Here is a 56994-nt window from a genome sequence, read left to right as displayed (position 1 = left end):
CGTCGAGAAGGTCGCCTGCTCCGAGCCCCACACCTTCGAGGCCTTCAAGTCCTCGAAGCTCACCACCTACGACTCCTTCCCCGGCACGAAGGCGATCAAGACCGAGGCGACGGGTGCCTGCACGGACGCCTTCCAGGAGTTCACCGGGGGCACGCCTCGCGCCTCGATCTTCCAGCTCAAGTGGTTCGTGCCCGACGAGGAGAGCTGGGTCCGGGGCGACCGCGAGATCCTCTGCCTCGTCACGCCTGACGAGGACGGCGTGCAGACGACGGGCTCGGCGGCGTCCGGCGGCGGCACGGCCGTGACGCCGAGCCCGACGGCGTCGTGACGGCACCCGTCAAGCCCCTCTGACCTGCGCGAACACGCGCTTCGTCACGCTTTCGAGACCCTATGGGGACCTCACCCCATCGTATGAGTGCGAATCCTTTGAGAGTCTCTTCACATGCGAACCACGACCCGAGCCCTCGCCCTTCCCACCGCCCTGCTCCTCGCCGTCGGCATCGCCGCCTGCGGGTCCGACGGCGCCCACGAGTCCACCGGGACAGCAGTCCCCCAGACCACCGCCGCCTCTGACACGTCCAGCTCCTCCGCCGACTCCAGCGCCTCCTCCGGCTCCGGCCTCGGCAGCGTCTCCGACGACGCCTCCTCCTCGTCCAGCGCCTCGACCTCCGGCTCCTCCTCGGCCGCGACCGAGGCCGACGCCGAGACCAAGTCCGCCCAGGACCTCGAGGTCGGCGACTGCTTCACCGACATGGGCACCGAGACCGCCGACGACGGAGCCACCGTCAACACCGTCGACGTCGTCGACTGCTCCGCCCCGCACCTCTACGAGGTCTACAAGAACGCCGACATCGAGGCCGACTCCTTCCCGACCGGCGACGCCATGGACCAGAAGACCGCGGACGTCTGCTACGACGCCTACGCCGACTACGTGGGCAAGAACCTCGACGAGTCCTCGCTCACCGCGACGGCCCTGACCCCGACCTCCTCCTCGTGGACCCTTGGCGACCGCACGGTCTCCTGCGTCATCACGAGCCAGGACGGCTCCGACCTCACGAGCTCCGCGAAGGGCTCCCACGCCTGACGCTCCCGTCCCGTGCGGATCCGTGAGCCGAGCCGGACGGACCGTGCTCAGTGCGCTGCCGCTCTGGCCCGACCACCGATCTCGTGGTCAGGACGTCCCGATCTCAGCGCGCTGAGCCGCCGAGCTCCGGGACGGGCTCCTCGGCGACGTCGGGCGACTGCGGCGTCCAGTCCGGAGCCGGTCCGAGGTCGGCGAGGAGCTCGGCCATCGACCGGCCGTCGGCCACGCCGTCGAGGGCGGCGGCGTCCTCGCCCGCGAGGACCTGCTCGAGGGCCTCGGCCCGCTCCTGCGCGTCCATCTCCGGCTGCTGCTCGCGCATCATGAAGGCCGTGGAGATCATGAGCTTGATGCGGTTGAGCTGGTTGACCTCGCTGGCGCCCGGGTCGTAGTCGATCCCGACGATGTTCGCCTGCGGGAACTGGCGGCGGATCTCGCGGAACATGCCCTTGCCGACGACGTGGTTGGGCAGGCACGCGAAGGGCTGGCAGCACACGATGTTCGGCACGCCGTTCTCGATGAGGTCCACCATCTCGCCGGTGAGCAGCCAGCCCTCACCGGCCTGGTTGCCGAGCGAGAGGACCCGCTGGGCCTTCTCGGCGAGCTCGGTGATGGGGCACTCGACGTCGAACTTGCCGTGCGTGGCCGCGAGCGCGGCGGAGGCCGGGGCCTGCATCTGCTCGAGGAACCAGACGCCCATCTTCTTCTGACGGACCTTGTCCTCGCCGACACCGTAGGTGTCGGCCTTCCACTGCGCCGTCGTCATGCCGTTGAGCATGAAGCCGAGCAGGCCGGGGACGACGGCCTCGCAGCCCTCCGCCTCGATCTGGTCGACGACGTGGTTGTTGGCGTCCGGCTGGAACTTCACGAGGATCTCGCCGACGACGCCGACGCGCGGCTTGCGCGGCTCGTTGGTCAGCGGGAGCTCGTCGAACTCGCGGACGAGATCGCGCAGGAGGCGGCGGTAGCCGAGGCGCCCGCCCCAGGTGGCCGAGCGGCCCTTGTGCTCCATCCACTCGCCGGTGATCGTGTGCCAGCGGTTCATGAGGGCGTTGGCGCTGCCGGGCTCGAGCTCGTAGGGGCGTGTGCGCAGGAGGCATGTCATGAGGGTGTCGCCGATGACGAGGCCCTGGACCGCCTTGAGCGCCATGGTCGGGGTGAGCTTGAAGCCCGGGTTCTCCTCGATGCCCTGGAGGGAGACGGCGAGGACGGGGACCTGGGGGTAGCCGGCCTCGCGCAGGCCCTTGCGGAGCATGGCGGCGTAGTTGGTGGCGCGGCACATGCCGCCGGTCTGGGAGATGGCGAGGACGCACTTGTCGGGGTCGTGGCTGCCGTCCTCGAAGGCGCCGATGAGCTGGCCGATGACCATGATCGCCGGGAAGCAGGCGTCGTTGTTGACGTAGCGCAGCCCCACCTCGAGGTCCTCGCGGCTGGCGGCCTCGAGGAGCTCGAGGTTGTAGCCGAGGCGCTTCATGAGCGGGGCGATGGGCTTGAAGTGGATCGGGGACATCTGGGGCAGGAGGATCGTGTACTCCTCGCGCATCTCCTCGGTGAAGGCCGGGGTGGTGGCGGCCGGGAGCGCGCGCCCGGGCCGGCGGCCGGGAAGGGCGATCCCGTCGGCGCCGTCGGAGTGGCCGCCGTTCTCGAGCGGCTCCTTCTTGGCGGCGGCGCCCCGGGCGCCCTCGGTGGTGTCGACGACGACCGTCGTGTCGCTGTCGGCCTCGTCCGCACCGTCGGCGGCGAGGGCCTCCTCGCGGCGACGACGGCGGGCCTCGCTCGCCGCGGCGAGCGAGCGCAGGCGGATCGTGGCGGCACCGAGGTTGGAGACCTCGTCGATCTTGAGGGTCGTGTAGACGCTGTCGGCGGACTCGAGGATCTCCTGGACCTGGTCCGTGGTGACGGCGTCGACGCCGCAGCCGAAGGAGTTGAGCTGGACGAGCTCGAGGTCGTCGGCCCGCGTGACGAGCTCGGCGGCCCGGTAGAGGCGCGAGTGGTAGGCCCACTGGTCGCGCACGCGAAGGTTCGGGGAGACCTCGGCGACGGCGACGCCGGCCTCGGGGCTGGGCAGGCCCTCGGCGACGACGTCGGACCAGTCGGCGGGGGCCTGCGGGTCCTCGCCCTTCCCGGTGACGGCGCCGGCGACGGCGTCGGCCGCGGTGGCGACGCCCCGCCTGATCCTCGCGACCGTGCGGGACAGGGCCCCGCCGGCGACCTTCCGCTCGGCGCCGTCGGCGGCCTCGTCGAGGCCGACCGGCTCGGGGAGGATTGAGTCCTCGGAGAGCACGGCCATGCCGAGGGTGTTGATGACGTCGGGGATGCCGTGGTTGATCTCGGGGTCGATGTGGTACGGCCGGCCCGCCAGGACGATGCCCTTGCGGTTGTTCTCCCGCATCCACTCCAGGGTTCGGCGGCCCTCGGCTCGGACGTCGGCCTTGAAGGCGGCGTCCTCGGCGAAGCCGGCGGCGACGGCCTTGCGGGCCTCGGGGAGGGTGACGTCCCAGTCGGCGAGGACCTCGACGAGGCGCTCGGCGAGCTTGGCCGGGTTGGCGAGGTTGAGGAAGGGCGCGAGCATGCGGACCTGCCCGTCGCGGACCGCCTCGACGTTGTTCCGGATGACCTCGGGGTAGGTGGCGACGATCGGGCAGTTGTAGTGGTCGTCGGTCCCCTCGACGAGGGTGCGCTCGTAGAAGACGCAGGGGAACCAGATGGTCTGCACGCCCTTCTCGATGAGCGACTCGATGTGCCCGTGGGAGAGCTTGGCCGGGTAGCAGGCGTTCTCCGAGGGGATGGAGTCCATGCCCTTCTCGAAGAGGTTGTGGTTGGAGCGGCCCGAGAGCATGACGCGGAAGCCGAGGCTCGTGAGGACCGTGAACCACAGCGGGTAGTTCTCGTACATGCCGAGGACGCGCGGGATGCCGATCTCACCGCGGGTGTCCTGCCCCTTGCGCAGGCGGCGGTAGGCGAAGGTGCGGCGGTACTTGTAGTCGTACAGGTTCGGCATGTCCGACTTGGTGGCGCGGCGCTCCTGGGTGGCGCCGCGGTCGCAGCGGTTGCCGGAGACGTGGCGCTGGCCGTCGTTGAAGGTCGTGATGGTGAGCTGGCAGTGGTTCTGGCACAGCTTGCAGACGTCGGTCTCCGTCTTGAGGGAGAAGCGGGAGAGCTCGGCCAGGGTCATGAGGCTGCCGGGCACGCCCTGGTAGGTCTGCTGGGCGGTGAGGGCGGCGCCGAAGCAGCCCATGAGGCCGGCGACGTCGGGGCGGACGACCTCGCGGCCGGTGAGCAGCTCGAAGGCGCGCAGGACGGCGTCGTTGAGGAAGGTGCCGCCCTGGACGCTGATGCGCTCGCCGAGCTGGGAGGCGTCGCGCAGCTTGATGACCTTGTACAGGGCGTTGCGGACGACGGAGTAGGACAGTCCGGCGCTGATCTCGCCCGGGGTGGCGGCCTCCTTCTGGGCCTGCTTGACCGAGGAGTTCATGAAGACGGTGCAGCGGCTGCCCAGGTCGACCGGGGCGGTCGCGGTGAGGGCGTCCTCGGCGAACTCGTGGATGGACTTGCCCATGGAGGCGGCGAAGGTCTGGAGGAAGGAGCCGCACCCGGCGGAGCAGGCCTCGTTGACGCTGATGGAGTCGATGGCGCCGTTGCGGATGCGCAGGAACTTCATGTCCTGGCCGCCGATGTCGATGACGCTCGTGACGCCGGGGTTGAGGTGGGCGGCGGCGCGGTAGTGGGCCATGGTCTCGACGACGCCCTCGTCGATGCGCAGCGCCGCCTTGACGATGCCCTCGCCGTAGCCGGTGACGCAGGAGCGGACGATGCGGACGTGCTCGGGCATCTCGAGATGGATGCGGCGGAGGATCTCGACGGCGGCGGTGACGGGGTCGCCCTCGTTGCCGGCGTAGTGCTCCCAGCAGATGTTGTCGTCAGCGTCGAGGACGACGGCCTTGATGGTGGTGGAGCCGGCGTCGATGCCGAGGAAGCAGTCGACGTAGCGGGCGCCCCCGGCGCCCGCTGGGGCGGGCACGACGCCAGAATCTGGGTAGTGGCGCTCGTCCGCGGGCGCCTCGGGGTCGTAGTCCTCGGGGGCGGCGGGCCAGCCGGTGCGCGGGACGGTCGCCTGGGCGTGGCGCTCGCGGAAGGCGGCGAGCTCGTCGTCGGAGGAGAAGAGGGGGCGCATGCGCTGGGACTCGAGGCCGGCGGTGCTGCCGGTGGCGAGGCGCTGGGCGAAGACGCCGACGGGGGTGGGGGTGCCGGTGGCCATGAGGGCGGCGCCGACGGCGACGTAGAGCTGGGCGTCCTCGGGGCAGGTGAAGGAGTCGACCTGCTCGGCGAGGGTGCGCTCGAAGGCCTTGCGCAGCTCGGGGAGGAAGTGGAGCGGGCCGCCGAGGAACATGACGTTGCCCTTGATGGGGCGTCCGCAGGCGAGGCCCGCGATCGTCTGGGTGACGACGGCCTGGAGGACGGAGGCGGCGAGGTCCTCGGACTCGGCGCCCTGGTTGATGAGGGGCTGGAGGTCGGACTTGGCGAAGACGCCGCAGCGGGAGGCGATGGGGTAGAGCGTCTGGTAGCGACTGGCGAGGTCGTTGAGGCCGGAGGCGTCGGTGTGGAGGAGCTGCGCCATCTGGTCGATGAAGGCACCGGTGCCGCCCGCGCAGGTGCCGTTCATGCGCTGCTCGGGGGTCGGGTGGAGGTAGGTGATCTTGGCGTCCTCACCACCGAGCTCGATGATGACGTCGGCGTCGGGGTTCTTCGCCTGGACGGTCTGGGTCTCGGCGATGACCTCCTGGACGAAGGGCAGGTCCATGACCTCGGCGAGCGAGAGGCCCGCGGAGCCGGTGACGGCGCCGCGGACGGGCACGCCGGGGAACTTCTCGGCGACCTCGCCGAGGAGGCGCGTGACCTCGCCCCGGATGTCGGCGTTGTGGCGGCGGTACTCGGCGAAGACGGGCTCGGGGAAGGGCTCGCCCTCGGCCTGCTCGGGCAGGAGAACGATCTTGACGGTGGTGGAGCCGATGTCGAGCCCCATGCGCAGCGGGGCGGTGTCGGGGTCGACGGCGGCGGCCGCGGTCTGAGCAGCGCGTGCGGCGCGGGCGGCCTCGCGCTGGGAGGGCATCGTGGGCATGCCCAGAGGAATGGCCATGAGGGACGGGCGGCCACCGCGGGGCACGGCTGGGGCGGGCACGGCGCCGGAAACGGCTGGGGCGGGCACGGCGCCGGAAACGGCTGGGGCGGGCACGGCGCCGGAAACGGCTGGGGCGGGCACGGCGCCGGAAACGGCTGGGGCGGGCACGGCGCCGGAAACTGCTGGGGCGGGCACGGCGACGGGAGCGTCGGAGGACGTCGGGGACTGGGCGGACTGGGTGTCGCTCATCGTTCAACCTCTCGGCCCCGGCGATCGCGGTCAGTACTCCTCCGGGGTCGCTGCGGACGCTAACGAGGTGCTCCACGGGCCTTCAACGGTGTTGAAATATCCGCGAACCGGGACCTCGGTCCTACGGCTTTTCCCCCGCGATACCGGGGGAAACCGTGGGCACCCGCGTTACCGCCCACCGCCGCACTGAACAGCGTTGAATATTGCGCCCATCATCTTTCGCAATCAAGGGGCTCGCGGGCGATCCAGCCGCTCCAACGCCGCCCGGGTCGGCCCGACCCTCCCGCGACCCCGGCCCGGCAGCGTTCCAGGCCGCGGGCGGGCACTCCTCGACGCCCGCCCCAGGGCCAACGACGTCGAGCCCGGGGACGCACGACGAGCCCGGCCTAGCCTCGAGCCATGACGAGCACGGACCGCGCCGCCGCCGAGGACTCGCACCGCCGTCGTGGCCCCCGCCCCGGACGCGCGAACCACGGGGACGACGGCACCCTCAACCCCACCCAGGAGGCCATCCTCGAGGCGGCGCGCTCCTCTTTCCTCGCCCAGGGCTTCGCCAAGACGACGATCCGCGGCGTGGCCCGCGAGGCCGGCGTCGACCCCGCCCTCGTCTCCTACTACTTCGGCTCCAAGGGCGCCCTCTTCGGCGCCTCGATGAACCTCCGCATCCGGGCCAGCGAGGAGATCGCCCACCTCCTCACCGGCGACCTGCGCACCGCCGGCCCCCGCCTCGTCCGCCTGTCGATGACCGCCTGGGACGACTCCGCGGGAGGCGCCACCTTCCGCGCGCTCCTCCGCTGGATCGCCACCGACGACGGCGCCCCAGAGGCCATCCAGGACTACGGCACCCAGCAGCTCGCCGTCCCCATCGCCGCCGCCCTCGGGCAGCAGACGGGCATGACGGCGGAGGTGGCCCGCGAGCGCGCCACCCTCGCGGGCTCCCAGCTGGTCGGGCTGGCGATGCTCCGCTACGTCTTCCGGCTCGAGCCCGTCGCCTCGTCCAGCGTCGACCGTCTCGTCGAGACCGTGGGACCGACCATCCAGCACTACCTCACCGGACCGCTCACCTCCCACCGCTGAGGGCCCCGGTCGTCGGAGGGGGACGAGACGCAGCGAGAGCACGCCGGACGGGCCCGCTACCATGTCGGGGTGATCTTCAAGGCCGTCGGCGAGTCCGCCCCGTACCCCGAGCACGGGGTCGTGGACCAGCGCGCCTGGTCGGCCGTGGCGCCCCGCCAGGTGCGCCTCAACCAGCTCACGACGACTCGCGCCGTCCTCGACCTGCGCAACCTCCTCGACGACGACTCCACCTTCTACGGGGACCTGTTCGCGCACGTCGTCCTGTGGCGCGGCGACCTCTACCTCGAGACCGGCCTGCACCGCGCCCTGCGCTCCGCCCTCCAGGGCCGTACCTCGATCCACGCCCGCGTCCTCGAGCTCGACGACGACGGCCGCGCCCTCCTCGCGCCGCCCCCTCCCCCGCCGCCGAGCGCCTGAGACCCGGCCGGTCCGTCTGGCGCTCCGGGCGTCCCCGCCTCAGCGCCGTCACCGCTCTCGTCCACTAACCTGGGCGAGTGACCTCCCCCGCAGACTCCCGCGACGAGTACCGGCGTCGGCTCCAGCACCGTCAGACGACCGTCATCGGCGGCGTGCTCGCCGTCATGGCCCTCCTGACGATCGTGTGCCTCGCGATCTGGACCGGGATGGTGCCCGCACCCTATGAGCCCGGCTTCGCGACGGCCGCGCCCACGGCCACGGTCGCCCCGGAGGTCTGCCCGCCGAAGGACGCGACGACCGTCGAGCTCGCGAGCATCAAGGCGAACGTCTACAACGGCACGGACAAGGCGGGACTCGCGGGCGGCGTCGCCGACGTCCTCACCAAGGCGGGCACGCAGGTCGCCGCGACCGCCGACTGGCCGAAGGGCTCCTACGACGGCGACGCCCTCATCACCACCTCGCAGGCGGGTCTGGTCAACGCCTACACCCTCGCGCAGCTCTTCACGGGCACGGTGCGCGTCCAGCTCGACACGGCCGCGGACGCCAAGGACGCCACCGTGAGCATCGTCCTGGGCGGCTCGTACAAGCAGGGCATCCTCGCCGACGACGAGATCGCCAAGCTCAAGGCCGGCACGGCGATCAAGGCCCCGGTGGGCTGCGTCTCGGCCACGGCGAGCGCCACCGGCAAGTGAGCCGCTGAGCCCGAACAGCCCCCGGCCGGTCCCGGGCCGCGGTCTCCCCCCACCCCCGCCGGCCCCGGGGCCCCCCGCTTGATCCCTAGGGATCAAGCGGGCGACCACTGCGTTGACGGTCGAGCAGCGTTGAGAGGGGCTGCTGCTCAGCCCTCCTCGGAGCGGCGGGCGCGGCGGGAGTACGCCGGGCCCTCCAGCTCGGTGCCCGCGGGCGCCGACGCCGGTGACGCCTCCTCGAGGTTCGTTCCGCGCAGCCGCGAGACCCACCGCATCGCGTGGTAGATGACGATCGCGGCGACGGAGCCGAGCGCGATGCCGGTGAAGGTCATCTGGCCCCAGTGCCACGTGTAGTCGGCGATGGCGACGACCATGGCGACGGCCGCCGTGTTGAGGTTGACCGGGTCGGAGAAGTCGACGCGGTTCTGGACCCAGATGCGCACACCGAGCATGCCGATCATGCCGTAGAGGATCGTGGCCGCGCCGCCGAGGACGCCCGCGGGGATCGTCGCGATGACCTCGCCGAACTTCGGCAGCATGGACAGGACGAGCGCGGTGATGGCGGCGACGACGTAGGCGGCCGTTGAGTAGACGCGGGTGGCCGCCATGACGCCGATGTTCTCCGCGTACGTCGTCGTTCCCGAGCCGCCGCCCGCGCCGGCGAGCATCGTGGACAGGCCGTCGGAGATAAGGGCCCGGCCGGTGACGTCGTCGAGGTTCTCGCCCGTCATGGCGGAGACGGACTTGACGTGCCCGATGTTCTCCGCGACGAGCACGAGGACCACCGGGACGAAGAGGCCCAGGAGGCTCAGGTCGAAGGCCGGGGCGCGGAATACGGGGGCGCCCACCCAGGCCGCGTGGCTGATCGCGGAGAAGTCGACCTCGTCGCGCACGCAGGCGGTGGCGTAGCCGATGAGGACGCCGATGAGGATCGCGAGGCGCCCGATGATCCCCTTGAACAGGACCGTGATGAGCAGGATCGAGATGATCGTGACGAGCGCGGTCACCGGGGCGGACTTGACGTTGTTCCAGGCCGACGGCGCCAGGTTGAAGCCGATGAGCGAGACGATCGCGCCGGTGACGATCGGCGGCATGAGGCGGTCGATCCAGCCCGCGCCGGCGAAGTGGACGATGACGCCGACGACGAGCAGCGAGCCGCCCGCGAAGATGACACCGCCCTGCGCCAGGGACGCCAGGTGCGGGTCGATGGCCGCGCCGCCGCCCGCGACGTAGCCCGTGACCGCGCCGATGGGGGCGATGAGGGCGAAGGAGCTGCCGAGGTAGGAGGGCAGGCGGCCGGCGGTGACGCCGATGAAGATGAGCGTTCCCAGACCGGTGAAGAAGAGGGTCGTGGAGGGCTCGAAGCCGGTGAGCAGCGGGACGAGAAAGGTCGCGCCGAACATGGCGACGACGTGCTGCACGCCGATGCCGATGGTGCGGGGCCAGGTGAGCCGCTCACCGGGGGTGACGACCTCACCGGGGGCGATCGACTTCCCGTCGCCGTGAAGGCGCCAGCCGCGGACGCGTGCGGGGGAGGTGAAGGGCACGGGTGCTCCTGTCGGGGAGAGGGAGCGCCGACGGCGTCGACGACGGAGCACCGGCGCCGTAGCGCGGCAGGACCCGGCGGCCCTGCCGGGATCCCAGTCTAAGGCGGGCGTGTCTCGATCATCCGCCGGGACGATGCGGCACGGGCCACTCCCGGGCAGGATCGGGCAGCATGAGCCCCATGACGACGAGCCGACCGCGCCCCGGCGCCCAGGAGCCCTTCCCAGGCACCGAGGGGCTCGACCCCTCGCTCGTCTTCGGACGCCCGGGCTACAACGCGCCGGTGCCGCGCACGGACCCCGTCGCCGTCGCCGCCCTCGTGACGGCCCTCCTCTCCGTCATCCCGGGCCTCGGGCTCATCGCGGCGAGCACCGGAGCCTGGGCGCTGCGACGGCTGCGCCGCTCGTGGGACACCGGGCTGACGCTCGCGTGGACCGGCATCGTCGTCGGCAGCGCCACCACCGTCGCCTGGTTGTGGATCTGGTGGCTCGTCAGCTACGCGACCCGGTGAGACCGTCAACGACGGCGCTGGGGCGCGGGCGACCGAGGCGGGATCGGCGTCGGGCGGGGTGCCAGGGCCGTCCTCCGGTCGATGACGACCGTGCGACGCGCCCGCGCCGTAGGGTGACGCTGTGAAGCCCTTCATCATGGTGTCGACCCGGCCCGAGATCGAGGCCGCGGAGAACGAGTACGAGTCCTTCCGCGTCCACGGCGGGCTGGAGCCCGAGCAGCTCACCCACGTCATGCTCGAGGAGGACGACCTCACGAGCGCCGTCGACCCGGGGGCCGTCTCCGGCGTCATCATCGGCGGCAGCCCCTACGACGCCTCCACGCCCTTCGACGCCAAGACCCGCACGCAGGTCAGGGTCGAGGAGGAGGTCGGCGAGCTGCTCGCCACCGCCCTCAAGGACGGTGTCCCCGTCCTCGCCACCGGATTCGGGCTCGAGGTCCTCGCCGGGTACCTCGGCACGGCGACCTCCACGGGCTTCGGCGAGGAGCTCGGCGCGGCCGACCTCTTCCTCACCGAGGAAGGGCGCAAGGACCCGGTGCTCGCGGGCCTGCCCGAGACCTTCCGCGTCTTCGTCGGGCACCACGAGGGCGCCGTCGAGGTCCCCGCGCACTCCGTGCTCCTCGCGAGCTCCCCGGACTGCCCCGTGCAGATGATCCGGGTCGGCGAGCGCCTCTACGGCACCCAGTTCAACCCCGAGCTCGACGCCGACCACGTCACCCAGCGGATCTCCGCCTACCTCGACGCCGGCTACGGCGACCCCGGCCAGCTCGAGGTCGTCCTGAGCGAGGCGCGCCTGAGCGACGGGAACGTCGCCGGGAGGATCGTGCGCAACTTCGTCGAGCACTTCGCCCAGGACTGAGGGACGCGCGGTGGCTGAGGTCGACGACGCCGTCCGTGCCGTCCAGGACGTCATGGCCGGGAGGCGGACCCTCGCCGTCACCGGCGCCGGCATCTCCACGGACTCCGGCATCCCCGACTACCGCGGCACCGGCTCGACGCCGACGGAGCCCGTCGACCTCGACCGCTTCGTCTCCGACCCCGTCTGGTACCGCTGGGTGTGGGCGCGCAACCACGCCACCTGGCGGCTCCTCGACGGCCTGGAGCCCACCCCCGGCCACCGGGCGCTCGCCCGTCTGGAGACGGCCGGGCTCGTCACCGGCGTCGCCACGCAGAACGTGGACCGGCTCCACAGCCTCGCCGGGCAGCGGACCGTGTGGGAGCTGCACGGCGCCTACGACCGCGTCGTCTGCCTCGAGTGCGGGCGCCTCGTGCCGCGCGCGGAGGTGGACGAGCGTCTGCGCGCCACCAACCCGGACTACCCCATCGAGACGGACCCGCAGAAGGTGGCGATCACCCCGGAGGCGGACCGTGTCGCCGCCGAGGCCTGCGTCTTCGAGCCGCCCGTGTGCGAGTCCTGCGGCGGGATGCTCAAGCCGGACATCGTGTTCTTCGGGGAGTCCCTGCCGCCCGCGATGGACGGCGCCATGGAGGCCGCGAAGGAATGCGACGTGGTCCTCGTCGCGGGGACGAGCCTCGCGGTGCTGACCGGCCTGTGGGTGGTGCGCCAGGCGATGGCGCGCGGCGCGGAGCTCGTCGTCGTCAACCGTGGGCGCACGGCCGTCGATGAGATCGCGGGCCTGCGGATCGAGGGCGGCACGAGCAAGGTGCTCGGCGCCGTCGCGGACGCGCTGCTCGCGGGCTGAGGCCGACCGCCTCCCGGCCTCTCAGTCGAGGTCCGCGTACTCCTCGGGGACGTCGTGGACGGCGGCGGCGATCGGCGTCGATCCGTCCCTGAAGGGGATGACGCGGTGGATCGTCGCGTCGTCGGCGAGGACGGCCGCGATCACCTGGGCGACGTTGGCGCGGGAGGTGGGGGCGCCGGCGGTGCCGACCTCGCGCGTCACGTCGATCTCGCCGGAGGGCTCGTCGAGGGTGAGGGTGCCCGGGCCGACTATGGTCCAGTCCAGGTCGGTGGAGACGAGGTGCTTGTCGGCGTCGAGCTTCGCCATCGCGTAGTTGTAGAGGCCATTGTCCTCCGGGACGGGCTTGTCGCCGTGCGAGCCGGCCCAGGACACCATGACGTAGCGCTTGACGTCGGCGTCGGCGGCTGCGGCCATGGAGCGGATCGCGGCCTGGCGGTCGACGGCGTCGGTGCGCTCCGTGCCGCCCTTGCCGCCGGCGCCGGCGGCCCAGACGACGGCGTCGGCGCCGCTCAGGGCCGCCGTGACGTCCTGCTGGGTGGCGTCCTCGACGGAGACGACGAGGGGCTCAGCGCCGGCGGCCGCGACGTCGGGGGCCTGGTCGGCGTCGCGGATGAGGGAGACGACCGTGTGGCCGGCGTCGCGGAGGATCGGGGCGAGCAGGAGCGCGACCTTGCCGTGGCCGCCGATGATGACGATGCGGGACATGAGGGACCCTTCTGGTTGCGAGTGCGTCCGTCAGGGCAACGGGCGGACGCGGCCGGGCATTCCCGGTCGAAGGGGATCGGTGGGGGGCGTCGGGGCCGGGACAACCTGACGCCGCCAGCACGGGCCCCCGAGATCGAAGGGTCCGGCGCGAGTTCGCCGGTCAAGGGCGCGATCTCGAGCGCCACCCTTCGATCTCGGGGTCGCTCCGGAGCGCTGGAACCACCTGGGCGCACCCGGCTGAGCTCTCAGTCGCGCGCGTAGATGCCGGCGAAGTTGCGCAGCACCGCCCAGGACTGGGAGACGTCCTGCGCGCGCGTCCACGCCTGCACCTGCGGCAGCTCCTCGGGCGAGAAGTAGCCGTGGTCCGCGTAGAAGGCCTGGCGGTGCGCGAAGGCCTCCCCGTCGAGCTCGGGGTGGAACTGGGTCGCGTAGAGGTTGTACTTGATGCGCAGCATCTGGACCGGGCAGTCCTTCGAGGAGGCCAGGATGATGGCGTGCGGCGGGGCGACGCTCACAGCGTCGTTGTGCGCGACGAAGGCGCGGAAGGGCGAGGCCATGCCCTCGCACAGCGGGTCCTTGAGGCCCTCCGGCGTCAGCGTGATCTCGGGAGCGTCGACCTCCTCGGCATAGAGGTCGTCGATCTGGGCACCTTGGTGCCGAGCGAGGGTCCCGATGCCGTAGCAGGCGCCGAGGAAGGGGAAGTCCTCGGCGACGACACGGTCGAGGAGCGCGTTGAACTCGGCCTCGACGCGCAGCTGGACGTCCGACTTCTCATGCTGCGGGGTGGTCGTGTTGAAGGGGGAGCCGCCCACCATGATCCCGGACCAGTCGGCGAGGTCGATCTCCGGCATGGGCTCGGCCTCGAGGCGGTGGCGAACGAGGTCGCGCTCGTCCAGGCCGGTGCGTAGGAGGAAGGCCTCGTACTCGGCGTCGGCGGGGCCGTCGTCGTCGCGCGTGGCCAGGAGGAGGAAGGGCTTCATGACGGGGAGCCTATCCGCGTGGGCGCCCACGGTGCGCCCGGTCCGGTGGGCGGGCGGGGGCAGCCCGGACGTCCGACGGAGTGATCCCCGCAGGAGCCACGAGCGCCCTACATCCGGCGGTCGAGGACGGCGTGCGAGCCGTAGAGGACGACGACAAGAGCGAAGGACAGGATCGCGAGCGGAGCCTGCGGGGGCGCCCCGAAGACGATCACGATCTCGCTCAGGAGCACTCCGGCGAAGGCGGCCATGCCCGTGGCCTGCCAGGCCCGCAGCCACACGGCCTCGTCTCGCTCGTCGACCTCGCCCGTCAGCATCCGTGGGAGCGCGCCGCCATGCCCACGTCGTCCGAGCAGGAGGAGGAGGCCGAAGACGAGGATCATGCCCGCGAGGCCTGCGGCGACACCCGAGAGGAAGTCGTGCTGATCCGAGGTCATCGGGAGGATGAGCGCCGCCGCCCAGGCCGCGAGCGCGAAGACGACGCAACAGCCCAGTGCGCGCACCTGCCCACGACGCTTGCGGGAGCGACTGGCCTCGAGCTGGGTGGGGCGGGCGACGCCGGGCGCTGCGGCGGAGGCGTTCGGGTTCTCAGGCATGGAAGATCTCCTCGACGGTGGAGCCGAAGTAGCGGGCGATGGCGATGGCGAGGGGGAGGGAGGGGTCGTACTTCCCCTTCTCGATGGAGTTGACGCTCTGGCGCGAGACGCCGAGCGCCTCGCCGAGCTGGGCCTGGGTGAGGCCCTTGGCCTCCCGCAGGGCGCGCACGTCGTTGTCCATCAGCGGCGCTCGGGGGCGTGGTCGGCACGCTGGCGGGCTGGAGCAGCGGCGCGGCAGCGCTCGAAGGTCGCGATGAGGACGAGAGCGACGGCCGGGACGAGGAGGACCGCCGCCACGAGGGTGTGGGCGTGGCCGACCGTGGCGGTGAGCGGACCGTTGGCGATGAGGATGACGAGCAGGCACAGCGCGAGCCCGATGGAGCGTAGCCCGGCGGTGCGGGTGGGGGTGCGGCGCGAGGAGCACATGGGAGACCTCGGTTCCTGAGGTGGGGCTGAATGCCAGGCTCACTTGACATGTCCAGTGTGCTTGACAGGGAGTGCCGCGTCAAGCCTTCTTGTCACGGCGCCCTGAGGCGTGGTCACTTCTCGTGACTTCTGGGCTGACCTGCTCTCAGCCGCGCCGTGAACCCGCAGAACTCCGGGATCGCGGTACCGAGCCCCCACCAGAAAGCACGAGAACTGACCAGGTACGGCCGGGCACACTACATCCCCACGCCTCCGCACACGCCCCGAGCCGACCTCGACGCGGAGATCGACCGACCTCGGCGGTGATAGCGACCGACCTCGGCGCGGGAGCGAGTGCACGGGCCGGGGCACAATGCCGCCATGCGCCCCGAGCAGCCCACCGGCACCGACCCGATCGCCACGCTGCTCGCAACCCCGCCGGACCTCCCCGTGGTCTCGGGCCTCGCCGAGCTGCGTGAGCTGCTCACGGGGCCCACCCCCAACCCCACCGGCGCTGAGCCCATCCCCTCCGGCGCGAGCGCGGCCCCGAGCGCCTGGCCCGCCCCGAGCCTCCGCTCACGCTCCGGCTCCGCCGTCGTCACCGCTCCGCCCGGCACCGGCAAGACGACCCTCGTCCCACCGCTCGTCGCGGACGCGGTCTCGCCAGGCGGCAGCGCCGGCCGCGTCATCGTGACGCAGCCGCGCCGTGTCGCGGCTCGCGCCGCCGCCCGCCGGCTGGCTGACCTCATGGGCGAGCCGGTCGGCCGGGCCGTCGGCTACGCGGTGCGCGGCGACCGCAGGGTCTCCGACGACACGCGCATCGAGGTCGTCACCGCTGGCCTCCTCCTGCGCCGTCTCCAGCGCGACCCGGACCTGCCGGGCGTCGCAGCCGTCGTCCTCGACGAGGTCCACGAGCGCTCCCTGGACTCCGACCTCCTCCTCGCCCTCCTCATCGACGCCCGGGCGCTGCGCGAGGACCTCACCCTCGTCGCCATGTCCGCGACCCTCGACCTCGACCGCCTCCCCGCCATGCTGGGGGCCACCGACGGCGAGCCCGCACCCGTCCTCGACGTCCCCTCGCCGCTGCACCCCGTCGAGGAGCTCTGGGCCGAGCCCCCGTCGAGCGCCCCGCGCCTGGGACCTCGCGGCGTCCCACGGGAGTTCCTCGCACACGTCGCGGCCACCACGCAGCGGGCGCTGGCCGAGCACCCCGGGGACGCCCTCGTCTTCCTCCCCGGCGCCCGCGAGGTCGACGACGTCGTCGCGCGCCTCCGCTCGGCGCTGCCCGCCTCCGGGGCGGCGGCCGTCGACGTCCTCCCGCTGCACGGGCGCCTGCCCGCGAGCGCGCAGGACGCGGCGCTGCAGCCGAGCACCCCAGGCGGGCGGCGCGTCGTCGTCTCGACCAACGTCGCGGAGTCGTCGCTCACCGTGCCGGGCGTGCGGATCGTCGTCGACGGCACGCTGGCACGGGAGCCGCGCCTCGACGTCGCCCGCGGGATCTCAGGGCTGGTCACGGTCGGCGAGTCCCGGTCCGCCGGGATCCAGCGGGCCGGGCGCGCGGGGCGCGAGGGGCCGGGCGTCGTCGTGCGCTGCTGCTCGCCGGTCGACTGGGCGCGCGCGCCGCAGGCGCCGACACCGGAGATCCTCTCCGCCGACCTCACCCGGACCGCCCTCGAGCTCGCCGTGTGGGGCGCCCCCGACGGCGCGGGGCTGGCCTGGATCGACGAGCCACCCGCCCCGGCCATGGCGGTCGCCCGGGACACGCTCCGCGGCCTGGGTCTGCTCGACGACGCCGGCCTGACCCCGCTCGGCCGGGCCGTAGCGGCGGTGCCGGCCGAGGTGCGGGAAGCGCGGGCGCTGCTCGCGGCCGCTGAGTCGCTCGGGGCGCGGCGGGCCGCGGAGGCGACGGCGCTGCTCACGGCGGACCTGCACGCGCCGGGCTCGGACCTCACGGCGCTCGTGCGCCAGGTGTGCGACGGCGGCGCGGCGGCCGGAGCCTGGCGGTCCGAGGCGAAGCGGCTCGAGCGGGCCCTCGGGGACGCTGCGCCCAGCGGGCTGGGCCCGGACGGCGGAAGCACGGGGCTGCCGTCGCGCGCCTTGGCATCGAACGCTCCGGCTCGTACCGAGCGCCCGTCCTCGCACCGGCCCGACGGCGAGCACAGGGTGCGAAGCAGCGCGGGGGGTGCGAACGCGAGCGGCGGCCGGGGAGCCGGGGGCTCGCACGGCACCCCCGGCCTCGCCACCACCCCTTTCCTGGCCGAGGCGGTCGGGCTCATCGCGGCGCTCGCGCACCCGGAGTGGATCGCCCGCCGTCGCGGCCCCGCCCCGGCCCCCGGCGAGGAGGCGACCTACGCGACCGTCGGCGGTACCGGCTTGCGCCTTCCCCGCGGCACAGCGCTCGCCGCCGCCGAGTGGCTCGCCGTCGCCGACGTCGACCGCGCCCCGGGCCGCTCCGACGCGCTCGTGCGCACCGCCGCTCCGGTCGACGAGGAGCTCGCGCTCGCCGTCGGCGCCCCGTGGCTCGTCGAGGAGGAGCGCACGCGCTGGGAGGGTGACCGCGTCCGGGCTGAGCGGGTGCGGGCTCTCGGCGCGATCACGCTCACCGCCACCCCGGTCGGCGCCCCATCCCCCGCAGCGATCGCCACCGCCGTCGTTGACGCGTGCCGGAAGCAGGGGCTCGACCTCCTGCCGTGGGACGGCGGCGACCACCGCGCGCCCGGTGAGCTGCGAGCCCGCCTCGCGCTCCTCCACGGTTCGCTGGGGGAGCCGTGGCCGGCGATGGACGACGACGCGCTCCTCACCCGCGCCGAGGAGTGGCTCGTCCCGGCCGTCGAGTCGGCGGCCCGTCGTTCCAAGCGCTTCGACCTGGCCCGGCTCGACCTGCTCAGCGCCCTGCGCGCGCTGCTGCCCTGGCCGGAGGCGGCGCGCCTGGACGAGCTGGCTCCAGAGCGGATCGAGGTACCGTCTGGCTCGCACGTCCGCGTCGAGTACCTCGACGAGACCGGCGAGGGCTGGCGGCCGCTGGACCGGCCGGTGCTCGCCGTGCGCGTCCAGGAGTGCTTCGGGTGGGCGGACACGCCGCGTCTCGCGGACGGACGCGTGCCCGTGCTCATCCACCTGCTGTCCCCGGCGCGGCGACCGGTCGCCGTGACGGATGACCTGCGCTCCTTCTGGGCGGGGCCGTACCAGGACGTCCGCAAGGAGCTGCGGGGGCGGTACCCGAAGCACGCCTGGCCCGAGGACCCGTGGACAGCGCCGGCGATCCGTGGGACCAAGAAGCGGGCGCAGGGGCGCGGCTGAGGCCGTTCCTGTCCGCCAGGGCACTTCAGGGACGGCGGTCAGCGCCGAGGCCCCACGTCCCACGTCTCTGGCCTGCACTGATGCTGAGCACTCGCACGCCCCCCTGCTCTGACGCGCCCTCGTGGACAGCGCCGCGCCGCGGAGGGCCGAGAATGCCGCCATGAGCCTGCTCATCCGCCACGCCCGCCCGGTCCCCTTCCGCTCCCAGGCCGAGCTGAGTCGAGTGCGAGCGTCGGGCGGCACCGCACCGGCTCCGGCTGTGGGCGAGCCCGTCGACCTGGTCATGGCCGACGGCGTCGTGCGCGAGGTCGGTGCGGACCTGACCGGCCGGCCGACTGCCGCGGGCGCGGAGCTCCTCGACGTCGAGGGGTCCTTCGTCATCCCGGGCCTGTGGGACGGGCACGCCCACCTCGACCAGGAGGCCGCCCAGCGCTTCCGCATCGACACCACCGCGACGCGCTCCGCGGAGGAGGCGCTGGCGCTCGTCGCCACCGCGCTCCGCGACGCCGAGGCCGCCGGCAGCCGCCCGCTCACGATCCAGGCCTGCGGGCACCGCCTGTCGAACTGGCCGCGCATCCCCACGGTGGCCGAGCTCGACGCCGTCACCGGGGACGTCCCCACCGTGCTGGCCTCCGGCGACTTCCACTCCGGGTGGCTCAACTCCGCGGCGCTGCGGATCCTCGGCCTGCCGGGCGCGACCGAGGCCGATCCCGGTGAGCCGGTCCGGGAGGACGTCTGGTTCGACGTCGTCAACCGCCTCGACGAGATCCCCGGCAATCGCGAGGGCCGCGAGTCCGGCTACGGCGCTCTCTTCGCGGACGCCCTGTCCCGCGGCGTCACCGGCGTCGTCGACATGGCCTGGACGGCGCCGTCGTCGTGGGGCGAGCTCCTGGGCCGCCTCACCGCGCAGGCGGACCACGCCGTCACGGTCCCGCGGATCCGCTCGGCCGTGTACCGGGACCGGCTCGAGGAGTCCATCGCGGCGGGCCTGCGCACCGGTGACCCCATGCCGGGCACGCCGCTCGCCGGCGACGGCTCGCCGCTCATCACGCGCGGCCCGCTCAAGATCATCGCCGACGGGTCGCTCGGGACCGCGAGCGCGCACCTCGCCGAGCCCTATCCGCCGGAGGTCGGCGGCGAGCACCCTCACGGCATCGCGAACGTCGGGCCGGAGGAGCTGACGGCGCTCATGACGCGGGCGCGCGAGGCGGGTTACGAGGTGGCGATCCACTCGATCGGCGACGCCGCCATCACCGACACCGCCACGGCCTTCCAGACCTCCGGGGCGCGGGGTCGGATCGAGCACGCGCAGCTCCTGCCGGTAGACGGCGGGGCGGACGGGGCGCTCGCGCCCCTCGTGGCCTGCGGGGCGCACTTCTCGGTGCAGCCAGCGCACCTCGTCGACGACTGGGCGATGGTGGACCGGATCTGGCCGGGGCGGAAGGACCGCACCTACGCCTTCGCGGACATGGTCGCGGCCGGTGGGGCGCTGGAGCTGGGATCGGACGCGCCCGTGGCGCCGCTGGACCCGTGGCTGGCGATGGCCGCCGCCGTCGGGCGGGTGACGCCGACGGGCGAGGTGTGGTCGCCGGAGCAGCGGCTCACCCAGGAGGAGGCGCTGGCGTCCTCCGTGGACGGGGCCGGCCCGGTGGGCGTCGGCACGGCGGACCTGGTGGTGCTGACTGAGAACCCGATGAGCCTGGACGCCGAGGGGCTGGCCTCGGTCCGGCCGCTGGCGACGGTGCTCGGCGGGGAGCTCGTGTTCCGCCGCTGAGGGCGGGATGCGCCAAGGCCGTCGAAACCCCGCGGTCTCAGGCCTATCGCGGTTGCCTCCCGGATCGGTCTCGGTGGTGCCGGAGCCGCTCCACGCGCACAGGGACTGCCTAGGGTCACGCCTGACATCACTCTTGCGTGAAAGGACGTGTCCCGTGACCCCCTCGGCTCGTTCCCGTTCCCTGGCGACCCTCGCCCTCGCCGCCGCCCTGACCCTCGCCGGCTGCGGCGGCACCGGCTCAAGCTCCGGGTCCGACGCCACGCAGGCCTCCGCGAGCGCTTCCACCACCGCCTCCGCCTCGGCGTCCGCGACCGCCCAGGCGAGCGACGAACCACTGGCGAAGAGCTCGGCCGACGCCACGCAGGCCTCCGACACGAGCTGCAAGAACCTCACCGAGGACCAGGCGATCGCGGAGGCCAAGCCGCACCTGAAGAGCTACGGCACCGACTCGTGGGCGCCGCTGTCCGACGACGCCGCCTTCGACCCCTGCGCCGACCTCTCGGCGATCCGTCTGTACCAAACCGACGGCAGCACCGACTCCGCGCAGTTCGTCCTCCTCTTCCACAAGGGCAGCTTCTACAGCACCGCGCGCACGGAGCCGGTGGGCGTCATCATGAACACGGTCCGGCAGGTCGACGCGAAGACGATCGAGTTCGACCTCATCAAGGAGGACACCGAGGAAGACCTCATGAAGACCACGCCTGACGCGACCCTGCGTTACACGTGGAACGAGGGCTCCAAGAAGGTCGTCCAGTCCGGCGACCTCCCCTACCCCGAGGACGCCCTGCCGTCCCCGGTCGACACCTTCTCCGCCTCCGGAGCCACCGCGAGCAGCTCGGCCGCGGTCTCGTCGGGCTCCGCCCCCGTGGCGGGCGCCTACGCAGGTGCCGGCGGCGCGCGCCCGTCCCAGGCGACCGAGGCGACCGGGATCTACCACAGCCCGTACGGGGGCGACGACCTCGCCCTCATCCTCAGCCCGAGCGGCAACATCGAGTGCGACATCTCCTCGAGCGACATCGGCTGCGGCGCCAAGGAGAGCGACTGGCGCGTGGTGCCCGACGAGGGGCCGGCGATCTGGGCGTACGGGCTCGGCGAGACGGGTGAGCCCACGACGATCGCGAAGGGCGACGACTTCATGGCGGGCTACGAGCCGGGCTCGGCCCAGACCGTCCGGTACGGCCAGGTCGTCTATTACGGCAACTTCGTCGTCGCCTCGGCGGAGAACGGCATCACGGTGTGGAGCACGAAGTCCGGCCACGGCTTCCTCATGAACAAGCAGGAGGTGCTCACGTTCTGACGCGCCCCGTCGAGAACGACGAAGCCCCCGAACCTCATGGCTCGGGGGCTTCCCCTTGGCGGTAGCGCTGGGATTCGAACCCAGGGTGGCTATGAACCACACAGACTTTCGAGATCTGCACCTTCGGCCGCTCGGACACGCTACCTCGGAGGTCGAGGCTACACGGCAGTCCGCCTCAGACCCAATCCGACGGCGCTGCGAGGTCGCTCACGGTGAACCGCGTCGCGTGGGCCGACGCCACTGCCGCCGTGTCACCGCCGTCGAGCGAAGAACTCCTCGAGCAGCCCGGTGGCCGCCTGCGCCCGGACGCCCGAGACCACCTCGACGCGGTGGTTGGCGCGCGGGTCGCGCAGGACGTCGCGGAGCGATCCGCACGCGCCGGTCCTCGGCTCCCACGCGCCGATGACAACCCTCTCGACGCGCGCGAGCTGGATGGCGCCCGCGCACATGGTGCACGGCTCGAGGGTGACGACGAGCGTGCAGCCGTCCAGGTGCGAGCCACCGAGCGCGGCGCCGGCCGCGCGCAGGGCGCGGACCTCGGCGTGCGCCGTCGGGTCGTGCTCGGCCTCGCGGGCGTTCGCGGTCTCGGCGAGGACCTCGCCATCGGGTCCGAGGACGACGGCACCCACGGGCACCTCACCGCGGCCCGCGGCCTCTTGGGCGAGGTCGAGGGCTCGGTCCATGGCAGCGCCGTAGCGCTCCTCGGTCAGGTTCACCGCTCCAGCCTCGCACGGTCCCCCTGCCTCATCCGACGAGTGAGCTCACCTCGCCCGGCACGACTGTGCCAGACCGCACACCGACCAGCGGACAAGCCACGGCTCCCAACGGGCACGCATGTCACGTCTTCGGCGTGATCCCAGGCATCTGTTTGCCAGGACCCCGCGACGCTGCAAGGCTGAAGGTGATCCACGGAACTGAGATGGAGTGATCCGGTGACCCAGTACCCCGCCCAACGCGCCGCGGCCGACCCCACGGCACGGACGTCCGCCCCGACCACCACCGCGCCTGAGCCCTCGCCCGGAGCCACCGTCTCGCGGGCCCCCGAGGAGAAGCTCAACGGCCAGCCGATCAACTGGGGCGTCTTCATCGCCTCCGCCATCATCATCGCCGGCGTCGCCCTGGCAGCCTTCCTCGACCCGACCGCCGTCCAGGCCGCCTTCGACGCCTCCGTCGCCTGGGCCGGCAAGTGGTTCGGGTCCTTCTACATCCTGCTGCTCACGGCTGCCCTCGTGTTCGTCGTCCTGCTCGCGGTCACCCGCTACGGACGCGTCAAGCTGGGGCCCGACAACTCCACGCCGGACTACTCGACCTTCTCCTGGGCGGCGATGCTCTTCGCCGCCGGCATCGGCACCGGCATCATGTTCTTCGCCATCGCCGAGCCGGTCGCCCAGTACATGAACCCGCCCACCGGCGACGGGCAGACCGTCGAGGCCGCCCGCAACGCCGTCGTCCTCACGATGTTCCACTACGGGATCTCCGGCTGGGGCGTCTACGCGATCATGGGCATGGCGATGGCCTACTTCGCCTACCGCCGTCGTGACGCCCTCGCGGTGCGCTCCACGCTGCGGCCCGTCCTCGGCGACCGCGTCGACGGCTGGATCGGCGACGTCGTCGACGTCGCCGCGCTCGTCGGCGGGGTCTTCGGCATCGCTTCCTCCCTCGGAGTCGGCGTCGTCCAGCTCAACGTCGCCCTCGACATCCTCTTCGGCGTGCCGCAGGGCACCGCCGCGCAGGTCGGCCTCATCGCGCTGAGCGTCGTCATGGCGACCATCTCCGCCACCTCCGGCGTCGACAAGGGCGTGCGCATCCTGTCGAACCTCAACGTCCTGCTCGCCATCTTCCTGGCCCTGTGGGTGCTCGTCACCGGCAACACGGCCTTCCTCATCGACTCCCTCATCGGGTCCGTCGGCGACTTCGTCACGCAGTTCCCGCACCTGACGATGGAGACCTACGCCTACGACCGCCCCGAGCAGTGGCTCAACTCCTGGACCCTGTTCTTCTGGGCCTGGTGGATCACGTGGGGCGCCTTCGTCGGCATGTTCCTGGCCCGCATCTCCCGCGGCCGCACCATCCGCCAGTTCGTCACCGGCGCCCTCATCCTCCCCTTCACCTACGTCGTCATGTGGGTCTCGATCTTCGGCAACAACGCCATCGACCTCATCCGCTCGGGCGGCCAGTCCTTCGCGGAGACCACCCTGAAGACGCCCGAGCAGGGCCTCTACCTCATGCTCGGCGCCCTGCCCGGCTCGACGATCCTCATCGCGCTCTCGCTCTTCGTCGGCATCCTGTTCTACGTGACCTCCGCCGACTCCGGCGCCCTGGTCATGTCGAACCTGTCGAGCCGGATCAAGGGCGAGCGCGAGGACGCCGCCCCGTGGCTGCGCATCTTCTGGGCGACCCTCACCGGCGTCCTCACCATCGCGATGCTGCTGGCCGGAGGCATCAACATCCTCCAGCAGGCGACGCTCGTCATGGCGCTCCCCTTCAGCTTCATCATCGTGCTCATCGGCTACTGCCTCTTCAAGGCCCTGCGCGCTGAGATGAGCTGGGACCTCGCACGCTCGCAGGCGCTGCGCAACCGCCAGCTCGGCTTCACCGGGACGGCCGCGGGACTGCGCCGCGTCTCGTGGCGCGACCGCCTCTCCCACACCTTCGACTCCGTCAGCCTCACCCAGGCTCAGCGCGCCCTCGACAACCGCATCGTCCCGGCCCTCGAGGCCGTCGCCGCGGAGCTCGAGAAGGAGCAGCTCGACGCGGAGGTCTACGTCGAGGGCGAGGAGGCCGCCGACCCCGACGACACCCGCACCTTCCACGCCCGCGCGACGCTCCTCGTCACGGACCCGAACAACGAGGCCCGCGACGGCGAGATCGAGACCGACGCCGTCGAGCGCTCCCAGGGCCACCGCGCCTTCCGCTACGTGGTGCGCATGGTGGAGACGCCCGCGCCCCAGTACGGCGGCGGCCTCAAGGAGGCCGACGACACGACGATCCGCCTCGAGGTGCGCCCGCGCGGCGGCGGCGTCGGCTACGACGTCATGGACTGGTCCGCGGACCAGGTCGCCCACGACGTCCTCGACCACTACGAGCGCTGGATCGAGTACCTCGGTACGAGCGAGTCGCTGAGCGTCTGACGCCGTCCACGCCCCCGCGCGAGGCGGGCGCGCTCCGGGAGCCCGGAGCTCGCCCGCCTCGCCGTAGGCTGGTCCCATGCGCCTCCACGTTGCCGACCACCCGCTCATCGACCACAAGCTCTCCGTGCTCCGCGACGAGACGACCCCGTCCGCCGTCTTCCGCCAGCTCGTCGACGAGCTCGTCACCCTCCTGGCCTACGAGGCCACGCGCGACGTGCGCACCGAGGAGGTCGAGATCACGACCCCGATCACGACCACGACCGCCCGTAGCCTGGCCGAGCCGCGCCCCATCGTCGTCCCGATCCTCCGCGCCGGCCTGGGCATGCTGGAGGGCATGACGCGTCTGCTCCCGACGGCGGAGGTCGGCTTCCTCGGCATGCGCCGCGATGACGACACCCTCGAGATCGAGACCTACGCGAACCGCCTCCCCGACGACCTCTCAGGACGCCAGGTCTTCGTCATCGACCCGATGCTCGCCACGGGCCACACCCTCGTCGCCGCCATCAACTACCTGCTCGAGCGCGGCGCAAGCGACGTCACCGCCATCTGCCTCATCGCCGCCCCGGAGGGCCTCCAGGCGCTCGAGGAGGCGGTCGGCGACCGCGCCAACGTCACCGTCGTGACCGCCGCGCAGGACGACCACCTCAACGAGCACTCCTACATCGTCCCGGGTCTCGGCGACGCAGGCGACCGCCTCTACGGCATCGTCGACTGACCGCGCCCACGAACGACGACGTCGCCCTCTGCGTCCGGCCGGACGCAGAGGGCGACGTCGTCTCGCGGGACTCCCGCTCCGCTGGATGTCCCGATCCCGAGGTCAGGATGTCCCGATCTCGGCGAGGAGGGGTCAGAAGGCCGCGATGACGGACTCGTCGGTCCACTTCTCCGTGATGAACTTCTTGAGCTCGTCGGAGTTGAGCAGGGCGGCGAGCTTGGCGAGGGCCGCGTTGTCCTTGTCCGCGGTGCGCACGACGAGCTCGTTGGCGTAGGGCGAGTCCTCACCGGGCTCGAGGACGAGGGCGTCGTCCTTCGGGGACAGGCCGGCCTCGAGGGCGTAGTTGCCGTTGATGCAGGCGGCGTCGGCGTCGGCCATGGAGCGGGCCACCTGGGCGCCGTCGACCGTCTTGAACTTGAGGTTCTTCGAGTTCTCGGTGATGTCGACGTCAGTGGGCAGCGCGACGCTCGGGTCGACCTTGATGAGGCCGGCGGTCTCGAGGAGGCGGTAGCCGCGGGCGGTGTTGGCCGGGTCGTTGTTGAGGATGATCGTGCCGCCGTCGGGGATGTCCTTGACCGACTTCACGGTGGACGAGTACAGGCCCATGGGCTCGATGTGCACCTTGGCGATGCCGGTGAAGTCGTAGCCCTTGTCGTCGATCTGCTGCTGCAGGAAGTTCGGGGTCTGGTAGTAGTTCGCGGCGAGGGACCCGTCGTTCAGCGAGGAGTTCGGCGTCTGGTAGTCGTTGATGGAGACGATGTCGAGCGAGATGCCGGTGCCCTTGGTGAGGTTGTCCTGGACCCACTGGAGGATCGTCACGTGCGGCTCCGGGGAGGCGCCGATCTTGATGGTGGCGGTGTCGCCGGAGACGGTGATGCCCTTGGTCTCGACGCCGGAGACGTCGACGGCGCCGGTCGGGGCGGCCGTGGCGGCGGCGTAGAAGGGGGCCTCGGAGGCGACGGCGGTCGCGTTGGACGCGGCGGAGGCGGTCGAGTCGGCCGAGGAGGAGCCGGACTTGCCGCCGCAGGCGGCGAGGGTGAGCGCGACGGCGGAGGCGAGGCCACCGGCCAGGGCGGAGCGGCGGGTGATGGTGAGCGACATGTGAGTGCCTTTCGGGGTGGGTGTGGGGTGGAGCTCGGGTCCCCGCGGCGTCAGCGGTGGTCGACGATCCGGGCGAGGAGGTCGCCGACGACCTGGATGACCGCGACGACGAGGACGATGGTGATGACGGTGATGACCATGACGTCGGTCTGGTAGCCGTTGTAGCCGTACTGGATGGCGAGGTCTCCCAGGCCGCCGCCGCCGACGGCGCCCGCCATGGCGGAGTAGCCGAGCAGCGTGATGATCGTGACGGTGGCCGACTGGATGAGCGTCGGCAGGGCCTCGCGCACGAGGACCCCCCAGGTGATCTGGCTGCCGGAGGCACCCATCATGAGGGCCGCCTCGACCTTGCCGTGGTCGACGTCGTTGATGGCGGTCTCCACCAGGCGCGCGTAGAAGGGGATGGCCCCGATGGTGAGCGGGACGCAGGCGGCCTGCCAGCCGAGCGAGGTCCCGGCGATGAGCCGCGTGAGCGGCACGATCGCGACCATGAGGATGATGAAGGGCATCGAGCGGCCGATGTTGACGACCTGCGAGAGGACCTCGTAGACGGCCCGGTTACGGTGCTGGCCACGCTTGCCGGTGGTGACGAGGGCGAGCCCGAGGAGCAGGCCGAGCACGACGGTGAGGATCCCGGAGACCAGCGTCATCTCGATGGTCTCCCACGTGGCCTGGCCGAGCTTGCGCTGGATGACCGGGTTGTTGAGCCACGTGCGGCCGTCCTCGCTGGACGCGGACAGGATGGTGGCGAGCCCCGGCGCCTTGACGGCGAGGGCGGCGGACAGGGCGGTCAGGGTGCTCATCGGCGGACCTCCGCGTGGACTCCGGCGGCGGTGAGGGCGTCCACGAGGGCGTCCCGGCGCTCGGCGGGGATGGTGAGGGCGAGCCGGCCGACCTGGGCGGTGCCGAGGGTCTCGAAGACGCCGGCGGCGACGTCGGCGCCCTGCTGGGCGACGAGTCCGAGGATCTGGGAGGCGGCCGGCTGGCCGGGGTGGGCGACGAGCGCGACGTCGACGACGGCGTCGCCGGCGCTCACGGCCCCCTCGGGGAGGGACGGCGGCGGAACGAGCTCGCGGGACAGGCGCGAGGTGACGTCGCCGACGACGTCCTCGATGGGGCCGGACTCGACGATGCGGCCGGCCTCGAGCAGGGAGACGGAGTCGCAGATGGAGCGGACGACGCTCATCTCGTGGGTGATGATGACGACGGTGACGCCGAGGCGGTCGCGCACGTCGCGGATGAGCTCGAGGATCGAACGGGTCGTCTCCGGGTCGAGGGCGCTCGTGGGCTCGTCGCACAGGAGCACGGCGGGCTGGTCCGCGAGCGCGCGGGCGATGCCGACGCGCTGCTTCTGGCCGCCGGAGAGCTGCGAGGGGTAGGAGCTGCCGCGGTCGGCGAGGCCGACGAGCTCGAGCATCCGCTCGACGGTCTCGCGCCGCTCACCGGCCTTCACGCCAGCCATGGCGAGCGGGTAGGCGATGTTCTGCGCGGTGGTGCGCTGGTCGAGCAGGTTGGCGTGCTGGAAGACCATGCCGATGCTGCGTCGGGCGTCGCGCAGGTCGCGCGAGGACAGGGAGGCCATGTCCTTGCCGGCGACGCTCACGGTCCCGGAGGTGACGGGCTCGAGGCTGGTGAGGCAGCGCACGAGGGTCGACTTGCCGGCGCCGGAGGTGCCGACGATGCCGTGGACGGAGCCGGCAGGCACCTCGAGGCTGAGGCCGTCGAGGGCGCGGACCTCGCTACCGTCGCGCAGGCGGTAGACCTTGTGGACGTCACGCAGGGAGATCATGGGGCCGTCGCCCGCGTTCGTGGCGGGGGCAGTGGTGGCGGTAGGGCTCACGCATTCCTCCATCGGTCCTGGCGGAAGCACCCTCACCGCGAGCGGGGGTTGCTGCAACGTCGACGAGCCAGGTCTCTCGGTTGCTCTGGATGGGTTCAAGGCAGGACGCTAGGCGACGCGGCTCACAGGGGGCAAGCCCTACGCGGTCGTGGGGACGAAAGTCACGCGGGCTGCTCCCGCACCGGGCGCCGGGCCGGCACCAGCCCGGCGCCGGCCTGTCGCGGTACCAGCACAGCGCGGCACCAGGACGGCGTGGGCACGGCTGCGTGACGACGCCGCGTCCCCGTGCGTCGGGCCACGCGCCGTGCCCTCCTTCGTGCCAGGATCCCTCCGTGACCACCCCGGAGACTCCGCGCACCACCAGCGACGCTCCCGCGCGCACCGACGTCACGGAGGACCTGCTCGGTGAGCCCTGGGTGGCGCGCCAGGTCCCCGTCGAGGTCTCCGACGCCGCCCCGGGCGCCGACCACGCCGTCCTCGTCCACCAGCGCGAGGCAGCCACTCCCACCGGGGCGACGCCCCGGCACTCGCGGGCCGTCCTCTACCTCCACGGACGCAACGACTACTTCTTCCAGACGAACCTCGCCGACGCGCTCCTGGCGGCCGGCCACGAGTTCTACGCGCTCGACCTGCGCACCTGCGGGCGCGCCGGCCGGGGCTACCGCTCCCCGCACGACGTGCGGGACCTGCGCGTCCACGACGAGGAGATCGCCGAGGCCCTGCGGATCATCCGCGAGGAGCACGGGCACGACGTCGTCGTCCTCAACGCCCACTCGACCGGCGGCCTCCAGGCCGTCATCTGGGCGGCGGACCACCCGGGCACGGTCGACGCGGTCACGCTCAACTCCCCGTGGCTGGACCTGCAGGCCGGTGGCGTTATGCGCTCCTACGGCTCGGTGGCGATCGACCTCATGGCGCGGCGCGACCCCGACCGGATCATCGTGGACTCGCCGCTCGCCGCGCAGCGGGACACCGAGCTGGCCGGTCAGCGCGACGAGGTCATAGGCGAGGGACCGGGAACGGACTGGGCGGCGGGCGCCGCGCTCGGAGGCGTCGAGGACGACCTCTACGCGCGAGTCCTGCACCAGCGCTGGGGCGGGGAGTGGGACTGGGACCTCACGCTCAAGCCCTCACCGTCCTTCCCGGCGCGCGCCGGATTCATGGCGGGGATCCGCCGCCTCCAGCGGGAGGTCCACCACGGCCTGGGGATCACGGTGCCGGTTCTCCTGTGCTGCTCGACGACGTCCGGCGGGGAGCACCCGTCGCGCGAGGACGCGCTGCGCAGCGACGTCGTCCTGCGCGTGGACCAGATGATCGCCCGCGCCCCCTACCTGGGTGACGACGTCACCGTGCGTCAGGTGCCCGGCGGGGTGCACGACCTCGTGCTCTCCCCCGAGCCCGCGCGCAGCGACTACCTCGCCGCCCTCACGGGCTGGCTGCGGGCTCGCGTCGGCTGAGTCGTGTCAGCCCCCTGAGTAGGAGGGCCCGGGAACACGGTGACCTAAACGTGACACACTCTCCGGTGCTCGGGGTCCCCACCCGAGGCGGTAGCGACGCCGCCCCCTCACGAAAGAGCACCTGACTGATGCCCCTGCCCCCTCACCAGTCCCTGCAGCGCACCCGCCGCGCGATCCTCGCGGGAGCCTCGACCCTCGCGCTCCTCACGGCCGGCCTCGCGGCCCCGGCCTCGGCCGCTCCCGACACCGCGGCAGCGACGGGACAGGCCTCGGCGACCGCACCGTCCCCCTCGGCGAACGACGACGGGCACTCGTCGGAGACCAGCTCGTACATCGTCCGCTACCGCAGCCCGAGCGCCGAGGCCCGAACGGTCTCCGAGGCGCCGGCCGCGGGAGACGACGTCTCCGACGCCCTGCCGACCGACGCGACATCCGCTATCGACGACGCCGTCGAGGAGGCCGGCTCGGACGCCGCCGTCGAGTCCGTCACCGCCCACTCGGGCGACCTCGCGGCCGTCCGCCTCTCGGAGGGGCTCACCGCCCCGGAGCAGCGCTCCTTCATCGCCGCCCTGAGCCAGGACCCGGACGTCGAGTACGTCGAGCCCGACGTGCGCGTCAACCCGGCGCACCCGGGGTCCCCCGCCGCCGTCGCGGCGACGAGCCTCACCGCCGCAGCGCCCTCGCTGCTGGCCCCGGCCGCCACCGCACAGGGGTCGCCGAACGACGAGTACCTCTCCAACCAGTGGCCGCTGCGCTCGGGCACCGGCGGGATCGACGCGCTGACCGCCTGGCAGCGCGCCACCGGCTCCGGCGTCACCGTCGCCGTCCTCGACACCGGGATCACCTCCCACCCCGACCTCGACGGCCAGCTGGTGGACGGCTACGACTTCGTCAGCGACCCCTGGACCGCGAACGACGGCGACGGCCGGGACGCCGACCCCTCCGACCCGGGGGACAACGTCGCCGCCTGGGACTGCGACGACAACAAGACGGACCTCGCCTCCACCTGGCACGGCACCCACGTGTCAGGCATCATCGCCGCGGAGGCGGACAACGGCGTGGGCATCGCGGGAGTCGCCCCGGACGCCCTCATCGAGCCCGTGCGCGTCCTGGGCCGCTGCGGCGGCGCGTCGGCGGACATCGTTGACGCGATCACCTGGGCCTCCGGTGGCGCCGTCGCCGGGGCCCCACGCAACACGCACCCGGCGAAGGTCATCAACATGAGCCTCGACGGCGACGCGACCTGCCCCGCCTACTACCAGGAGGCCATCGACCGCGCCGTGTCGCGCGGGTCGATCATCGTCGCCGCCTCCGGCAACGAGGACTCCTCCATCTCGCTCATGTCACCGTCCTCCTGCGACAACGTCATCACCGTGGCCGCCTCGACCGAGTACGGGCGGTGGGCGACCTACTCCGACTGGGGTCCGGACCTCGACCTCGCCGCCCCGGGCGGTCAGATGGAGTACGACCGCGGCATCTTCTCCACGGTCGCCTGCGGCACGGCGACGCCGCAGGGGCCGTGCTACACGTGGTTCGACGGGACCTCGATGGCGGCGCCGCACGTGTCCGGGATCGTCGCGCTCATGGCGCAGCTCGATCCGTCGGTCACCTCCAGCGGGACGGAGCGGATCCTCAAGGACACGGCCACGCCGTACGTCGGTGGCTGCAACCGCGACGGCTGCGGGGCGGGCGTGGCGAACGCGGCTCGCGCCGTGGCGGCCGTGGCGGGCGCCTCGATGCCCCCGACGGCCGCGCCCACCGCGACCGCGCGACCCGAGCCGACGCCGTCAGGCAACCCGGGCGCGAGCTCGAGCCCGACCCCCTCAGGGAACCCGGGCGCGAGCCCGGTCCCGACACCGTCGGCGACCGCGCCCGGACCGGACCGCGGCGGTCTCGGCGAGTACTACTACTGCCTCGTCTTCGGCTGCGACTGAGGCGCAGGGCGACGCGTCTGCTGGCGTGAGAGGCCCCCCACGCCCCGGCACGTCCCACGGCGCCCCTGCCGCCCTGGTCCTGTGGACCAGGGCGGCAGGGGCGCCGTCGTGCACCCAGGAGGGAGCCAGCCCCCGTGCGCGTGGGAGCTCCCCTCGTGCCGGGTGCGTGAAGGACCCCCTGACAGACCGGAGCCAACGCCCCCTCTGCCACACCCCATTTAGGAACTTATCAAATCCTTTGTTTTCCCTATGGACACGCATGAATGACGGCGTTACCGTTTCGTGACCCCCAAGGTCCCGCGGACTCCCTTGACCCGCGGCAGGGCCCACCCCGGGCCGTCCCCTCAGGAGGAACACGAATGAGAACACTCGCACCGAGGAGGGCGCGCACGCTGCTCTCCGCCGCCTCGGCAGCGCTCCTCGCGGCCGGAGCCCTGTCCGCCGCCGCTCCCGCGATCGCCGGCCCGGCGACCGCCACCCCCACCGCCGACGCCTCCGGCTCGGTGAGCACCACCGACGACACGGCGCCCTCCAACGCCTACATCGTCAAGTACAGGACGGACTCCCAGCCCGCCGACGTCCTCACCGCGCAGACCGCCGGGACGAACGTCGAGGACGAGCTGCCCGCCGCCACCACGACCGCCATCGACAAGGCCGCCGACGCCACGAGCGCCGACGTCGACGTCGAGGCCGTCACCGCGCACTCGGGCGACCTCGCGTCCGTCCAGCTCTCCAGCACCCTGGACGAGGCGGACTCCCAGGCCTTCGTCAGCTCGCTGGCCTCGGACCCGAGCGTCGAGTACGTCCAGCCCGACATCGTCATGACCGCCCTCGACGTCCCCAGCACGCCGAACGACACGTACTTCTCCAAGCAGTGGGACCTCGGCCCGACCTCGAGCTACGGCATGAACGCCACCGCCGCCTGGTCGCAGGCCACGGGTCAGGGCGTCACCGTCGCGGTCATCGACACCGGCATCGTCAACCACCCCGACCTCAACAACCAGGCCGTCCAGGGCTACGACTTCATCTCCGACGCCTCGCGCGCCCGGGACGACGACGGCCGCGACAGCAACCCGCAGGACCAGGGCGACTGGCAGTCCGCCTACGCCTGCCCGGGCAACCCCCACGCCGAGGACTCCTCCTGGCACGGCAGCCACGTCGCCGGCACCATCGCCGCGCAGACGAACAACGGCACCGGCACCGCCGGCATCGCCCCGAACGCCAAGGTCGAGCCCGTCCGCGTGCTCGGCCTGTGCGGCGGCTCCTCCTCCGACATCGTCGACGGCATCACCTGGGCCTCCGGCGGCCACGTCAACGGCGTGCCCGACAACGCCAACCCGGCCAAGGTCATCAACATGAGCCTCGGCGGCGACGCGAGCTACTGCCCCAGCTACTACCAGGACGCCATCGACGCGGCGACCGAGCGCGGCTCGATCATCGTCGTCGCCGCCGGCAACGAGGACTCCGACGCCTCCGGTGACACCCCCGCCAACTGCGACAACGTCATCACCGTCGGATCCACCGGTGACAAGGGCGCTCGCGCCTACTACTCGAACTACGGCAGCACCGTCGAGGTCTCCGCTCCCGGCGGCGACATGAAGTCCGGGGAGGGCATCCTCTCCACGGTCGACTCCGGCACCACCACCCCTGCAGGCGCCGACTACGGCGACATGCAGGGCACGAGCCAGGCCACCCCGCACGTCGCGGGCACGGTCGCGCTCATGGCGCAGCTCAACCCGTCCCTCACGGCGGCCGAGGCCACGAAGATCCTGCAGGACACGAGCTACCCGCTCGCCAGCTGCGACACGGGCGCCGGCACCTGCGGCGCCGGGATCATCGACGCCGCCAAGGCCGTCGCCGCCGTCAAGGGCGGCGACGCGGTCGACCCGGAGCCCTCCCCTGAGCCGAGCGCTCCCGCGACGACCGAGCCGACCGAGGAGCCCGCCGACCCGGCCACGGACGAGCCGACTCCGACGCCCTCCCCGACGACCGCCCCTGACGACCCGACGGGCGGCCGCGGCATCGGCTACTACTACTACTGCAAGATCTTCGGCTGCGACTGAGTCGCGCCGTCACAGCCGTCATCCCAGTGACCCAGGCGGTCACTGAGGCGGACAGCAGGGCGGGCCGTCCCGGGCGATCCGGGGCGGCCCGCCGTCGTGCGGACGTGGTCGATTCTCGTGACTTCAGCGGCGGGGTCTCACGCGTCGCGACGTCGTTCCGCCGATTCTCGGCCCGCGCCGAGCCTGGAGCAGTCAGAAGTCACGAGAACTGACCATGGTGACGCCGGCGCTCAGCGGCGGGCGCGGGCGAGCTCGGCGAGGGCCGGCTCGAGGGCGCCGACGACGCGCTCGACGACCTCGAGGGTGTCCTCGAAGTCGGCCTGCGTGCCGTACCAGGGGTCGGGCACGTCGAGGGAGTAGCGGGCGCGCGAGCCGTCGGCGATGACCTGGCGCTCAGCGAGGGCGGCGGGGTCGTAGGAGCGGAACATGCGGACCCGGTCGGTGTCGACGCCGAGGCGCTCGGCGCGGCGGGTCAGCTCCCGCAGGTGGTTCGAGGTCATGGCGAGGATGAGGTCGGAGCCGCGCAGCTCCTCGTCGCTGGTGCGGTGGGCGCGGTGGGTGCTGATGGCGCGGGAGGTGGCGCTGGACGCGGCGTCCTCACCCTCGCCGTAGCCGGCGCCCGCGAGGGTCCGCAGGGCACGACGGTCGATGGGGTTGCCGAGCTCCTCGTCGGAGACACCCGAGGAGCTCACCGCGACGCCGTCGGGGCCACGGTCCGGGACGCCGTCGGCCGCGAGGCGGTCCACGAGGACGACCTCCGCCATGGCGGAGCGGCAGATGTTGCCCGTGCAGACCATGGCGACCCGGTAGGGGCCGTCGGCTCGGAGGGGCTCGGGCAGGTCGGAGGGAGTGATGGTGGCTGACACGCGTACCAGGGTCTCTCCCATGCCTCGACGTTCTCAAGGCCGGCCCAGCGGACGGGCAACGCGGCCCGAACACCCTGCCAACGTCCCGCGAACGAGTCCGCGACCTCGGTCACACGGCAGGCGCCGCCCGCTCGAGCGCCTCACCGCCGCCCGCACCCCACCGCTCCCCTACGCTCTGCCCATGACCACCGCCTCCCTGCCCGAGGGTCCCCGCACCGCCACCGACGTCGACGCTGTCGCCGAGCGCTACGTCGACCGCCTCGCCGCCCTCTCCCCCGAGTTCGCCGTGTCCACAGGGCTTCCCGGCGCCCGCGACCGCCTCGACGGCTACTCCCCCGAGGCCGCTGACGCCTTCGCCTCGCTCGCACGCGACACCCTCGCGGAGCTCGACGAGGCCGCCCCCGTCGACGACGTCGACCACGTCACCGTCGCCGCGATGCGCGAGCGTCTGGGCGTCGACCTCGAGATGACCGAGACCGGCGAGACCCTGCGCTGCCTGGACAACATCGCCTCCCCCGTCCAGGGGCTGCGCGACGGCTTCGACAACCGGCCCACGGCCACCGCCCAGGACTCGGCGGACTTCGCCGCCTGCCTGCGTGACGTCCCGCGCGCCCTGAGCGAGTACCGCGAGTCGCTGACACTGGCCGCCTCCCGTGGTGACGTGGCCGCCGCCCGACAGGTGCGCGCCGTCATCGCCCAGGCCCGAGACCAGGCCGAGGAGTCCTCCAGCTCCTACACCGCGCTCATCACCGGCGCCGCCACCGCCGACGGCGCCCCCGTGCCGGACTCCCTCGCCGCGGACCTCGCGGCCGGTTCCGCGGCGGCCCGCGCCGCCTTCGGGGAGACCGCTGACTGGCTGGCCTCCGAGCTCCTCCCCCGCGCCGGCGAGGTCGACGGCGTCGGCCGGGAGCGCTACGAGCTCGCCAGCCGCCGCTTCCTGGGCGCCGTCGTCGACCTCGACGAGACCTACGAGTGGGGCCGCGAGCGCCTCGCCGCCATCGACGCCGAGCAGCGCACCATCGCGGAGCGGCTCTACGGGCCCGGGGTGAGCGTGCGCGAGGCCCTCGACCGCCTCGACGAGGACCCCGCCCGCCGGCTCCACGGCACCGACGCCCTCCAGGCCTGGATGCAGGAGACCGCCGACGGCGCGATCGCCGCCCTCGACGGGACGCACTTCGACATCCCGGAGCCGGTGCGCACCATCGAGTGCCGCATCGCCCCGAACCAGACCGGCGGCATCTACTACACGGGCCCGAGCGACGACTTCTCCCGACCGGGCCGCATGTGGTGGTCCGTGCCCGCGGGCACGACCGACTTCGCGACCTGGCAGGAGCGGACGACCGTCTTCCACGAGGGCGTGCCCGGGCACCACCTCCAGCTCGGCGTCCAGACCTATCTGCGCGACCGCCTCAACTCCTGGCGCCGTCTGGCCTGCTGGGTGAGCGGGCACGGCGAGGGCTGGGCCCTGTACGCCGAGCAGCTCATGGCGGACCTCGGATTCCAGGACGAGGACGGGGACCGCATGGGCGTCCTCGACTCGCAGCGGCTGCGGGCGGCGCGCGTCGTCCTCGACATCGGCGTGCACCTGGGCAAGGAGCGGCCGACGGAGCTGGCGTCCCTGCCGGGCGTCGGCGAGGGCGTGTGGGACCGGGACTCCGCGTGGGCCTTCCTGAGGCACAACGTCGCGATGGGTGAGGGGTTCCTGCTCTTCGAGCTGGACCGCTACCTCGGCTGGCCGGGGCAGGCGCCGTCCTACGCCGTCGGGCAGCGCCTGTGGGAGCAGACACGGGACGCGTGCCTGGCGCGCGGGGAGGCCCTCAAGAGCTTCCACACGCGGGCCCTGTCGCTGGGCAGCGTGGGCCTGGACGTCATGCGCGAGGCGCTCGTGCAGAACTAGCCCCCTCGCTGGGAACGTGCCTGCGCTCTGGGAACGTGCGTGTCATCCCCCGTCCCAGCGCGCCCGCACGTTCCCCCGCCGGGGGGGGGACGGGGCGGGGGCGGGGGCACGGGGGGGGTAACCCCGGGCCCCAGAGCGCAGGCACGTTCCCAGGCCCGAGGGAGGGGTCGGGCGAACCCGCCGACCTCAGTCCTCCCAGAAGCCGGCGACGTCGACGGCTCCGCCGCTGGCCTCAAAGTCGGCGCGCACGGCATCCCGTAGCTCAGGGTCCACGAGCCAGTCGAGGGCGACGACGGCGAGCCCGTAGGCGCCGTCGACGGCGGCCCGGTCACCCGTGGCGGAGCCGGCGGCCGCCGTCATCTCGCGGGTGTGGAGGGCGACGTCGGGGCCCGAGGTGACCCCGATGAGCGGGTGGATGCCCGGGATCCTCTGCGAGACGTTGCCGAAGTCGGTGCCCGCGGCGACCGTCTCGGACAGCACGCCGAAGGGCAGCGGGTCGCGGCCGCGCTCGCGCTGGGAGCGGGTCCACGCGGCGGACAGGGGGCCGTTGGCGCGCACCGGCATCTCGTTGGCGTAGTCGGGCGCGAGGATCTCCAGGCCAGTGCCCGTCATGAGGGCGGCGCCGCGCAGCACGTCCTCGACGCGGCCGACGAGGTCCTTGAGGGTCTCGAGGTGCTTGGAGCGGATGAAGAAGGACAGCTCCGTGCGCTCGGGAATGACGTTGGGGACCTGACCCCCGTCGGAGATGATGCCGTGGAGGCGGTCGCCGGGGAGGATCTGCTGGCGCAGCAGGCCGATACCGGTGAGGGTGAGGGTCGCGGCGTCGAGCGCGTTGCGCCCCATGAAGGGCTGGGAGGAGGCGTGCGCGGGGACGCCCGTGAAGACGGCGCGCAGACGGCGCTGGCCGAGCCAGGTCTGATGGACGACGTCACGGGCGTAGGAGTGCGTCTGGATGGCGGCGTCGACGCCGTCGAGCATGCCTGCCAGAGCGAGGCGCTCCTTGGCGGTGTCGTTCTCCTCAGCGGGGGTGGTCTGGAGGACGACGCGGCCGGGCAGGGTGCCGGGGGCGGCCTTCTCGAGCTCGGCGAGCGCGAGGAAGGCGCCCACGGAGTTGGCGCACATGACGTTGTGGCCGCAGCCGTGGCCGATGCCGGGCAGGGCGTCGTACTCGCAGAGGATCGCGATGGTCGGGGCGTCGTCGGCGGTGGAGCCGACCTGGGTGCGCAGGGCGGTGTCCATGCCGTAGACGCCCTGCTCGGAGTCGATGCCGTGGCGCTCGAGGAGCGAGGCGACGGCGGCCATGGCGTGGTGCTCGGTGTAGCCGACCTCAGGGTGGTCGTGGACGTCGTGGGAGAGCTCGAGGATCTCGCCGCGCAGCGCCGCGACGGCGGCACCGAGGCGCTCGCGCAGGGCAGCGTCGGCGCCCTGGCTCTCGCCGAGGGCCTCGGGCGGGGCGGCGGTGGCGCGTCGCTCCTCGGTCTCCTGCGCCATGAGGCGCTGGACGGCGTCGTCAGGGGTGGTGGGCTGGGACAGGTCGCGTCCAAGGGATGAGGTACTGGGCGTCGTCGTCATGCGCTCATCATGCCGCGCCGACGTGGCCGGCACGACGGCGCCCCGGCGCGGGGAGCGGCGGGCTCCCCGCACCGGGGCGGGGGGAATCGCAGGTGGAGCGAGTCGACCGGGACGGGGGCCGGCTCAGTGGACGCGGGCAGGAGTCGCCGCGAGGGCAGCCTTCTCCTCGGCGGAGCCCTCCTCGGTGCGGTGGGAGATGACGTAGGCGCCGGCGACGAAGAGCGCCCCTCCCACGAGGTTGCCCAGGCCGGACCAGAGGAGGTTACGGGCAGCGAGGCCGAGCGTCGCGCCGTCGACGTGGTACATGAGGCCGAGGCTGAAGAAGGTCATGTTGGCGACGACGTGCTCGAAGCCGCAGGTGACGAAGGCGGAGATGAAGGAGAAGACGGCGACGGCCTTGGCGACCTCGTTCTCGACGCGGGTGGTGCACCAGATGGTGAGGCAGACGAGGACGTTGCACATGATGCCGCGGAAGAAGATGGTGTCCGCGGGCAGGCCGCCCTTGGTGGTGACGACGCCGGCGAGCATCTTCCCGGCGGGCGTGTCCGCGTTGAGGATGTTGGTGCCGCGCAGGATCGCGGCGAGGACGATCGCGCCGGCGAGGTTGCCGAGCAGCATGACGAGGAGGGCGACGGTGCCCTTCGCCCAGCTGGTGACCTTGCGGAAGCCGCCGACGGCGAAGGTCATCATGGCACTGGTGCCGAGCTCGGCGCCGCCGAAGACGCACAGGAGCAGGCCGATGGAGAAGGCCGGGCCGGAGATGAGGGCGGAGGCGGGGCTGCCCGCGGCCTTGAAGGGGCCGGCCGCGGCGAGCATGAAGGTGCCGCCGATGCCGATGTAGGCGCCAGCCATCATGGAGGAGACGAAGTAAGGGAGGGGACGACGCATGCCGCCGGAGCGGGCGACGGAGGAGGCCTCCTGGGCCGCGAGCGTCTGGGTGAGAGAGAGCATGGCGACATCATCCATGGTCGACGCGGTCGCGGTCGACGCACTCGCCGCGTCCTCCCGCGCCGAGTCTGACGGTTTCCGGTCGACACCACCGCGCTAGCCGTCGGTCTCGGGCGGAGAACGCCTGTCTCGGCACGACGGCGGTCGGGATCGCCGCCCGCCGACCGCTGGCAGTCGCCGGCCGGCCCGCCTCAGCGCCTGGTCGGCAGGATGAAGGAGGCTCCCAGCGCGAAGGGGAAGCCGGGGGCGAGCGCCGCGTCGACGACCGGCTGGGCCAGCGCGACGAGCCTCTCGACGTCGAGCCCCTGCTCCGCGGCAGGGCTGGCGCCGGTGAGCAGCGAGGCGTAGGGGACCTCGAGGTCGAGCAGGGCCATGCCCTCCTGGTGGGTGGCCTGCGCCCAGGCACCCGTCTCCACCTCGAGGAGGGTGCCCAGGTGGAAGCGCATGACGCCGTCGGCGTCGACCTCGCTCGGGGCCGACAGCAGGTGGTGCGCCTCGGGGTCTCGCGGGGCGCGCAGCGTGAGCAGGAGGATCGCGCCGTCGCGGGCGGCCCGCAGCATGAGGCGGGCGACGTGGACCGAGAAGCCCGTGATGTCGAAGTCGGCGGCGGAGGCGCCCATGGCCTCCTCGACGCTCATGGCCGGTCCCAGAGGCAGGACCGCACCCTCACCGCGCTCGAGGGCTGCCGCACGCCGCCCGGTGGGCGGGGCCGGGTGGAGGCGGAGGACCGGACCGTCGGTGGCCGGGTCCAGGCGCTCCGCAGCAGGGTCGCCGGGCCAGCCGGCGGGGACGAGGGTGCCGGTCTCCACCCGCTCGGACCAGCCGTCCGGCGTCAGCGAGGGGCCGGGCTCGGTCTCGACGTCGCCGAGGCCGAGGAGGTTCGCGGGATCGGTGCCGTCGGTCGGGCGGTGCCAGGTGATCTCGGTGCCGTCGTGCCAGATCGGGACGACGCCGTTGAAGGGGATGCCGAAGCGGACGTGCTCGGGCTCCGATGGTGCGGCCGGTGCGGCGTCCTCGGCCTCCGGGGGCAGGCCCGGAATCGGGGGCTCGAGGGGGTCCTCCCCCTGGCCGCTCCCGTCGTCGCCGCGTCCCACGAAGTACTCGCTCATGGCGCCAGGGTACGGGCGCCGACGGCGTGCGGGCGAGGACCAGGCGCTCGACCGCTTGGGTGACGCGCGGGGCGGGCGGGCGACGCGGCCGTGCCGGCCGGGCGCGCGTCGGGCAGCTCGGGGGCGAGCGGGGCGACGGCGTCCACGACGGAGTCGACCTCCGCGACGGACCGTGCCGTCGGGGAGGTCGACTCGTCGTCGTGGGTGGTGGTGCTCAGAAGTCCCAGTCCTCGTCCGCGGTGGCCTCGGCGGTGCCCATGACGTAGGACGAGCCGGAGCCGGAGAAGAAGTCGTGGTTCTCGTCCGCGTTCGGGGACAGCGAGGCGAGGATCGCCGGGTTGACGTCGACGGCGTCGGCCGGGAACAGGGCCTCGTAGCCGAGGTTCATGAGGGCCTTGTTGGCGTTGTAGCGCAGGAACTTCTTGACGTCCTCGGTGAGGCCGAGCTCGTCGTAGAGGTCCTCCGTGTACTGCTCCTCGTTGTCGTAGAGCTCCATGAGGAGGTCGAAGGTGTAGTCCTTGAGCTCCTGCTGGCGCTTCTCGGAGGACTCGCGCACGGCCAGCTGGTACTTGTAGCCGATGTAGTAGCCGTGGACGGCCTCGTCGCGGATGATGAGGCGGATGAGGTCCGCGGTGTTGGTCAGCTTGGCGTGGCTGGACCAGTACATCGGGGCGTAGAAACCCGAGTAGAAGAGGAAGGACTCGAGCATCGTCGAGGCGACCTTGCGCTTCTCGGGGTCGTCGCCGCGGTAGTAGTCGAGGACGATCTTCGCCTTCTTCTGAAGGTTCTGGTTCTCCTCGGACCAGCGGAAGGCCTCGTCGATCTCCGCCGTCGAGATGAGGGTGGAGAAGATCGAGGAGTAGGAGCGGGCGTGCACCGACTCCATGAAGGCGATGTTGGTGTACACGGCCTCCTCGTGCGGCGTGCGGGCGTCCGGGATGAGGCTGACGGCGCCGACGGTGCCTTGAATGGTGTCGAGGAGGGTCAGGCCCGTGAAGACGCGGGTCGTCATGGTCTTCTCGGCCTCGTTGAGGGTGGCCCAGGACTGGACGTCGTTGGACAGCGGCACCTTCTCCGGCAGCCAGAAGTTACCGGTGAGGCGGTCCCAGACCTCGAGGTCCTTGTCGTCGACGAGACGGTTCCAGTTGATGGCCTGGACTCGGTTGACGAGCTTGAGCGGCTCGGGCATGCGGGGCTCCTCTGAGGCGCGGTGGTCGGACGGGCTCATCGTAGCGGCGGGAAACAGGACCGATGCTCTGGGAATGGCGCTGTCAGCGGGTCAGAGCCCGATCGACGGATCGCGACCCGCACCGTTCCGCGGTTCCCGTTCGCGCCCCGAGGCTCTGATCCGCTGAGAGCACCACGAGGCGACCATGTGCTGGCGATACTGACGTCATGAGCGCCTTCGACACCGCCTGCACGAGTCTCGTCGACCGCCTCGCGGAGCGCCTCGCCGCGCCGGACGCCCCGGCGCGGATCGTCGTCGGGATCACCGGCGCGCCCGGCTCCGGGAAGTCGACCCTCGCCGAGCAGCTCGAGACCGCCCTGCGCGAGGCCGGGCTCCTCGCCGGCTCAGTCCCCATGGACGGCTTCCACATGTCCAACGCGGTCCTGGACGAGCTCGGCCGGCACGACCGCAAGGGCGCTCCCGACACCTTCGACGTCCACGGTTACCTCGCCGTCCTCGACCGCGTCCGCGCCACCGACCCCGACGGCGATCCGGCGGAGGTCCTCGCCCCCGTCTACCGGCGAGACCTCCACGAGCCCGTCTCGGCCGGGACGCGAGTGAGCGGGCGCGGCGTCGTTCTCACCGAGGGCAACTACCTCGCCCTGGAGACCCACGGCTGGGAGGGTGCCCGCGAGCGCATCGACCTGCTCGTCATGCTGGACGTCCCCGAGGAGGAGCTCATCCGCAGGCTCATCGCGCGGCACAAGAGCTTCGGTCGGTCGACCGCCGATGCCGCCCACTGGGTGCGGGCCGTCGACGTGCCCAACGCCCGGCTCGTCGCGGCCACCGCGGAGCGCTGCGATGAGGTGTGGGAGCCGGCCCAGGAGCCTGCGCACGACTGAGATCCGACGCGGGCGCACCGGACGGGCAGCGCGTGGGTGCCAGCCGCCGGGACGACGTCGACGGCGCGCGTGGGCGCTCCTAGCCTGGGGACATGGTCGCTGCTCACGCCGTCACCCGCCACGAGATCTTCCAGTCCAGCCTCATCACCTCCCTCGCCCAGGGCGTCTACGAGGACGAGATGAGCCTGGCCGAGCTGCTGGGTCACGGGTCCTTCGGGATCGGGACCTTCAACGAGCTCGACGGCGAGATGGTGATCCTCGGCGGCACCTGCTACCGGCTGCGCTCGGACGGGTCGGTGAGCGTGCCCGAGCTGAGCGAGCGCACCCCCTACGCCGTCGTCACGAACTTCGTCCCCACGATCAGCCGGCCCGTGGCGGGCCCGGTGACGCGGCAGGAGTTCTCGCGGATCATCGACGGCCTCGTCCCGAGCTCGAACTACATGTACGCGCTGCGGGTGACGGGACGCTTCGACTGGGCGAGCGCGCGGACGGTGGAGCGCCAGGAGCGGCCGTACAAGCCGATGGTCGAGGCGACCGACGGCGAGGAGGTCGTGCGCCGCGAGAGCTTCACCGGGACGATCGCCGGGTTCCGCACGCCGCTGTACGAGTCCGGGATCTCCGTGGCCGGCTGCCACGCGCACGTCATCGACGACGAGCGCGGCTGGGGCGGGCACCTCGTCGACTTCGTCCTCGAGGACGGGACGGTCGAGCTGTGCCTCGGCACGGACTTCCGGCTGCGGCTGCCGCTCACCGAGGATTTCAGCACGGCGGACCTGTCCGAGGACATGAGCGAGGAGATCAAGCAGGTCGAGCACCACTGAGGACGCAACCTCAGGAATGAGATAACTCGCCGACTTTTGAGATAACTGTCGTGAGTGAGAGATAAACTCACGACATGGTGACGACAGTCGAAGAGCTCCAAGAAGCGCTCGCTACGCTCACCCTCGAGGAAGGGGACTCCCTCGCGCTCGAGGCGAAGGCCTTCTCCGAGTTCTCGTCCTCCAGCCTGGGCCCAACGATCAGCGCCCTCGCCAACCTCCCTGGCGGCGGAGCCGTCCTGCTCGGCGTGAGCGAGAACGCCGCGGCTCCCCTGATCGGCGTCGATGACCCTCACTCGCTCGCGTAGAAGGCCACGAACCTCGCACGCAATGGCCTGAGCTCTCCAGTCACCGTCGACACAAGAGTGCTCGCCCTGGCTGGCCGCGAGGTGGTCGCCGTCAACGTCTCCGAGGCGACCGCGAACGACAAACCGGTCGAGTTCCAAGGCAAGGCGTACATCCGACAGTACGACGGCGACTACACGATGTCGCTTCAGGAGCGTCAGCAGCTCCTGAGAAGACACGTACGCCCCCGCGACGACAGCATCCCCGTGCCGGGCACGACCGCCGACGACCTCGCCCCTGAGCAGGTGGACCTCTTCATCGCCTCGGTCCGCCGGTCCACACCAGCCCTCGCAGAGACGACTGCGAGCGACATCCTCCGGAGACTCAACGTCGTCACGGCCACCGGGGAGCTGAGCGTCGCCGGCCTGTACGCGCTCGGAACCTACCCCCAGCGGCATCTCCCGCACCTCAGCCTCACGGCCGCCGTCGTCCCCGACCCCCCAGACGGGACCGCCCGCGCCGTCAACCGCAAGGACTTCACGGGCCCCCTCCCACGAATCCTTGCCGACACGGTCGAGTGGGTCGGTCAGAACGTCTCGAGCACGTTGGTTGTCACCCGGGACGGCTACGCCGGGACGACCTTCGAGGTACCCCTGGTCGCCGTCCGTGAGGTCGTCGCCAACGCACTCGTGCACCGAGATCTCAGCGAGGCGACGTCGGGACGCGCCGTCGAGCTGCGGCTGACCTCGCGCGGTCTCGTCCTCACGAGTCCCGGCGGACTGTGGGGCTTGTCAGTCGACCAGCTCGGTACGCCTGACGGAAAGATCGCCGTCAACGAGTTCCTGTACGGGATCTGCCGGCATGCTGGCGGGGAGGAGCGACGCGTCATCGAAGCGATGGGGACCGGCATCACGACCACCCGCTACGCCCTGGAGAGCGCCGGACTTGAGTCGCCGACGTTCTCCGACAACGGCCTACGATTCACAGTCCGGTTCCCCAACCAGGCGCTCCACAAGCAGGAGGATCTTGTCTGGTTGGCCACCCTGCCACTGGAGCAGCTCTCACCAAGTCAGAAGGAGGCTCTCCTGCGGATGCACTCCGGGGCCCAGCTCTCCAACAGCGACTACCGAGCACTGTCCGGCGTTGACTCCACCACGGCACGCACGGAGCTCCAGGACCTCGTGCGTCGCGGCCTCGCGGTCCGCACCGGGGAACGGCGCGGAACGCGCTACGCCGTCGCCCCGACGCCTTCAGCCGAGTCCTGAGCTCAGGCGGCCAGCCAGATCTTGATTGGGTCAGCAACGTCGTCGACGGCAGAGCCGACCGCCACGTTGCTCATCGGCGCACCCGGTCCGCAAGCGCTCACGATGCAGTCAGCGTGCCGCGAAGGAGCCCATTCCCACGTGGGATGCACCGATATCCTGGCCGCACGCGCCACCGCCGTGGCTGGCGCCATCCACGAGCGAAGGAGCACGACATGGCCTCCCACAAGGTGACCGCGCTGGCGACGACGACCGCGATGGTGGTGGCCGCCGCGGTGGTCGGCTCGCTCGCCTCCGAGCCGGACAGCCTCTACTACGCGTCGCTGTCGAAGCCGTCGTGGAACCCGCCCAACGCCGTGTTCCCGGTCGCGTGGACCGCGCTGTACGCGGACATCGCCGTCGTCACGGGACTGACGCTCGCCGAGCTGCGCGAGCGGTCACGCGACGCGGAGGGGCGCCGCTACCTCACGGCCGTCGTCATCAACCTCGTGCTCAACGGCGGCTGGTCCTGGGCCTTCTTCCGGGCGGAGAACCCGGCGGTCTCCGCGATCTGGGCCGGTGCGCTCGCGGTGTCCTCGACGGACCTCGTGCGTCGCTCGTGGCGGGTCAGCCGCGTCAAGGGCGCGGTCCTTGCCCCCTACGCCGCCTGGACCGTCTTCGCGACGGCGCTGTCCGGGGAGATCTGGCGTCTCAACTCCTGACGCCCCGAGGCCGGTCGGCAGGCACAGCCCGGGGTCAGCGCAGCCAGACGGGGTGGAAGGTGCCGCGGGCGACCGCGAGGGGCTGGGCGCCGTCCAGGTCCCCGGCGAGGAGGGCGTCGACGTCGGTCCCGCCCGGCCAGAGCTCGGCCTCGGCGACGCCGACCTTCCGCCCGGCTCGGATCACCCGGCCGAGGACGAAGTGCTCCCCCTCGGGTACGGGCGCGAGATAGTTGAGGGTGAGGGAGACGGTGGGCCAGGTGGCGCCGGAGCGGCCGGCGAAGGCGTAGCAGCAGCCGGCGTCGAGGGCCGTGGCGATGGCGCCTCCGTGGCCCGTGCCGTGCGTGTTCATTCAGTCCTCGCCGAGGGTGACGGAGAGGAGGATCCGCTCGTCGTCGACGTGCAGCGCCCGCAGCCCGATCCTCCGGTGGACCGGGGAGGTGTCGGTGTAGGCGGTGACGGACTCGGGCGTCGGGTCCATGGGAACGGTCTGGTCCATGGCACCGATCCTCCCAGACCGATCGCGGCGCCCGCTCAGTGCGGGCGGATCGTCGTGGGCTCGTCCCAGTTGACCGGTGTCGTCGTACCGCTCTCCCAGTCGTTCCTGAGCATGGCGTAGCCGATGGCATCGTGTCCGGGCTCCCAACCCTCACGGAAACATGCCTCCTTGACCCATCCGGCGCGGCTGAAGGTCGCCCGCATCGCGAGGTTGTCATCGCGGGTCTGCCCCTCGATGCGGCGCGTCTCCGGGTGCGCGGCGAAGACCTCGTCAGTCACCGCACGCAGGGCGAGCGCGCCCAACCCACGTCCCCGATGTGCCTCGGCCAGGCGCAGGTCCACCATGACGGTCGGATCGCCGAGGTCGTCGAGCGTGAGGGTGCCGATCCGGACACCATCGGCCTCCACCCAGTAAGTCTCAGTCCCAGACGACGCCCACCGACCCGAGACCACGGACGCCCGAGCCTCCTCAGGTGTGTAGACCCGACCGGCGTGGAAGGGGAAGACGTTGCCCGCGAGGAACGCCGCGAGATCATCGACATCGGTACCGCCGTCGCCCAAGTTCATGGCGCTGAGTCTGATGCTGGATTCCGTCATGTACGGATCATGGCAGACGCCCATGAACAGGCCTCGAGGAGTCACCCGAGACACGCGGTGAAGCAAGGGCCGACGGCACGAGGTTCTGTACGCGCACGGGCGGTAGCCCTGCGAGTGGACCCGGCAGCCTTCCGGACGGTGGGCGGGCCGGATGTCGCGCGTCTGGCACCAAGCATCCATTAGTACCGAATCTCCCATGATCACAACCCCGGGATGGAGGCATACTCGTTCCGCCGCCGCGATACGTTGCGGAGTGGAAGTCAGCGCCGGGTGCTCGTGTTGTCATGCAGGCCCGGCGCTCGCCGTTTCAGTACCCCGGATCCCGGGCTTGGGTTGACACGTGATCTAACCTGTCACTGCAAGGGGCAGTAGCCCTGCGAAGTGGACCCGGCAGCCTTCCGGACGGTGGGCGGGCCGGGTTTCGTGCACCTAGAGGCCCAGGGCCGTGACGGTGATGTCCAGTCCCTCGAGAGCGCGCCGCCACTCCCCGCCGCGGTGCCATGCCCAGCTGACCGCGTCGGGCAGCCAGAGCAGAGGCTCACTGTGATCGTGAAGGTGGTCGTAGGTGCCGCCCCAGCCGTGGCCGAGGACCTCCCCGAGAACCCGCCGATCCATGTTGAGCACGGAGTCGTTCTGGTTGAGCACGGAGTCGTTCTGGTCGAGGACGATCTGCTGGCAACGGCCCTCACGATTCGCCATGGCCACGGCCCGGAGACAGGTCGAACGGGACGCCCGGGTCCGGTGCTCAACCTGATAGATCTCCGCCCTGACCGGCATCGTGGTGATCGCCCGAAGGACAGCACGACGGACCTCCGGGCGCTCCTTGGTGAAATGAATGGACCGTTGCCCCGGCTTGAGATGGCCACGGAGCTCGGAGCGCAGCCGGTGGACGTCGGCCGGTCGGACGTAGACCGCCGTCATCGAGTAGCCACCCACCTCGGACTCATCGACGAACACCCGGTACGGGCGCGTGGTGTCCCACGCCTCCGCACCGGGTGTCCTCGTCATCGGGGTCTCGCCCTGCGCCGTCGTCGGCTGTGCCGACTCAGAGCATGCAGGACACGCAGCCCTGGACCTCCGTGCCCTCCAGCGCCGCCTGGCGGAGCCGGATGTAGTACAGCGTCTTGATGCCCTTGCGCCACGCGTAGATCTGCGCGCGGTTGACGTCGCGCGTGGTCGCGGTGTCCGGGAAGAACAGCGTGAGGGACAGGCCCTGGTCCACGTGCTGGGTAGCCACCGCGTAGGTGTCGATGATCTTCTCGGGGCCGATCTCGTACGCGTCCTGGTAGTACTCCAGGTTGTCGTTCGTCATGAAGGGCGCCGGGTAGTAGACGCGCCCGATCTTGCCCTCCTTGCGGATCTCGACCTTGGCGACGATCGGGTGGATCGAGGACGTCGAGTTGTTGATGTAGGAGATCGAGCCGGTCGGCGGCACAGCCTGGAGGTTGCGGTTGTAGATGCCGTCCTTCTTGATCTTCTCGGCGAGCTCCGCCCAGTCCTCACGGGTGGGGACGTGCACGGAGGACTTCTCGAAGAGCTCCTTGACGCGCGGCGTCGTCGGGACGAAGTCCTGCGTGGTGTACTTCTCGAAGAACTCGCCGGTCGCGTACTTGGAGTCCTCGAAGCCGACGAACTTCTCGCCGCGTTCCACCGCGATGTCGTGCGAGGCGGACAGGGCCGCGAAGAGCACGGAGGCGAAGTAGACGTTCGTGAAGTCGAGGCCCTCCTCGGAGCCGTAGTGGATCCGCTCGCGGGCCAGGAAGCCGTGGAGGTTCATCTGCCCCAGGCCGATCGCGTGCGACTCGTGGTTGCCGCGGTCGATGGAGGGCACGGAGGGCAGGATCGTCTGGTCCGAGACGGCGGTGAGGCCGCGCACGGCGGTGGCGATCGTCCTCGCGAAGTCCGGGGAGTCCATCGTCTTGGCGATGTTGAGGGACCCCAGGTTGCAGGAGATGTCCTTGCCGACGTGCTCGAAGGTGAGGTCCTCGTTGAGCACGCTGGGCTCGGAGACCTGGAGGATCTCGGAGCACAGGTTGGACATGATGACCTTGCCCTTGATCGGGTTCGCCTTGTTGACCGTGTCCTCGAACATGACGTACGGGTACCCGGACTCGAACTGGATCTCGGCGAGGGTCTGGAAGAACTGGCGGGCGTCGATGCGCGTCTTCTTGATGCGCGGGTCGTCGACCATCTCGCGGTACTTCTCGGTGACGTTGATGTCCGAGAAGGGCACCCCGTAGACGCGCTCCACGTCGTAGGGGCTGAAGAGGTACATCGGCTCCTTGTTGCGGGCGAGCTCAAAGGTGATGTCCGGGATGACGACGCCGAGCGACAGCGTCTTGATGCGGATCTTCTCGTCCGCGTTCTCACGCTTGGTGTCGAGGAACCGCATGATGTCCGGGTGGTGCGCGTGAAGGTACACGGCGCCGGCGCCCTGACGCGCACCGAGCTGGTTCGCGTAGGAGAAGGAGTCCTCGAGCAGCTTCATGACGGGGATGACGCCGCTGGACTGGTTCTCGATGCGCTTGATCGGAGCGCCCATCTCACGCAGGTTGGTGAGCAGCAGGGCGACGCCGCCGCCACGCTTGGACAGCTGGAGAGCGGAGTTGATGCCGCGGGCGATCGACTCCATGTTGTCCTCGATGCGCACGAGGAAGCAGGAGACGGGCTCGCCGCGCTGGGCCTTGCCCTCGTTGAGGAAGGTCGGGGTGGCCGGCTGGAAGCGGCCGGTCATCATCTCGTCGACGAGGTTGAGGGCGAGCTGCTCGTCGCCGTCCGCGAGCGCGAGGGCGACCATGGTGACGCGGTCCTCGAAGCGCTCCAGGTAGCGCTTCCCGTCGAAGGTCTTGAGCGTGTACGACGTGTAGTACTTGAAGGCGCCCAGGAAGGTCTGGAAGCGGAACTTGTGGGCGTAGGCCGCCTTGAAGGCGGACTTCACGAACTCCGGGGAGTACTTGTCCAGGACCGGTTTCTCGTAGTACCCCTCCTCGACGAGGTACTCGAGCTTCTCCTCGATGTCGTGGAAGAAGACGGTGTTCTGGTTGACGTGCTGGAGGAAGTACTGGCGGGCCGCCTCGTGGTCCGCGTCGAACTGGATCTTCCCGTTCGCGTCGTACAGGTTCAGCTTGGCGTTGAGGGCGTGGTAGTCGAGGGCCGGGGCGAAGGACTCCGAGCCCGTGTCCGTCAGCGTGTCTGCCAAAACGTGTCCAATCCTTCTTTGACGCGCGCGACGTCGGTGGGGGTGCCGAGGAGCTCGTAGCGGTACATGAAGGGCACCTTGAGCTTGGCGGCGATGATGTCACCGGCGACGCAGTAGGCCTCGCCGAAGTTGGTGTTGCCCGACGCGATGACGCCGCGGCACAGCGACCGGTTGTGGGGGTCGTTGAGGAACTTGATGACCTGCTTGGGGACGGCGCCCTTGAGGTTGCCGCCGCCGTAGGTCGGGACCAGGAGGACGTACTCCCGGTCCACGCTCAGGGGCTCGTCCTTGGGGCGCAGCGGGATGCGCGCGGTGGGGTAGCCGAGCTTGGTCGCGAAGCGGTGGGTGTTCTCCGAGGTGGAGGAGAAGTAGACGAGCAGGGGCTCGCCCTTCTCCTCCGCCCCGGCGGACGCCGCAGGGGTGGTGTCAGCGGTCGCTGTCTGGGTCACGGGAGCCGACGGCCCCTCAGATGGCGACGGCCTCGACGGCGGCCTGGAGGGCCTTGATCTTGTCCGGGCGGAAGCCGGACCAGTGGTCCTCGCCGGCGACGACGACGGGGGCCTGGGCGTAGCCGAGCGACTTGACCTGGGCGAGCGCCTCGGCGTCCGCGGTGACGTCCACCGTCTCGTAGGACACGCCGGCCTTGTCCAGGGCGCGGTAGGTCGCGTTGCACTGGACGCAGTTGGGCTTGGAGTAGACGGTGATCGCCATATCAGTCACTTCCTGGCAGTCGTGATCGGGGTCATGGGGAGGGGCCGGAAGCCGCGCCCGCTCATCGGCCTCCGGGGAGGCTGACGACGGTGCAACTACACGGTTGTCGTCCGCGGGAGGGCAGGTGTCCCTCGCGGAGCAAGACACTACCCCTAGGGGTCCGGGGCTGTGACCACCCCTAGATGGTGTGGTGGGCGTGGCCCTGTGCATAGCTGACCCCCTTCCTGTGGAGAGCGCCCGCAGGCTTGTGGACGCGGGGTGGAGAGCCGTCTTGCAGACCCCCTGCGTAACCCGTCCGGGACCGCCCTCCATCGGCGGAACCATCGTGCTCCGGGGGTACGACACGAATCCGGCGCCCTCACCCACAGCTCCGCGCCCCCGTCGGGTCCCCAAGGCTCCCCACCCTGGGGACAGAGATCGAAAATTCACCCGTCCGTCCTCCGAGCCCCGGCGTGTCGCCCCGCAGGACCCGGAGCTGCCGGGCACCGACGCCCGCCACCGCCCCGGCCGCGTCCGGGTACGTGGCTGCCCCCTCGCGGCTCCAGGCTCTTGGCGTCCGAGTCGTCGTGCTACGTTCGCGATGATGGCGGACGCCGTCACGACTGGAGACCAGGGAGGGACGATGAACGCCGCAGCACGCCGCGACGAGATCCTCGAGCAGCTCGGGGCGGCCGAGGGCCCCGTCTCCGCCGCCGCACTCGGTGAGCGCCTGGGCGTCTCCCGCCAGATCGTCGTCGGCGACGTCGCCCTCCTGCGCGCCGCCGGGCACGCCGTCCACGCCACCAACCGCGGCTACGTCCTCGCCCGCCCCTCGCCCCGCCCCCGTCGCGCCGTCCACGTGCGCCACGGACGGGAGGACATCGCCGCCGAGCTCAACGCGGTGCTCGAGGCCGGCGGATCGATCCTCGACACCTCGATCGAGCACCGCCTCTACGGGCAGCTCACGGTCGACCTCCTCATCCACGACCATCACGACCTCGACACCTTCCTCGCACGGCTGGAGGAGTCGACGGCGCTGAGCGAGCTCACGAACGGCTGGCACACGCACACCGTCGAGGCCGACTCCGAGGAGCGCCTCGACGACGTCGAGCGTGCTCTGGACGCCCTCGGCTTCCTCCAGCGCGAGGCCTGATCCCAGACGGTAGGACGACCGCAACTGACGGGCGACAGGGCGGCCAGCCAAGAGTGACGGGCGACCGACCGAGGCTGCCGACCCACCAAGCATTCCGGAGCGACCGGGCCGCGCGTACCTCGAGGCGCTGACGAACACCTCCCTCTCAGGTGTCATGACACTCACAGCCCCCGACACCCTCAGGGCCCCTACCCTCTTAGGTGTCAAGACACCCAGGTGTCGTCCCCACCCCCTCGAGGACCCCGCCGTGCCCACCAGCACCTCCGCCCCCGCCCCCGCCCCCACAGCACGCTCCCGCGCCATCGCCTACGCCCACAGGATCCTCATCGAGGGCCTCACGGGCATGGCCCACGGCCTGTTCGCCACCCTCATCATCGGCACGATCCTCACCCAGGTCGGCTCCTACCTCCCCGGGACCGCCGGCCACGTGGCCCTCATCCTGGGCAAGGTCGCCTCCGCCGTCACCGGCGCCGGGATCGGACTGGGCACCGCCCACCGCCTGCGCGCCGACACCTTCGTCCTCATCTCCGCCGCCGTCGCCGGTCAGGTCGGAGCCCTCGCCTCCGGTCTCCTCTCCGGGACCGTCCTCGTCGCGGCCGACGGCGTCACGGCCCTCCACCTCACCGGCCCAGGCGAGCCGCTCGGCGCCTTCATCGCCGCCTGCACCGCCGTCGAGGTGGGTCGGCTCGTGTCCGGCCGCACCCCTGTCGACATCCTCCTCACGCCGCTCGTCACCGTCACCGCCGGCGGCGTCGTCGGGCTGCTCGTCGGCCCGCCGATCTCCCGCGCCATGACGGCGCTCGGCGAGGTGGTCAACTGGGGCACGGAGCGCCAGCCGCTCCTCATGGGGATCGTCGTCGCCGTCGTCATGGGGATCGTCCTCACCCTGCCGATCTCCTCCGCGGCGCTCGGCGTCATCCTCGGGCTCTCCGGCATCGCGGCGGGAGCGGCCACCATCGGCTGCACCACGCAGATGGTCGGCTTCGCCGTCGCCTCGTTCCGTGAGAACCGCTGGTCCGGTCTCCTCGCCCAGGGGCTCGGCACCTCGATGCTCCAGGTGCCCAACATCGTGCGCCACCCGCTCATCTGGGTGCCGCCGACCCTCGCCTCCGCAGTCCTGGGCCCGGTCGCCACGGCCGTCCTGCACATGGAGTCGAACGCCGTCGGCTCCGGCATGGGGTCAGCGGGACTCGTCGGCCAGATCATGACCTGGCAGGTGATGAGCACGAGCGTGCCCTCAGCGCGGCTACTCGTCACCATCCTCCTGTTCCAGTTCGTCGCCCCGGCGGTCCTCACGCTGGGGATCAGCGAGCTCATGCGCGCCCGCGGGTGGATCCGCCCTGGGGAGATGGCCCTCGCTCGAGCCTGAGCGGTCCGCCCGCGCTGGCGCCGTCCGCAGCTGAGGTGAACGGCAGGCGAAGACATCCCGGAGCCCTACCCCTGTCACAGCCTGCGCACGGGATCACTGCCTTGACTCGGGGACACCGGATCGAGAACCGCGTCCAGCGGCTGCGACCCGGCCCTGACTCCGACCCAAGGACCATCCTCATGACGCTCACCGCCCTCGCCCACGTCGGGCTCGACCTGGTCGCCCTCGCCATCCTCATCGGCGCCCTCTACGTGCCCCGGCACTCGCGGCGCGACCTCATGGCGGCCTACATCGGCGTGAACGTCGGTGTCCTCGCCGTCACCCTCCTCCTCGCCACCGCGTCCGTCGGCGCGGGCCTCGGCCTCGGCCTCTTCGGTGTCCTGTCGATCATCCGCCTGCGTTCCACCGAGCTCGCCCAGCACGAGGTCGCCTACTTCTTCGCCGCCCTCGCGCTCGGCCTCCTCGGCGGACTCGAGGCCGGAACCGCCCCGACCGCTGTCCTCATGGGGCTGCTCCTCGTGGCACTGTGGATCGGCGACCACCCGCGGATCCTGCGCCGCAACCGCCACCAGGTCATCATGCTCGACCGCGCCATCGCCGACGAGGCCGCCCTCACCGCCCACCTCGAGACCCTGCTCGGCGCCCGCGTCCAGTCCCTCGAGGTCCAGCGCCTCGACCTCGTCAACGACACCACCCTCGTCGACGTCCGCTACCAGCTCCGCACCCTGCCCGGGCAGGCACCCGCCGACGGCGTCCCCGGCGCCGAGCCCGGAAGCACGCCCGTCGCCCTCCCCGCCCAGTCGCCCCGGCTCCACCCCGTCTCGCCCGCCGAGGCCTGGGCCGCGCCGCAGGACGCCCGGGCCGCCGAGCGCGATGCCGTCCTCGCGGGCCGCTGAGGAGCCACCATGAGCCGCCACGCCGCGATCAGCCGCCCAGCCACCGCTCCCGCCGCACCCAGCGCCGTGCCCGCCCCAGCAGCACCCAGCGCCGTGCCCGCCCCAGCAGCACCCAGCGCCGTGCCCGCCCCAGCCCTGAGGACCGACGGCGTCGGGCCCACCACGCTGGCCGAGCTCAACGCCGCCGCCGGCCTCCTCACCCGCGTCGACCGCAAGTACCTCGTCCCCCTGGACGACACCCAGCGCGTCGTCGACGCCGTCGCCGACCGCTCCCGCGTCCTCGAGATCGACGGGCGCCGCGGATTCGCCTACTCCTCGACCTACTTCGACACACCCGCGCTCGACTCCTACCTCCTGTCCGCGCGCAAGCGCCGTCGCCGCTTCAAGGTGCGCACCCGCTCCTACCTCGACTCCGGCCTCACCTTCCTCGAGGTCAAGACCCGCGGCCCGCGCGGGGCCACCGTCAAGAAGCGCGTCCCCTACGAGCCCGACGACGCCGACCGCCTCACGCCAGCGGGCCGCGACTTCGTCACCGCGTGCCTCCTCGACTCCGGCACGGCCACCGGCGACGCCGCCCGGCGCGTCTCGGCGGCCCTCGTCCCCGTCATGAGCACGACCTACGAGCGCACCACGCTCCACCTGCCCGAGGACGAGGCCCGCGCCACCGTCGACACCGGCCTCGTGTGGACCCCCCTCGACGCCGTGGGGCGCCCCTGCGGGACCTCCCGCGAGGCGGGCGCGCTCGCCGTCGTCGAGACGAAGAACCCCGCCACCCCCTCCCCCACCGACAGGCTGCTGTGGTCCGTCGGGCACCGCCCCGCCCGCGTCTCCAAGTACGCGACCGGTATGGCGCTCCTCCACCCCGAGCTGCCCGCGAACAAGTGGCACCGGGTCATGAGTCACGAGCTCGCCGCCTAGCCCTGCCCGCCCCTCCTCGCGCCGACAGTGCCCTCGTGCCCTAGAACGCATCCTCGCCCGAGTCACCGGGAACGCGAAGCAACCTCACTCACGCCTCACAGCGATATCACAAGGCGGCTCGGAAGCATCGAGGCCGTACGAACCGATCAACCGATCCCCCGCCGGGCCGCCCGGCGCCACCAGGAGACCCACATGAAGAACCCCCTCAAGCACCTCAGCCGCTCCGGGAGGACCTCTCGGGGCACCCAGAAGCGCGCCGGCGGCGCCGTCGCCTCGCTCGCCGCCATCGCGCTCGTCGCCGGCTGCGGGACCGCGGCGGCCTCGGGCTCCTCGAGCAGCTCCGCCTCCGCGAGCAGCACCTCGAGCTCCTCGGACGCCTGGACGACCATCACGAGCGAGGTCGCCAAGGCCTCCACCGGCGCCACGGTCTCCGACATCACCTCCGCCAACGCCAACACCTCCGACGCCACGGGTGCCTCCACCTCCGAGGAGAACTCCGGCTCCTGGGACACCTCGAGCGCCACGACGATCACCCTCGACGGCGACTCGGTCAAGGTCTCCGGCTCCGACGCCGACTACGTGACCGTGGACGGCACGACGGTCACCATCACCGGCTCCGGCACCTTCGTCGTCTCCGGCACCCTCGACGACGGCGAGCTCGTCGTCAACGCCTCCGACGCCGACGTCCACGTCGTCCTCGACAACGCCTCCATCACGAACGTCGACGGCGCCGCCGTCGACGTCCAGGACGCGGGCAGCGCCGTCGTCGTCCTCGCCGACGGCTCGAAGAACACCCTCACGGACGGGAAGAGCTACTCCGACACCTCGGACGACGCTCCGAAGGCCGCCCTCTACTCCCACGACGACCTCACCATCACGGGCACCGGCGAGCTCGCCGTCACCGGCAGCTCCAACGACGGCATCTCCTCGAAGAACGGCCTCGTCATCCAGGGCGACACCACGATCGAGGTGACGGCCGCGGACGACGGCATCGTCGGCAAGGACTACCTGCTCGTCTCGGGCGGCACGATCACCGTGGACGCGCAGGGCGACGGACTCAAGTCCTCCGAGGACAACGACGAGACCAAGGGCTTCGTCCAGCTCGGCAAGGCGAAGATCACCATCACCGCCGGCGACGACGGCGTCCAGGCCACCACCGACGTCACCGTCGACGGCACGACCCTCGACGTCACGGCGGGCGGCGGCCAGGCGAACGCCTTCACCGACCAGCAGGGCCCGGGCGGGCAGGCGCCTTCAGATAGCGGCCAGGCGCCCTCCGACGGCGGGCAGGGAGGGCCTGGGGGCCAGGGCGGTCAGCCGCCGAGCGATGGCCAGGCCCCGGGCTCCGAGGACTCGAGCAGCTCCAGCGACTCGAGCAACAGCTCGGGCTCGTCGAATTCCGGCGTCCTGTCCGACTCCTCGAGCTCCGACAGCAGCTCCTCCGACATCGCGACCGCGGCCGCCAGCGACTCTGCTACGTCCTCCGCCACCGACTCGGCCAGCGACTCCGCCACAGCCTCCTCCGGCTCAGACAGCAGCTCCTCGTCCTCCAGCTCGGACGACACCTCGAAGCCCAAGGGCATCGACGCGGGCGTCTCCTACACGCAGGACTCCGGCACCGTCACCCTCGACGCCGCTGACGAGAGCATCCAGTCCGCCTTCATCAACGTCAACGGCGGCACCCTCGACATCACCTCCGGCGACGACGGCATCAACGCCACGAGCTCCGACTACACGATCGAGGGCTACGAGAACGCGGACTCCGAGGCCGACGACGGCGCCTACCTCACCATCACCGGCGGCGAGGTCCAGATCGACAACGCCTCCTCCGACGGCATCGACTCCAACGGCTCCGCGAAGATCAGCGGCGGCGAGATCGCCATCTCGGGCACCTACGGCTCGCCGGACGGCTCGGTCGACGTCAACGGCGACCTGTCGGCCGTCGGCGCGAACGTCTCCTCCTCTGTCGCCGAGGGCGACACGATCACGGTGACGAGCTCGGACGGCTCGAGCTGGGAGCTCAGCTCGGCGATCTCCGACTCCTCGTACACGATCCTCGGCCTCACGAGCGGCACGACCTACACCGTGGAGTCCACCTCGGGCGGCTCCACCTCGGTCACCGCCGCGGAGGTCACCGTGACCGGCGGCGGCATGGGTGGCCAGGGCGGTCCGGGGCAGCAGAGCAAGTCCGGCTCGTCCAACTCCGACAGCAACACGTCGTCGAGCATTGACAGCAGCTCAGACAGCAGCACCTCGAGCTCCGACAGCAACAGCTGAGCCGGCCGCCGCGGGCGGCCCCGTGGTCAGTTCTCGTGACTTTCACCGACGAGCCGCCAGGGCGCCCGCACCATGACGCGGATCAATCCGGGGCGGGCACCCGCGCACCGCTGAAAGTCACGAGAACTGACCACCTCGAGCAAACCGGGACGCCGGTGGCCCCGACCCAGCAGCTGGGTCGGGGCC

At 71.7% G+C, this 56994-nt stretch carries 50 protein-coding genes, 1 tRNA gene and 1 riboswitch (1 of these 52 only partly in view); of the genes, 27 read left to right on the top strand and 24 right to left on the bottom strand.

Annotated elements, in window-relative coordinates; genetic code table 11:
* Positions 1-328: the 3' portion of a septum formation family protein gene (locus IXW69_RS09935; RefSeq protein WP_194786184.1), read on the top strand. It extends 188 nt beyond the left edge of the window; only the last 328 of its 516 coding nucleotides appear in the window; the start codon falls outside the window, past its left edge; it ends in the stop codon at positions 326-328.
* Between the two features lie 114 nt (positions 329-442).
* On the top strand, positions 443-1084 hold the full coding sequence (locus IXW69_RS09930; RefSeq protein ID WP_194786183.1) for a septum formation family protein: 642 nt from the start codon (positions 443-445) through the stop codon (positions 1082-1084).
* A gap of 103 nt (positions 1085-1187) precedes the next feature.
* On the opposite strand, the gene IXW69_RS09925 is transcribed toward IXW69_RS09930, so the two are convergent.
* Complete coding sequence (locus IXW69_RS09925; RefSeq protein ID WP_194786198.1) at positions 1188-6104, bottom strand: acyl-CoA dehydratase activase-related protein; 4917 nt, start codon at positions 6102-6104, stop codon at positions 1188-1190.
* A 744-nt stretch (positions 6105-6848) separates the two neighbouring features.
* On the opposite strand from IXW69_RS09925, the gene IXW69_RS09920 reads away from it, so the two are divergent.
* From IXW69_RS09920 to IXW69_RS09910, 3 genes are all read left to right on the top strand, one after another.
* Positions 6849-7526, top strand: a complete 678-nt coding sequence (locus IXW69_RS09920) for a TetR/AcrR family transcriptional regulator (protein WP_194786182.1) — start codon at positions 6849-6851, stop codon at positions 7524-7526.
* A 69-nt stretch (positions 7527-7595) separates the two neighbouring features.
* Positions 7596-7943, top strand: coding sequence for a type II toxin-antitoxin system VapB family antitoxin (locus IXW69_RS09915; RefSeq protein WP_194786181.1), 348 nt, complete (start codon positions 7596-7598; stop codon positions 7941-7943).
* A 77-nt stretch (positions 7944-8020) separates the two neighbouring features.
* Complete coding sequence (locus tag IXW69_RS09910) at positions 8021-8635, top strand: LytR C-terminal domain-containing protein (RefSeq protein ID WP_323745272.1); 615 nt, start codon at positions 8021-8023, stop codon at positions 8633-8635.
* Between the two features lie 146 nt (positions 8636-8781).
* Here IXW69_RS09910 and IXW69_RS09905 read toward each other — a convergent pair whose 3' ends face one another.
* A complete protein-coding gene (locus IXW69_RS09905; RefSeq protein WP_194786180.1) occupies positions 8782-10179 on the bottom strand; it encodes a uracil-xanthine permease family protein in 1398 nt (465 codons plus the stop codon).
* Positions 10180-10349: 170 nt separating this feature from the next.
* Between IXW69_RS09905 and IXW69_RS09900 the strand changes: the two genes are divergently transcribed.
* From IXW69_RS09900 to IXW69_RS09890, 3 genes are all read left to right on the top strand, one after another.
* The gene (locus tag IXW69_RS09900) at positions 10350-10688 is read left to right on the top strand and encodes a DUF4190 domain-containing protein (RefSeq protein WP_194786179.1); all 339 of its coding nucleotides are present in this window, start codon (positions 10350-10352) and stop codon (positions 10686-10688) included.
* A gap of 121 nt (positions 10689-10809) precedes the next feature.
* The gene (locus IXW69_RS09895; RefSeq protein WP_194786178.1) at positions 10810-11547 is read left to right on the top strand and encodes a glutamine amidotransferase-related protein; all 738 of its coding nucleotides are present in this window, start codon (positions 10810-10812) and stop codon (positions 11545-11547) included.
* Between the two features lie 52 nt (positions 11548-11599).
* The gene (locus IXW69_RS09890; protein WP_194786196.1) at positions 11600-12391 is read left to right on the top strand and encodes a Sir2 family NAD-dependent protein deacetylase; all 792 of its coding nucleotides are present in this window, start codon (positions 11600-11602) and stop codon (positions 12389-12391) included.
* Positions 12392-12412: 21 nt separating this feature from the next.
* Here IXW69_RS09890 and IXW69_RS09885 read toward each other — a convergent pair whose 3' ends face one another.
* The 5 genes from IXW69_RS09885 to IXW69_RS09865 form a co-directional block, all read right to left on the bottom strand.
* Positions 12413-13096 carry an NAD(P)H-binding protein gene (locus IXW69_RS09885; protein WP_194786177.1) on the bottom strand — a complete coding sequence of 228 codons (684 nt, stop codon included), beginning with the start codon at positions 13094-13096 and terminating at the stop codon, positions 12413-12415.
* A gap of 245 nt (positions 13097-13341) precedes the next feature.
* Complete coding sequence (locus tag IXW69_RS09880; protein WP_194786176.1) at positions 13342-14076, bottom strand: glutamine amidotransferase; 735 nt, start codon at positions 14074-14076, stop codon at positions 13342-13344.
* Between the two features lie 107 nt (positions 14077-14183).
* A complete protein-coding gene (locus tag IXW69_RS09875) occupies positions 14184-14669 on the bottom strand; it encodes a hypothetical protein (protein WP_194786175.1) in 486 nt (161 codons plus the stop codon).
* Positions 14662-14850 carry a helix-turn-helix transcriptional regulator gene (locus IXW69_RS09870; protein ID WP_194786174.1) on the bottom strand — a complete coding sequence of 63 codons (189 nt, stop codon included), beginning with the start codon at positions 14848-14850 and terminating at the stop codon, positions 14662-14664. The genes IXW69_RS09875 and IXW69_RS09870 overlap by 8 nt, the downstream gene beginning before the upstream one ends.
* Positions 14850-15095: a hypothetical protein gene (locus IXW69_RS09865; RefSeq protein ID WP_194786173.1), complete on the bottom strand. Its 246-nt coding sequence runs from the start codon at positions 15093-15095 to the stop codon at positions 14850-14852. Before IXW69_RS09865 ends, IXW69_RS09870 begins: the two co-directional genes overlap by 1 nt.
* A 360-nt stretch (positions 15096-15455) precedes the next feature.
* Here IXW69_RS09865 and IXW69_RS09860 point away from each other — a divergent pair, with 360 nt between their 5' ends.
* The 3 genes from IXW69_RS09860 (at position 15456) to IXW69_RS09850 (ending at position 21445) form a co-directional block, all read left to right on the top strand.
* Entirely contained in the window at positions 15456-18374 is a 2919-nt protein-coding gene (locus IXW69_RS09860) for an ATP-dependent RNA helicase (RefSeq protein WP_194786172.1), read from the top strand.
* A gap of 160 nt (positions 18375-18534) precedes the next feature.
* Positions 18535-20148 (top strand): amidohydrolase, encoded by a 1614-nt coding sequence (locus IXW69_RS09855; RefSeq protein WP_194786171.1) that lies wholly within the window; start codon positions 18535-18537, stop codon positions 20146-20148.
* A gap of 154 nt (positions 20149-20302) precedes the next feature.
* Positions 20303-21445 carry an LppP/LprE family lipoprotein gene (locus IXW69_RS09850; protein WP_194786170.1) on the top strand — a complete coding sequence of 381 codons (1143 nt, stop codon included), beginning with the start codon at positions 20303-20305 and terminating at the stop codon, positions 21443-21445.
* A gap of 56 nt (positions 21446-21501) precedes the next feature.
* On the opposite strand, the gene IXW69_RS09845 is transcribed toward IXW69_RS09850, so the two are convergent.
* Positions 21502-21590: transfer RNA gene (locus IXW69_RS09845), tRNA-Ser, on the bottom strand.
* Between the two features lie 106 nt (positions 21591-21696).
* Entirely contained in the window at positions 21697-22128 is a 432-nt protein-coding gene (locus tag IXW69_RS09840) for a nucleoside deaminase (protein WP_194786195.1), read from the bottom strand.
* Positions 22129-22377: 249 nt separating this feature from the next.
* On the opposite strand from IXW69_RS09840, the gene betT reads away from it, so the two are divergent.
* Positions 22378-24576 carry a choline BCCT transporter BetT gene (gene betT / locus IXW69_RS09835; RefSeq protein WP_194786169.1) on the top strand — a complete coding sequence of 733 codons (2199 nt, stop codon included), beginning with the start codon at positions 22378-22380 and terminating at the stop codon, positions 24574-24576.
* Between the two features lie 76 nt (positions 24577-24652).
* Complete coding sequence (gene upp, locus IXW69_RS09830) at positions 24653-25291, top strand: uracil phosphoribosyltransferase (RefSeq protein WP_194786168.1); 639 nt, start codon at positions 24653-24655, stop codon at positions 25289-25291.
* A 132-nt stretch (positions 25292-25423) separates the two neighbouring features.
* On the opposite strand, the gene IXW69_RS09825 is transcribed toward upp, so the two are convergent.
* The 3 genes from IXW69_RS09825 to IXW69_RS09815 all read right to left on the bottom strand — a co-directional run bounded on the left by IXW69_RS09825 (position 25424) and on the right by IXW69_RS09815 (position 28244).
* Positions 25424-26392: a MetQ/NlpA family ABC transporter substrate-binding protein gene (locus tag IXW69_RS09825; protein WP_194786167.1), complete on the bottom strand. Its 969-nt coding sequence runs from the start codon at positions 26390-26392 to the stop codon at positions 25424-25426.
* Positions 26393-26442: 50 nt separating this feature from the next.
* Positions 26443-27195, bottom strand: coding sequence for a methionine ABC transporter permease (locus tag IXW69_RS09820; RefSeq protein WP_194786166.1), 753 nt, complete (start codon positions 27193-27195; stop codon positions 26443-26445).
* Positions 27192-28244: a methionine ABC transporter ATP-binding protein gene (locus IXW69_RS09815; RefSeq protein WP_194786165.1), complete on the bottom strand. Its 1053-nt coding sequence runs from the start codon at positions 28242-28244 to the stop codon at positions 27192-27194. Before IXW69_RS09815 ends, IXW69_RS09820 begins: the two co-directional genes overlap by 4 nt.
* Positions 28238-28328, bottom strand: a riboswitch (SAM riboswitch). (Overlaps the previous gene by 7 nt.)
* A gap of 302 nt (positions 28329-28630) precedes the next feature.
* On the opposite strand from IXW69_RS09815, the gene IXW69_RS09810 reads away from it, so the two are divergent.
* The 3 genes from IXW69_RS09810 to IXW69_RS09800 all read left to right on the top strand — a co-directional run bounded on the left by IXW69_RS09810 (position 28631) and on the right by IXW69_RS09800 (position 33686).
* Positions 28631-29689, top strand: coding sequence for an alpha/beta hydrolase (locus tag IXW69_RS09810; protein WP_228525264.1), 1059 nt, complete (start codon positions 28631-28633; stop codon positions 29687-29689).
* Between the two features lie 128 nt (positions 29690-29817).
* Entirely contained in the window at positions 29818-31623 is a 1806-nt protein-coding gene (locus IXW69_RS09805; protein ID WP_194786163.1) for a S8 family peptidase, read from the top strand.
* A 359-nt stretch (positions 31624-31982) separates the two neighbouring features.
* Complete coding sequence (locus IXW69_RS09800) at positions 31983-33686, top strand: S8 family peptidase (protein ID WP_194786162.1); 1704 nt, start codon at positions 31983-31985, stop codon at positions 33684-33686.
* 230 nt (positions 33687-33916) lie between these two features.
* Here the strand turns inward: IXW69_RS09800 and IXW69_RS09795 are convergent, their stop codons facing one another.
* On the bottom strand, positions 33917-34573 hold the full coding sequence (locus IXW69_RS09795; protein WP_194786161.1) for a low molecular weight protein-tyrosine-phosphatase: 657 nt from the start codon (positions 34571-34573) through the stop codon (positions 33917-33919).
* 160 nt (positions 34574-34733) lie between these two features.
* Between IXW69_RS09795 and IXW69_RS09790 the strand changes: the two genes are divergently transcribed.
* A complete protein-coding gene (locus tag IXW69_RS09790; protein ID WP_194786160.1) occupies positions 34734-36449 on the top strand; it encodes a DUF885 domain-containing protein in 1716 nt (571 codons plus the stop codon).
* Positions 36450-36635: 186 nt separating this feature from the next.
* On the opposite strand, the gene IXW69_RS09785 is transcribed toward IXW69_RS09790, so the two are convergent.
* The 4 genes from IXW69_RS09785 to nrdF form a co-directional block, all read right to left on the bottom strand.
* Positions 36636-38021, bottom strand: a complete 1386-nt coding sequence (locus IXW69_RS09785; RefSeq protein WP_228525257.1) for a M20 family metallopeptidase — start codon at positions 38019-38021, stop codon at positions 36636-36638.
* Between the two features lie 123 nt (positions 38022-38144).
* Complete coding sequence (locus IXW69_RS09780; protein ID WP_194786159.1) at positions 38145-38972, bottom strand: formate/nitrite transporter family protein; 828 nt, start codon at positions 38970-38972, stop codon at positions 38145-38147.
* Positions 38973-39160: 188 nt separating this feature from the next.
* Entirely contained in the window at positions 39161-40078 is a 918-nt protein-coding gene (locus IXW69_RS09775; RefSeq protein WP_194786158.1) for a hypothetical protein, read from the bottom strand.
* 214 nt (positions 40079-40292) lie between these two features.
* On the bottom strand, positions 40293-41267 hold the full coding sequence (nrdF, locus tag IXW69_RS09770) for a class 1b ribonucleoside-diphosphate reductase subunit beta (RefSeq protein ID WP_194786157.1): 975 nt from the start codon (positions 41265-41267) through the stop codon (positions 40293-40295).
* Between the two features lie 206 nt (positions 41268-41473).
* On the opposite strand from nrdF, the gene IXW69_RS09765 reads away from it, so the two are divergent.
* From IXW69_RS09765 to IXW69_RS09750, 5 genes are all read left to right on the top strand, one after another.
* The gene (locus IXW69_RS09765) at positions 41474-42148 is read left to right on the top strand and encodes an AAA family ATPase (RefSeq protein ID WP_194786156.1); all 675 of its coding nucleotides are present in this window, start codon (positions 41474-41476) and stop codon (positions 42146-42148) included.
* A gap of 92 nt (positions 42149-42240) precedes the next feature.
* The gene (gene budA, locus IXW69_RS09760; protein WP_194786155.1) at positions 42241-42969 is read left to right on the top strand and encodes an acetolactate decarboxylase; all 729 of its coding nucleotides are present in this window, start codon (positions 42241-42243) and stop codon (positions 42967-42969) included.
* Between the two features lie 74 nt (positions 42970-43043).
* Positions 43044-43274 (top strand): AlbA family DNA-binding domain-containing protein, encoded by a 231-nt coding sequence (locus tag IXW69_RS11770; protein ID WP_228525256.1) that lies wholly within the window; start codon positions 43044-43046, stop codon positions 43272-43274.
* 57 nt (positions 43275-43331) lie between these two features.
* Positions 43332-44516: an ATP-binding protein gene (locus tag IXW69_RS09755; RefSeq protein ID WP_323745271.1), complete on the top strand. Its 1185-nt coding sequence runs from the start codon at positions 43332-43334 to the stop codon at positions 44514-44516.
* A gap of 212 nt (positions 44517-44728) precedes the next feature.
* Positions 44729-45214 carry a TspO/MBR family protein gene (locus IXW69_RS09750; protein WP_228525254.1) on the top strand — a complete coding sequence of 162 codons (486 nt, stop codon included), beginning with the start codon at positions 44729-44731 and terminating at the stop codon, positions 45212-45214.
* Positions 45215-45248: 34 nt separating this feature from the next.
* Here the strand turns inward: IXW69_RS09750 and IXW69_RS09745 are convergent, their stop codons facing one another.
* The 7 genes from IXW69_RS09745 to nrdH form a co-directional block, all read right to left on the bottom strand.
* On the bottom strand, positions 45249-45563 hold the full coding sequence (locus IXW69_RS09745) for a PaaI family thioesterase (protein ID WP_194786154.1): 315 nt from the start codon (positions 45561-45563) through the stop codon (positions 45249-45251).
* Positions 45564-45710, bottom strand: coding sequence for a hypothetical protein (locus IXW69_RS09740; protein WP_194786153.1), 147 nt, complete (start codon positions 45708-45710; stop codon positions 45564-45566).
* A gap of 35 nt (positions 45711-45745) precedes the next feature.
* Positions 45746-46276, bottom strand: a complete 531-nt coding sequence (locus IXW69_RS09735; protein WP_228525253.1) for a GNAT family N-acetyltransferase — start codon at positions 46274-46276, stop codon at positions 45746-45748.
* Positions 46277-46735: 459 nt separating this feature from the next.
* On the bottom strand, positions 46736-47314 hold the full coding sequence (locus IXW69_RS09730) for a hypothetical protein (protein WP_194786151.1): 579 nt from the start codon (positions 47312-47314) through the stop codon (positions 46736-46738).
* A 37-nt stretch (positions 47315-47351) separates the two neighbouring features.
* Positions 47352-49505, bottom strand: coding sequence for a class 1b ribonucleoside-diphosphate reductase subunit alpha (gene nrdE, locus IXW69_RS09725; protein ID WP_194786150.1), 2154 nt, complete (start codon positions 49503-49505; stop codon positions 47352-47354).
* Complete coding sequence (gene nrdI / locus IXW69_RS09720; RefSeq protein ID WP_194786192.1) at positions 49490-49885, bottom strand: class Ib ribonucleoside-diphosphate reductase assembly flavoprotein NrdI; 396 nt, start codon at positions 49883-49885, stop codon at positions 49490-49492. The genes nrdE and nrdI overlap by 16 nt, the downstream gene beginning before the upstream one ends.
* Before the next feature lie 85 nt (positions 49886-49970).
* Positions 49971-50216, bottom strand: coding sequence for a glutaredoxin-like protein NrdH (nrdH, locus tag IXW69_RS09715; protein WP_194786149.1), 246 nt, complete (start codon positions 50214-50216; stop codon positions 49971-49973).
* A gap of 622 nt (positions 50217-50838) precedes the next feature.
* Here nrdH and IXW69_RS09710 point away from each other — a divergent pair.
* From IXW69_RS09710 to IXW69_RS09690, 5 genes are all read left to right on the top strand, one after another.
* Positions 50839-51348 carry a transcription repressor NadR gene (locus tag IXW69_RS09710; RefSeq protein ID WP_194786148.1) on the top strand — a complete coding sequence of 170 codons (510 nt, stop codon included), beginning with the start codon at positions 50839-50841 and terminating at the stop codon, positions 51346-51348.
* Between the two features lie 247 nt (positions 51349-51595).
* Positions 51596-52717 (top strand): PTS transporter subunit IIC, encoded by a 1122-nt coding sequence (locus IXW69_RS09705; protein WP_323745270.1) that lies wholly within the window; start codon positions 51596-51598, stop codon positions 52715-52717.
* A gap of 179 nt (positions 52718-52896) precedes the next feature.
* A complete protein-coding gene (locus tag IXW69_RS09700; RefSeq protein ID WP_194786146.1) occupies positions 52897-53613 on the top strand; it encodes a DUF4956 domain-containing protein in 717 nt (238 codons plus the stop codon).
* 9 nt (positions 53614-53622) lie between these two features.
* Positions 53623-54531, top strand: a complete 909-nt coding sequence (locus tag IXW69_RS09695) for a polyphosphate polymerase domain-containing protein (RefSeq protein WP_194786145.1) — start codon at positions 53623-53625, stop codon at positions 54529-54531.
* A gap of 192 nt (positions 54532-54723) precedes the next feature.
* Positions 54724-56808, top strand: a complete 2085-nt coding sequence (locus IXW69_RS09690) for a carbohydrate-binding domain-containing protein (protein ID WP_194786144.1) — start codon at positions 54724-54726, stop codon at positions 56806-56808.
* The last annotated feature ends 186 nt before the right edge of the window (positions 56809-56994 follow it).

This window comes from Actinomyces haliotis (assembly GCF_015355765.1).
GTDB lineage: Bacteria > Actinomycetota > Actinomycetes > Actinomycetales > Actinomycetaceae > Actinomyces > Actinomyces haliotis.
The sequence above is the reverse complement of the archived record's forward strand: the minus strand, read 5'-3'. Positions and strand labels throughout refer to the sequence as shown.

Coding starts and splice junctions, on each gene's coding strand:
- IXW69_RS09930 (WP_194786183.1), top strand. CDS start 443: ATGCGAACCACGACCCGAGCCCTCGCCCTTCCCACCGCCCTGCTCCTC.
- IXW69_RS09925 (WP_194786198.1), bottom strand. CDS start 6,104: ATGGGGCTCGACATCGGCTCCACCACCGTCAAGATCGTTCTCCTGCCC.
- IXW69_RS09920 (WP_194786182.1), top strand. CDS start 6,849: ATGACGAGCACGGACCGCGCCGCCGCCGAGGACTCGCACCGCCGTCGT.
- IXW69_RS09900 (WP_194786179.1), top strand. CDS start 10,350: ATGAGCCCCATGACGACGAGCCGACCGCGCCCCGGCGCCCAGGAGCCC.
- IXW69_RS09890 (WP_194786196.1), top strand. CDS start 11,600: ATGGCCGGGAGGCGGACCCTCGCCGTCACCGGCGCCGGCATCTCCACG.
- IXW69_RS09885 (WP_194786177.1), bottom strand. CDS start 13,096: ATGTCCCGCATCGTCATCATCGGCGGCCACGGCAAGGTCGCGCTCCTG.
- IXW69_RS09880 (WP_194786176.1), bottom strand. CDS start 14,076: ATGAAGCCCTTCCTCCTCCTGGCCACGCGCGACGACGACGGCCCCGCC.
- IXW69_RS09875 (WP_194786175.1), bottom strand. CDS start 14,669: ATGCCTGAGAACCCGAACGCCTCCGCCGCAGCGCCCGGCGTCGCCCGC.
- IXW69_RS09870 (WP_194786174.1), bottom strand. CDS start 14,850: ATGGACAACGACGTGCGCGCCCTGCGGGAGGCCAAGGGCCTCACCCAG.
- IXW69_RS09865 (WP_194786173.1), bottom strand. CDS start 15,095: ATGTGCTCCTCGCGCCGCACCCCCACCCGCACCGCCGGGCTACGCTCC.
- IXW69_RS09860 (WP_194786172.1), top strand. CDS start 15,456: ATGCGCCCCGAGCAGCCCACCGGCACCGACCCGATCGCCACGCTGCTC.
- IXW69_RS09855 (WP_194786171.1), top strand. CDS start 18,535: ATGAGCCTGCTCATCCGCCACGCCCGCCCGGTCCCCTTCCGCTCCCAG.
- IXW69_RS09840 (WP_194786195.1), bottom strand. CDS start 22,128: ATGGACCGAGCCCTCGACCTCGCCCAAGAGGCCGCGGGCCGCGGTGAG.
- upp (WP_194786168.1), top strand. CDS start 24,653: ATGCGCCTCCACGTTGCCGACCACCCGCTCATCGACCACAAGCTCTCC.
- IXW69_RS09825 (WP_194786167.1), bottom strand. CDS start 26,392: ATGTCGCTCACCATCACCCGCCGCTCCGCCCTGGCCGGTGGCCTCGCC.
- IXW69_RS09820 (WP_194786166.1), bottom strand. CDS start 27,195: ATGAGCACCCTGACCGCCCTGTCCGCCGCCCTCGCCGTCAAGGCGCCG.
- IXW69_RS09815 (WP_194786165.1), bottom strand. CDS start 28,244: ATGGAGGAATGCGTGAGCCCTACCGCCACCACTGCCCCCGCCACGAAC.
- IXW69_RS09805 (WP_194786163.1), top strand. CDS start 29,818: ATGCCCCTGCCCCCTCACCAGTCCCTGCAGCGCACCCGCCGCGCGATC.
- IXW69_RS09800 (WP_194786162.1), top strand. CDS start 31,983: ATGAGAACACTCGCACCGAGGAGGGCGCGCACGCTGCTCTCCGCCGCC.
- IXW69_RS09795 (WP_194786161.1), bottom strand. CDS start 34,573: ATGGGAGAGACCCTGGTACGCGTGTCAGCCACCATCACTCCCTCCGAC.
- IXW69_RS09790 (WP_194786160.1), top strand. CDS start 34,734: ATGACCACCGCCTCCCTGCCCGAGGGTCCCCGCACCGCCACCGACGTC.
- IXW69_RS09785 (WP_228525257.1), bottom strand. CDS start 38,021: ATGACGACGACGCCCAGTACCTCATCCCTTGGACGCGACCTGTCCCAG.
- IXW69_RS09780 (WP_194786159.1), bottom strand. CDS start 38,972: ATGCTCTCTCTCACCCAGACGCTCGCGGCCCAGGAGGCCTCCTCCGTC.
- IXW69_RS09775 (WP_194786158.1), bottom strand. CDS start 40,078: ATGAGCGAGTACTTCGTGGGACGCGGCGACGACGGGAGCGGCCAGGGG.
- nrdF (WP_194786157.1), bottom strand. CDS start 41,267: ATGCCCGAGCCGCTCAAGCTCGTCAACCGAGTCCAGGCCATCAACTGG.
- IXW69_RS09765 (WP_194786156.1), top strand. CDS start 41,474: ATGAGCGCCTTCGACACCGCCTGCACGAGTCTCGTCGACCGCCTCGCG.
- budA (WP_194786155.1), top strand. CDS start 42,241: ATGGTCGCTGCTCACGCCGTCACCCGCCACGAGATCTTCCAGTCCAGC.
- IXW69_RS11770 (WP_228525256.1), top strand. CDS start 43,044: ATGGTGACGACAGTCGAAGAGCTCCAAGAAGCGCTCGCTACGCTCACC.
- IXW69_RS09750 (WP_228525254.1), top strand. CDS start 44,729: ATGGCCTCCCACAAGGTGACCGCGCTGGCGACGACGACCGCGATGGTG.
- IXW69_RS09745 (WP_194786154.1), bottom strand. CDS start 45,563: ATGAACACGCACGGCACGGGCCACGGAGGCGCCATCGCCACGGCCCTC.
- IXW69_RS09740 (WP_194786153.1), bottom strand. CDS start 45,710: ATGGACCAGACCGTTCCCATGGACCCGACGCCCGAGTCCGTCACCGCC.
- IXW69_RS09735 (WP_228525253.1), bottom strand. CDS start 46,276: ATGAACTTGGGCGACGGCGGTACCGATGTCGATGATCTCGCGGCGTTC.
- IXW69_RS09730 (WP_194786151.1), bottom strand. CDS start 47,314: ATGACGAGGACACCCGGTGCGGAGGCGTGGGACACCACGCGCCCGTAC.
- nrdH (WP_194786149.1), bottom strand. CDS start 50,216: ATGGCGATCACCGTCTACTCCAAGCCCAACTGCGTCCAGTGCAACGCG.
- IXW69_RS09710 (WP_194786148.1), top strand. CDS start 50,839: ATGAACGCCGCAGCACGCCGCGACGAGATCCTCGAGCAGCTCGGGGCG.
- IXW69_RS09700 (WP_194786146.1), top strand. CDS start 52,897: ATGACGCTCACCGCCCTCGCCCACGTCGGGCTCGACCTGGTCGCCCTC.
- IXW69_RS09695 (WP_194786145.1), top strand. CDS start 53,623: ATGAGCCGCCACGCCGCGATCAGCCGCCCAGCCACCGCTCCCGCCGCA.
- IXW69_RS09690 (WP_194786144.1), top strand. CDS start 54,724: ATGAAGAACCCCCTCAAGCACCTCAGCCGCTCCGGGAGGACCTCTCGG.